Source organism: Mucilaginibacter ginsenosidivorax (assembly GCF_007971525.1).
Classification (GTDB): Bacteria; Bacteroidota; Bacteroidia; order Sphingobacteriales; family Sphingobacteriaceae; genus Mucilaginibacter; species Mucilaginibacter ginsenosidivorax.
This window is the reverse complement of sequence record NZ_CP042437.1, coordinates 628204-685874: the sequence shown is the minus strand read 5'-3', so window position 1 is coordinate 685874 and position 57671 is coordinate 628204. Positions and strand designations below refer to the sequence as shown.

Genomic DNA, 57671 nt, shown 5'->3' with positions numbered 1-57671 from the left:
AAAAACCTGCGTACAACTAATACACCGGAAACGGCTGTAACGATTTTTAGTGGAGATCGTCATATAGGTGTATTTAAAAAATAACAAAAATAATTACTTGACAATCAAAATATTAATACCATGAAAACTAACTTAATAGCCATTTTTACAGTAATAGTTACCGTATTGGGCATCGCAAATTCAACTTACGCAGCAGTAGATAACAATAATAATAAAGCTGTGGTTTTAACTGATATCAGCAACATTAATAAAATAGAAGTTTACGGCAATGTACAGGTATACCTTACTACCGGCGCAGCCGACCAGGTAAAAGTTTACAACCAATATTATACCGAAAGTGCTTTGGTACAATCAAAAAAAGGTGTATTGAGAATTTCATCATACAAAACCGAAAAATTGGTTGTTTGGGTTACTGCAAAAGAGCTGTCGTCAATAACCGCTTATGATAATGCCGAAATTAAATCTTTCGGAAACCTATCTGCCATAGAACTCGATGTTAAATTATACAACAACGCTTCTGCCGATTTAAAATTAGACGCTTACAGCACCCGCGTTACCATGAATGATCGTTCAAAAGCAAATTTAAGTGGTAATGTAACCGACTACAGCCTGGTACACAACATAGCATCAAGCGTTAACAGAACATACCTGGTAACCGAAACTGCTACCGATAAATTAACCGGTGCACCAGCCAAATCCACCGAATATGCAGGCCTATAATGTTCATTGGTTCACTGGTTCATTAGTTCATTGGTCTTGTCTGGTTGAATTGCCAGATAGGGCCGATGATTTTTTTTATTGTAGCTTAAAGCTTTTACCCCGCATGCCCGCGTTCCAATGACCAATGACCAATGACCAATGACCAATGACCAATGACCAATGACCAATGACCAATGACCAATGACCAATGACCAATGACCAATGACCAACGAAATGTGCTAAAAAATCGTATATTTGCATAATAACGGAAAATTTTTGCATAATAACGGAAAATTATAGCTATTTCCTCATAGCCACCCACTGTCAATTTTATTGATCAGGGTTCATTTTATCCCCGCTGATACCGTTGCTGCCCGGAAATTAATTAATGAGATCCTCTTCATGTGTTACCGATGCTGAATATATTTCAGCTGATTAGATTGATACAGGTGTAAGCCAGGAAATGCGTATTGTTTAACTAAATTTTAATAAACATGGCTAAATCTCAGGCAACCTTCATGAAAAAACAACTCGAAAAAAATCGCCAGAAAAAGAAAGAGGATAAAGAACAACGTAAACAGGAGCGTCAGCAAAACGGCGGCGGCAGCGATCTGGAAAGTATGATGGCTTACGTGAACGAGTTTGGCGAAATTGTATCTACTCCCCCCGAAAAAAAATATAACCCCGCCTGCCTTGCAATATTATGTAGTGTAATTATGTAGTGTAACACAAAGGAATGTTTACACTACATAAAAAAGTGTAAAGTTTAAATCATCCCGACTTTGTATTTATTGTTGTTAGTTGCCGCGCCAATCTGTTGGCAGCGGAACTTTCAGTGTTTGGCGTTAAAAAGATTAACGGATGCAAATTGCACTTCAATATCTTCAACATTCTGTAATATTTAAATTGAACCTTTTTAGCTTTTAATTGTCGTACCTAAAAAACACCTACGATTAAACTGCTATGAAAATTAATTTTTACTTGCTCGCTTGCTTTGCTCTGCTCGCATCCTGTTCTGGCGAGCGCAATGCTGCCGATGATGATACCACAACTTCAACACTTCAGCCTGCAGATACGCAGCTGGCCAGCGCGGCCAATGCGCCGGCTGTAAACATGCGATATTGTTTTTTTTATACAGAAGGCAACAAGGCGCAGGATACAACACTTGTAAGTATTTATATAAATGGCGATAAAGTTACCGGCAACATGAACTGGATGCCGAAAGAAAAAGACGCCCGCAAGGGAACGTTAACAGGCAAACTTGCCGGTAATGCCATTAAGGCAATATGGAACTTTAACCAGGAAGGCGCCGCCGACACCATGGCTGTTGAATTTCAGCTTCGCGGAAATGCGCTTGCACAAAAGCCATACGCTTATAACCCTAAAACCGGCAGGCAGCAAACCAACAGCAAGGCTACTTATAACGTAATTTACAATATGAAAAATTGTAAGTAATTATTAATTTAGATAAAATTATCACCATTAACAAATGAAGACCAGGGACACCAGCATACTTTATCTTGTATTAGGTTTGTATACACTCATGATCAGTTGGCATTATAATCATTCGCCTATTTTATTGCTTATTCATTACCTGATCTGGCCGGTTTACCTGGTGTACGAATTACTAATTGGCCATCTTGCGCACGGGCTTTGGCGTACAATTCCGCTATCGTATTTTAATTAATGGAGCACTAACCTTGCAATAAACGTATAGCCCAAAGCCTTAAGCTGAATTTGACTTGCAGCTTAAGACTTTGGGCTGTTATCTTAATTGGGCTAATCAAACTTTTTCGACCACAACAGCTGTGCCGTATGCCAATACTTCGGTAATGCCCTGCATTACTTCGTTAGCATCGTAACGCATGTTGATAATGGCATTTGCCCCAATAGCTTGCGCATGCTGAATTAAAAGCTGGTAAGCTTCTTCGCGTGCATTTTCGCAAAGTTCAACATAAATAGAAAGCCTGCCGCCAAAAAGCGACTGAAAACCACCGGCAATGTTGCCAAGCGCGCTTCGGCTGCGTACCGTAATACCACGTACAACACCTAAATGTTTAACTACCCGGTACCCGTCTAACCCGGTACTGGTTGTAATAAGCGAAGTATCCATTGTTTTATTTATTTTATGATTATTAGAGCACCGCTAAGCTTAAATGTTACAATAGTAGCTACTTACCTGTATTTACACAAATAGGAGCTTTGCACGTTTGTTTTTACTTTGAATTTGGTATTGGCCTCAACTTCAAATGATTGGCCGGTCGTATAGCTTTCCCATCCTTCTTCGCCAGGCAGCAACACCTCCAGCTGGCCCTCAATAATGGTCATGCTTTCGTGGCTCGATGTGCCAAATTCATACTCTCCTTTTTCCATTACACCAATGGTGCTTTTACCTTCGGCACTGGTATAACCCAGTGATTTTACTGTTCCTTCAAAATATTCGTTTACGTGAATCATGTTTATAATATTAAGCGCCTAATATGCCTAAATAAAACCATTTGTTTGATAAATGCCGGCCTCAAATAATTTCGCCCAAAACTGCCGAATGTTAAAATATGTGAAAAAATTAACTTTGGTTGTAATTATTAATCTGCAAAGAGCGTTATTTGCATAAAATCTGCAAGGCGCATTGTTTGCACAAAATTTATATATGAGGAAAATTCAACTAATTGTTCTGTTACTTATATCGGCTATCTACTTCCAAGGCTGTAAAAAAGACGTTGTTACTTCTGCTTCTACCACATCTGATAAAATACTGGCTGCAAATATTAATGGTGTTGTTTGGTACCCTGATACGGTTACCGCACGGATTACTTTTAATGATGCTACAAAGGTTAAAACGTTTTCGGTAATTGGTACGGCCGATTCAAAACGGGTTATCTTTAATATAAATGTGCCTAACGGCACAAATACCAATAGTTTTCCGCTGGCCACTTATAAAGTAGATGGTACCGGTAAGCTAAATATGGCTTATTATACCCTTCAGAAAGATGCCACAGGCAATTATGTATACGTACAAACTGGTACTGTTGAATCGGGTTCAGGATTAGCTACTATAACTGCTATTGATACGGTTGCTAAGGTAATTACAGGAACATATTCATTTACCTCGAAAAAAGTTAACCTAAATCCGGATGGCAGTTATCAATCAATTGAAATATCGCAAATACTTTTAGGCACTTTTGATAAATTGCCATATGTTTTAGGAAATGGTAATTTGTAGTTGGATATAGCCAGTTATTTTGTAAAACATTAAAGCCCCCTGTTTTTAAACAGAGGGCTTTGTTTTTATAGCCCAATGCAGACTGCCAATACCAATTATTATGCTGGTTTGGTAGGTGAAGGTGTTGTAGGCAGCGGCGTTGGTGATGGAGCAGGGTTTGGCGTCGGTGTCGGGTTTGGAGTGGGCGTTGGGTTCGGATTTGGCACCGGCGTAGGTGTTGGCGATGGAACAGGTGCCGGATCGGCAGGGGTAGGTGTTGGCGGCGGAACAGGTGCCGGCGTTGGTGCCGGAGCAGGTATTTTAGGCGTCTTTTTCTTTTTGCCTGGTATAGTATCAATAACCATACCTTTTTTCACGATGATGTCATTGTTCCCGGTACTATTGATAGCCGTATGATTGGCGGCAAAAACTACCGAACATGTAAACGATAATGCTACAGCTGCTGCTGTTAACTTCAAATTTTTCATAATAGTTTATTTTAAAGTTAATTTATTAACTTTAATGATAACATTGCCAACAAGTTTTGGTTTTTATTAATTGTGATATCTTCTTTGTTGCACCCTGATACTACCCGCCTATTTAATCTTCCGCTATTGTAAAAGTGTGCCTTTTAGCAATAGCTCTTTTTGCTAAAACAATATACTGCGATAATGCTTTAAGGTTTTGTATGGCATCATCAAACAAGTCTATTTACGCTGCGCTGGCCGCAAATTTGCTTATTGCCTTAACCAAGTTTGCAGCAGGTTTTTTTAGTAACAGCGCCGCAATGGTGGCCGAAGGCGTACACTCTGTGGTTGATACAGCCAACCAGGTATTATTATTGTTTGGGTTGTACCAAAGCCGTAAAAAGCCCGATGCAAAACATCCCTTCGGTTATGGTAAGGAGCTGTATTTTTATTCGTTCATCGTGTCGATACTCATATTTGGCCTCGGCGGGGGAGTTTCTATTTACCAGGGTATTGCTCATATCATTACGCCCGAAGTTCCGGGTAACCCGGCATGGAATTACGCGGTATTGGGCATGTCGGTAATTTTCGAGGGATCATCGTTGTTAATAGCAGCTAAAGAGTTTAACAAGCTGCGTGGCGAGCTCTCGTGGTGGCAGGCTATTGTCAAGAGTAAAGATCCTTCTACCTTTTTAGTGCTGTTTGAAGACAGCGCCGCTGTAATAGGCCTGGTTATCGTAGCTGTTTGTATGTTTATTGGCCATACTTACCACATCAACTATCTTGATGGGCTGGCTTCATTGCTGGTTGGTTTAGTGCTCATATTTGTTTCTATCATACTGGCGCGCGAAAGCCGCAGTTTGCTTATGGGCGAGGGTATAGGCGCAACCACCAAAAAACACATCATTAAAATTGTAGAGCAGGATGATGACGTTTTAAAGCTTATGCACCTCATGTCAACCTATCAATCGCCCACCGAGGTATTGCTGATGCTCATTATTTCGTTTAAAAGCAACCTGGACACTGCGGGTATCAATAATGCCATTATTCGCATTCGCAACCGAGTGAAAGATGAGTATAATCTCATTCATTTTGTTATTATCCAACCCGATACCTTTATGGAAAAGGTGAGCCCCAATATGCAGCTATATGTTTAAATTGCAAGCATAAAAAAAATTCCTTTAGTCTTCAAAAAAATAGCTAATATGCAGTGCTAAACTTATCGTCAATGAATTATAACCAGCCGGCGGCAGCTACCCCTAAAAACGCGTTAAAAACTACGTCGATTATACACCTGGCTTTAATAGCCGGGCAGGTATTGTTTATGATAATGGCTTTTATAACCAATAAAAACACCATTTACTTTGATTATAAAAACAGCCGGAACGATGTGTATTTTTACATAGTGCCGCTATTGGCTGTTATGGGTACGGTAGCAGGCGGTTTTTTGTTTAACCAGCAACTGGGAAAATTCCATCAGCAGTCGGCGGGGGCCGGTATCAATAGAACACTTTCAGAAAAATTGAAGGCATATCAATCGGCCTTAATTGTAAGATATGCGTTGCTGGAAGGACCTTCATTGTTCGGAATCGTTTGCTTTTTGATAACAGGCAATTTGTTTTATTTGCTTATTTCGGCATGTTTAATAATTACCATGATCAGTTTAAGGCCATCGGTTAATGCCACGGAAGCCTACCTGCAATTAAGTTACGACGAAACGCAGCAATTACGGTGATGCTTGAAGTCTTAAGTCGAAAGTGCTAAGCCGGAAGTCCGAAGTGTCCAACTTGTTCTGACTTTCAACTCAGGCCTACTTTTGCAAGGCTTTTTGACTTCTGACTCCAGACTTCCGGCTTAAGTCTGCGAATTGTCCATACTGATGATCTGGGCTTTATAAGCCACCGGGAGCAGGGCATTGCGTAAAAAGGTTTCCACCTTAAGCATTCTCAAAAATTTATAAGTCCATATCACCACTAAAAGCCAGGGCAGTTTTCCTAACGGAAGATGCCTGCCTACCAATGGCGGTACCACCAGCAATTGCGCCTGTTTTAACACCGCATAACGGGAAGTGCCAAGGTGTTTTTTATATTGGCGGTATAAATCTAAAGTTAATTCGCCATGAACCAGGTTATGCCGTAAATGTTCATCGCGCATATCCAGGTATTCAAAGTACGTTTTTGGCAAACCCGCAAGCCCCATACGCTCGCCTACCCGGTTAAAAACCATAAATGTTTGACCCTTTTCGGCCTGGGTTAACTTGCGCTCCAATAGTTCATACGACCGGATAGACAGGTCAATTAAGAGGAACAATACATCGCGGTACGCCCAATCCGGAATCTGTGCGCCGCGGTTATTTTCTACACCTTTGTGAATGGCGGTTATCCGGTCGATGGCTTTTAAAGCCGATTCCTGGTCCGAAAAAATGATCTGCCTTGAATATTCAACGGTCGAAAATAAACGTCCAAGCGGGTCGGCAGGCAGACGGCCGGTAAAATACAGCCAGTCAACCGCTTTGTTTAAGGCAAACTCGGCTGCCGCGCCAGCAAAAATAAACAGGATGGTATCGGCCTTGCCCCAAATTTTCCGCACTATCGAATCCTCGCTTACAAAATATTCCATGGGTCTAACAATATAAAGTACTTTGTATTGCAAAGTAAATGATTATTATTTGAATTTGCAAGTGATGGGTTTATGGAGATTTTTTTCTCGCAAATGCGCCGAACATAATATGAATAGGGTAAATTGACGTGTTTTAATGCAATATATTTGATTATGCAAAAATCCGAACTTCAAAAAATGCTGGATGGCGACCTGTACGATGCCGGCGATGCCGAACTGGTTGCCGGGCGCTCAAAAGCGCGTAAATTATTTACCCGTTATAACGCGCTTGATTACGATGATAAAGAGGGTAAGAGGAGCGTTTTAAAAGAATTGTTAGGTGGCTTTACCAATGCCATCGATATCCAGTCGCCATTTTACTGCGATTATGGCTTTAATATTTTTGCAGGCGATAACCTGTTCCTGAATTTTAACTGCATTATATTGGATTGTGCCCGTGTTACCCTGGGCAATAATGTATTTATGGCACCCAATGTACAGCTGTATACTGCTTATCATCCTGTTATAGCTTCCGAACGGGTAAAAGGCCCCGAGTATGCTGCGCCTATAACCATAGGCAATAACGTATGGCTCGGCGGTGGCGTAATTGTTTGCCCCGGTGTTACAATTGGCGATAATACTACTATTGGCGCCGGCAGCGTGGTAACCAAAGATATTCCGGCAAATGCGGTGGCAGTAGGGAATCCGTGTAGGGTGATAAAGGAGATTGATTCGTGATATTGTAAAATTGTGGCGTACCTCTGGCAAGCAAACCATTTTTTTGCTTCGCAGGAGCAAGGAAAAAACGTTTAACAAAAAATCACTAAAGCTCCTGCAAATCTGCTTAATAGCAATTTCCAAACGATCTAAAGTCTACAGCCTAAGGTTTAACACTTAACCGTCTTCTTCTTCATCCCCGGTTTACGCCGCGCGCGCGATTTTTCAATATAATCTGCAGCAACCGGTACCTTGCATGCAGTTCCGTTTTGATCCACAAACACGGTTCCTATTTTATTGCCCGTTGCAATGGCTTCATCCATTAATGCATCTACATAGGTGCCCAAAGCGATGATAAATCCGTTCATGGTCGATCGTACCCGATTGGGTGATGAATGAATGGTTTGTTCAATACGATTTAGCAAACTACTCAATATGGGAAGATCCAGTTCGCTATCCGGTTTAAACGAAACAATATTGCTCAAGGTAGACCAGCCCGCGGCGGCAACGTACTCCCTGTTATCATTTATCCATTCCAGGGCCAGTTCAAAGCCATAGTGGCCTTCAGTGGCTACCCAGGGTACGGTATACTCGCTAATGTTGTTTGACACGGCTTCATTAACCCAGGTTTGCAGGTCGGCTTTGGTCATTTTAGCATCGTCGGCAATAAGGCCGGCAAGGTACATGGCATCGGCGTTGCCGGTGGCATACAAATCTTTGGCCAGCTGGTAATCTTTTTTAACCTTTTTTTGGATGGTTTTTAAATACTCAACCTTAACCCCAAAAAACGGCTCTTTAACTCCATGTTTTATCAGGATATTTTTGATGCTTTGGCTGCCATTAGCCTGCAGCTCGGTCATGATTTCGGCTACGTTCATTTTATCAATATTTATGTATAAAATTATACTATTTTCTGGTTTTTTTAAATAGATTCTTCAGGCAATGCCGTGTAATCGCGTTTGAACTCTTTACCTAATGTGATCGCGTTTTTTTAATGCTAACATAGGAGACATCTACTAAGCAAAAAAGACATTTCGGCATCCAAAATCTCCCCCGCAATCCAAACCCGGCAACCCGGATATCCACATCTATCCAACTTTTCCACAATGCCCCAAAACCACGGGCAATGCATTAACTTTACCCGATTAACAAAAGGAGTAAACCGCTTGGCTAAAGACACTACCAAAGAAACCCCATTAATGCAGCAATACAACGCCATCAAGGTGAAGTATCCAGGTGCTCTGCTGCTGTTCCGCGTGGGCGATTTTTACGAAACTTTTGGCGAAGACGCCGTTAAAGCCGCGGGCATATTGGGCATTGTGCTTACCCGCCGTGCAAATGGTGCTGCTACCCATATCGAACTGGCTGGTTTCCCGCACCATTCGTTGGATACCTACTTACCCAAACTGGTGCGTGCCGGGCAGCGAGTGGCTATCTGCGATCAGCTGGAAGACCCTAAAACCACCAAAACTATTGTTAAACGGGGGGTTACCGAACTGGTTACGCCAGGTGTTGCTACCAATGATAATATCCTCAATCAAAAAAGCAATAACTACCTGGCATCGCTGCATTTTGAAAAAAACAGCATAGGTATTGCCCTCATCGATATTTCGACAGGAGAGTTCTGGACAGCGCAGGGTAACAGTGATTATATTGATAAGCTGCTGCAAAGTTTCTCGCCAAGCGAGGTTATATACCCTAAAAGCCGCTCCCGCGATTTTAAAGACAACTACGGCGACCGCTTTTACACCTATGCCCTTGACGAATGGCCCTACAGCGGCGATTACGCTACCGAAACGCTGCTGAAGCACTTCGGTGTAAAATCGTTAAAAGGCTTTGGGATAGATAAGCTTAACCTGGGCATTATAGCCGCGGGTGTAGCTATTCATTATTTGAATGAGACCGAGCACCGCAACCTGCAGCACATCAGTGCCATTGGCCGGATTGAGGAAGACCGATATTTATGGCTCGACAGGTTTAGCGTGCGCAACCTGGAACTGGTAGGGTCGACCAACGATAATGCCCTTACCCTGGTTGATGTGCTTGACCATACCTGCTCGCCTATGGGCGCACGTTTGCTGCGCCGGTGGATTGTGATGCCCCTTAAAGAGATAAAGCCTATAAACGACCGGCTGGGCGTTGTAGAGTACATGATTGAGCACGAGGAGTTGCGCGAAAACCTGCAAAACTGCATCCGCCAGATAGGCGACCTGGAGCGGTTAATCAGCAAGATAGGTTTACAAAAAGCCAACCCGCGCGAGGTTTGCCAGCTTAAAAAAGCACTGATGGCTATCGGTTCCATCAAAAGAACAGCCGAAGCTTCAGAAAGCCAGCCATTACGGGCTATTGGCGAGCAGTTAAATCCCTGCGTGACTATCTGCGAGAAAATAGAACGCGAACTGAACCCCGAGCCGCCGGTAATGATCGTAAAAGGATCGGTGATGAACGAGGGGATTAACGAGGAACTGGACAGGCTGCGTAAAATTGCCTTTGGCGGCAAAGGATACCTGCTGGAGATACAAAAACGCGAGGCCGAGGCAACAGGAATACCGTCGCTTAAAGTATCTTTTAATAACGTTTTTGGATATTACCTGGAGGTGACGCATAGCCACCGCGATAAGGTACCCTCGGAGTGGATCAGAAAGCAGACTTTGGTTAACGCTGAGCGCTATATTACCCCCGAGCTAAAAGAATACGAAGAGCAGATTTTAGGCGCCGAGGAAAAGATACTGGTAATTGAAACCCGCCTGTATAATGATCTGTTGTATTCGCTTGCCGAGTACATTAAGCCCATCCAGCTGAATGCGCAATTGATAGCCCGTTTGGATGTGTTGCTTAATTTTGCCCATATATCTATCAAAAACTATTACGCCAAACCCCAGATGAACGAGAGCAAGGTGCTCGACATCAAGGGCGGCCGTCACCCGGTGATTGAAAAGAACCTGCCACTGGGCGAAAGCTACATTACAAATGATGTATACCTGGATTCGGAAACGCAGCAGATTATTATCATAACAGGGCCCAACATGGCGGGTAAGTCGGCCTTGCTCAGGCAAACCGGTTTAATTGTGCTGATGGCGCAGATGGGATGCTTTGTACCGGCTAAATCTGCTTCGATTGGGTTAGTCGACAAGATATTTACCAGGGTAGGGGCATCAGATAACCTGTCGTCGGGCGAATCAACCTTTATGGTGGAGATGAACGAGACGGCCAGTATCCTGAATAACCTATCCGACAGAAGCCTGATCCTGCTTGACGAGATTGGCCGGGGGACCTCAACTTACGATGGTATTTCCATAGCCTGGTCTATTGCCGAATACCTGCATAATCATCCATCGGCAAAAGCCAAAACGCTGTTTGCCACCCACTATCATGAGCTGAACGAGCTGAGCAACAGTTTTAACCGCATCAAAAATTTCAACGTGTCGGTAAAGGAAGTTGGCCAGCAAATCATTTTTCTGCGTAAGCTGGTGCCCGGTGGCAGCGAGCACAGTTTCGGGATCCATGTAGCCAAGCTTGCCGGGATGCCCCAAAAAGTGCTGACCCGCGCTAACGAAATTTTAAAGAAACTGGAAAACGAACGAACAGGAGGGGAGCACATCAAAGAAAGCATCCGCAAGGTGCAAAAGCAGGCCGTACAGATGCAAATGTTCTCGATAGATGACCCGGTGCTGGTAAAAATCCGCGATACGCTTAATAATCTTGATGTTAACACGTTAACACCTGTTGAAGCGCTGATGAAGCTGGATGAGATACAAAGGGTGATAAAATCCTGATTTGAAAATTTGAAGATTTGAGAATTTGAAAATGGTTTTGGAGGGTTGTAATTTGGTAATTTAGGCATTTTCAAATCTTCAAATTCTCAAATTTTCAAATAGTGTTAATTTGTTAAAAACATCCACATTTTACCATCGCCTATAAACTCTACTTTTACTTCATGACCAAACATCGCCTGTTTTTCTATTGCTTCGTTTTGTTTTTTGTGCCGATAGTATTAACCTCCTGCCATACCCGCAAGGCAGCCATGCGTGGCCGGCCCGGCGAAGTGGTAAAGCCGGATGGAAATATCGCCTCCAAATATTCGGAGATTATGGGTGTAAACAAAAGCGATATCGAAAATGGCCGTTTGTATGCTTTTATCGAGCAATGGATGGGTACGCCCTACAAATTTGGGGGGCTTGATAAGGATGGTGTGGATTGTTCAGGACTGGCCTTTTTGCTGGAGCAGGAGGTATATGGTATCACCATCCCCCGTATGACCAGTAAACAAATAACCGTTATTAAGCGCAAGTATGAAGATGAACTAAAAGAGGGCGACCTGGTTTTCTTCGATTTTGACGGAAAGCAGTTTAGCCACGTGGGGGTTTACCTGCAAAATGGGTATGTAGTGCATGCCAGTTCACGGCGCGGCGTAATTATCGTTAAACTTCGCGACCCATCGCTATACAAATACTTTTCAAGAGCAGGTTCTGTGGATGAAGGCACGATTCAGGCGAATTAGTTTATCAGGATAAACGCATTAAATTGGGTTAACATAACTTAACACATTTTAGGAATTTATTTTATAATTATTTGATAATCAATATTTTGTATTTTTACAAGGTTAACATCAAATTGATGTTTTTGCTCAATTTAAGTGTATCCAAATGTTTGTGCCTGTTGTTGGCAAAACAGGCAGCTAAGTAGACTGAATTTTTTAACCGGAATCGGGCAATAAACACAAGGTGTGGTTTAATGCTTACATCTTCCTGGCATGTTTGCTTATTTTGTTGGTTCCATTGGTTCACTGTATTATATTAAATCGGGTGGCCGGCTTCTAAACCACTCACTTAATCAACCCAACCACTAACTAAAAAGTGCTAACTTTGCAGCGTTATGTCAAAGCAGAAAGAAGAATACTCATTTTGGACTAAATATAAAAAGTTTGCCGGGAACGAGATCACGCTTTACCTGGTCATGATTATTGGCATCATCCTGGGCATCGTGATATTTAGTTATCTTTAATCAACGTTACATTACTGTTGTCGGTTTCGCTTACCGATTGGTAAAAATCTACAAAGGCCTGGTACAAATCTTTACTATAGGTACCATCAATTATTTGCAGCTTTCGTTTGTAAATTAATTGGTTGCCAACAACAGTGGCAGATACCGAGAAATAGCCAAATGGCTTTTCGAGCGAAATGTTGGCCGGGCGCATATCTACATGATAGCCTTTGGGCAGGGTATAGGTAATTTCGTCTTCATCGGTATAACCGGTATTAATATATAAATCGTAATGCCTGTTGCGAACCTCGCGCGGGGTATTATCTTTTCTGTTGGTAGCATTGGCCAAAAAGTCTATTTTTCCATTAACAGCCGATCCATAATCGGGGGCTGTTAGCTTGATTGTTTCTGTAAGGCTGGGCTGGATGTTTTTATCGTCCTTAAAATCAAATTTTTCTATATCCAGGTTATTAATGGCGTAAATTTTCTGGAGTATTTTCACTTGTTCTTTTGGCGGCTCGGTAAGCAGGTAGGTACGGTTATCATATTGCAAGCCCTTAAAACTGGTAAGCATACTGCCCGATAGTGTTCCGTCGGCAGCCAGGGTAAAATCGGCTTTGCATTGCTGTGTGTTGGTTTTTGCGGGGTATTTTGGGGTGTGCATTAATTTGCCGCCCTCGGGTGTGCAGGCTAATACATCGCGGTCGTCGGTAAAATCACTCAAAAAGCCAAAAGGAATTTGCTGACTGGTACATTCTAAAAAGGTAGTGTCGTTTTTAAAAGGCAGGCACAGGATTACGTGGTCAAACTGGTTCATGCTTGCAAAATCTGTAAGTGGGCTGCGTTTTAGGGCACCCGATTTTACAATACAGTAATAAGAATCGATATCTACGGCCTTAAAAAGTGATTGCGTATAGTTTACCAGGGCTTTGCAATCGCCATAATTTTGCGCATCAACATCGCTTGCTAAAAACGGCTGATAGCCGCCTATACCAACCTGCACGCTAATGTAATGAGTTTTGCCCTGCATATATTCATATATCTTTTTGGCTTTGTCTTTAGGGGCAGTAATGCCTTTGGTTATTTCCTGCATCTTGTAAATAGTGCTTGGTGATAATGCCCTGCGCGACGATAGCAATTTATCATAAATCCATTTACCCATGCCATTCCAGTCGTTAAAAGAGCCCGTTACGCCAAGATAATTAAATTGCGATGCCGGCGAAATCTTCACCCTGCTGCTCATCTTTTCATAAATAGGGCTATAAGGCTCAGATTTTGATGCTTTGATGTTATTTACCTGCCAGCTATAGGTGTTTTCGCCCTGCTTATTTGTTCCTTCAACCAAGTGCGAGGGCATGTTAATTTCTTTGTACCTGATTTTAAAATCGGGTTTGCAGCTAAATGTATACGAACTTTTTTCAACAGATACGTCAACTGATGGTTTAGGCTCCCAGTCCTGGAAGCTTAATGATTGCTTCGATTTATATTCGTATTCATAAACAACGGTATAAGGATAATCAGTTACAGCAGGCTGAAAATGTTTTACTTTGGTATCTTCAAACAAAGCTGAGCGGCTTACGGCGCCGTCGTCCTGGAAATCACTTTCAGAGAACTTGCCAATAGGTTTGCCAAACTGGTTATAAACCAATCCTTTTATGTTTTTAATAACGTTTGCTTTATCGTGAAATATCACAATTTCGGCTTCGTCGTCGCCGTTTTTATTTAATATGGTTACCGCGGTTTTAATACGGTAATAGGTATTATCCAGGTCTTTTACCTCAATGTTCATATCATTGCTACGGATAACGGCGCTGGCATAAGGTAGCAAATCTTTGGGTATAAGCGATGCATCGTAATTTTCCTGCGCGTTTGCGCCTAATGCATATGCAAATAATAAAATGAGCGATGTAAGTACTTTCATTATTTTTTCTTAAAAACCATATCTGCCTTTTCTGTAAGTATTATTTTGTTATACAGTTCTTTAAGATAAGGATATTCCTCGGATGTGTAGATAGGTTTGGTAAATTTGGTGATGTTTGAAAATGTGAAAGTATTGTCTAAATTTTCAAAGCTGGTTGCATACATGCCGCCGTCGCCGGGCATTTTGAAGGCTACCGTTTGTGGTGGCGTTTCAACGGTATATCCCTGTGGCAGCCGCATAGTTAATATCAACCTGTCGTCAGATGCCATTCCCCAATCTACAGGATAATCCCTTTCGGCCAATTTAAATGGGTTTTTGGTGATTTTTTCCCATAAAAAAGGGTTAAATACCAACCGGTTGTGGTTAGTATTGTCATAAGCGTCAATCTCAACTTCAAAAGTTTCGCCAAGCGGCATATCAAGGCTATCCAGGTTGGCTATGTTTGATTTTAGTATTTTTAATTTAGGAAGTTTTTCGTCCTGGTTTTCAACGTACTCATCAATCGAGTTGAATTTTTTGATGGCTTTTCTTTTTAAGTAGGCATCGTAACCACGGTAATAGTTAATGATGGTTCCTTTTAGTTTACCATTATCAAGCAAGGTTAAATCAAGTGATCTTGTTGTAGATTCCTTTTGAAGCCCGCTTAACTCCATCCAGTACGATGGTTTATCAAGGTTTATCACCCGCCCTTTATCATTAAGGCATTTCAGGGGCAACAAACCGAATGATAGTAATGGGTCTGTTGCATCAAGCAGGTAGCTTTTATCGCCAATATTAACTTTGGCAATTACGTAGTCAAAATCATTAATTACGGGGTAAAGCATATTGATGCTGCCGTTGTTACGGGTTGATAGCACTACAAGCTCGGTATTAAGGTCGGCAGCCCTCAAGGCAGCTCCGAGGGCAAGGTTAATGTCACCAACGGTACCCGTATGCGCTTCATACGCTTTTTTTATACCGTCCGGGCTATATATCGATGTAATGTCATTCCACTTAAACCATTTTTGCAGGTAAGCATAAATGGCCTTTGCTTTTTCTAATTCGTCGGTTTTACCAGCTATTACGGATGCAATCCTGTCTTTCATCAACTCCTTACGCTTAAACTGCGATCCAAAAAACTCGTCTGTTTTTAGCTGGTGCTCAATATCTTTCCAGGTTTTTGATACTACGGTTTTAGCCCCTGTGTACGGATTGGTCCATTCCACCTCATCAAAATATATGGCCGATAAAAAGTTTTTTGGCGATGTCATATAATCTTCGGATACAAAGGCCGGAATATCTGCCATTTCGTAGGTGATATAGGAACAATCGCATTTGGCGCCATGCGATGAAAAGCACTCGCGTTCAACCTCTGACGTGGATTTTGAAAGTTTTTGGCTGCCGCGCAATGTAGCGTTAAACACCCAAAACGCAGGGATATGCACATCGTATTTTGAATGGGCTTTGGGTATCTCGTCCTGGAAATCCCAATTCCTGAATTCATCAAGGTAGGGCGACACCAACTTGTATTTAAAATCAATAACACAACCCGGTCTTAATGCTGGCAAGGCAAACTTTACAGTGCTGCGGTATTTATAATCTTTTACGGTATATACCTTTTTTAAATCGAGCGGGGCGCTGCGCATTAGTCCATCGTCATCACGGTAATAGGTGGTGCCTGTAATGTCGCTAACTTCTTCAGTTGTTTCGCCGTTGGCGCTATGGTGAAAAGGTATTTCGATGGTGCCATGTTCAAGCCCCTTTGTGTCAAATATTTTTATGCGGGCGTGGTAATCAAATATCAGGCGTACGTGGTCGTCGCTTACCATATCTATCCGGCTTTTGCCAAATTCATTCAGGAACAGAGCATGGGCGGCGGTATCTTTTGCGTATTTTTTTAGTTCAAGGTCTTCGGTGGTTACACTTCCCTCAAAATCCTGGGCCTTTATAATGTGTTGAACACCAATAAATAAAAAAATAATAAGTAGTACTTTTTTCATACAATAATCGCGATAATTAGGATGGTATTAATTTAAAAATAAAACTTAGATATTAATTTAAATTAAAAAATTTATTGTGCTGATTCTTTTTAGGACATTTGCGACCTTTACAGTAATACTGAATCATTACAATGAAATTAAAACTAAAACGCCCGCTTGCTTTTTTTGACCTGGAAACTACAGGAACCAACATAGGGGTTGACAGGATAGTAGAAATATCCGTGATTAAACTGCACCCCGATGGCAGCGAAGAAGTTAAAACATGGCGTGTTCATCCGGGAATTCCAATTCCGCTGGAGTCATCACTGGTACATGGTATTTATGACGAACATATAAAGGACGAGCCCGAGTTTAAAGCTTTGGGCCAGGCCATTGCCGAATTTATTGGCGATAGCGACCTTGCCGGCTATAACTCCAACAAGTTTGACATCCCGATGCTGATGGAGGAGTTTTTGCGCGCAGGCGTATCTTTTACTTTAGACGACCGCCATTTTGTGGATGTACAAAATATATTTCACCAAATGGAGCAGCGTACGCTTAAAGCAGCTTACCAGTTTTATTGCGATAAAAAGATTGAAAATGCCCACTCGGCCGAGGCTGATACCCGCGCAACCATGGAAGTTTTGCTCGCGCAGATTGAGCGCTATGAAAACATGGAATGGGAGGATAAAAAAGGAAATATTACCGTGCCGGTTGTTGGCGACGTAGAAGCGCTGCACAAGTTTACCAACTTAAGCAAGCCGGTTGATTTTGCCGGCCGGATGGTTTACAACGAGCAAGGCGAAGAAACCATTAACTTTGGCAAGCATAAAGGCAAAAGGGTTGAGGATGTACTAAACGCCGAACCGAGTTACTATTCCTGGATGATGCAGGGCGATTTTCCGCTATATACCAAACGTAAGCTGGAAGAGATATACACCCGCTGGAATGCCAAAAAGAATGCAGAGCGCCAGGCTAAAAATGCAGCCCAGCAGCAAAAGCCAGCCGAACAGGCCCATGCACCACGCCCGGAAGTACCCAAAGCTGATTATCCAAAAAAGGAATTTCACAAGCCCGATCATACCAAAACACAATACCCGCCCAAGCCTTTTAAAAAGAAGGAAGAGCCGGCCCAGCCTGTTAATGATGATATGCTGGCCCAGTTGGCATTGAAGTTCAAAAAAGGGTAGTTTATTTAGATTTGAGATGTTAGATATGAGATTTGAGATTTTTTTCTCAAGAGTTTCATTTATGTAAAAAGCCCCTCACGGGGCTTTTTACATATCTCATATCTCATATCTCATATCTCATATCTCATATCTCATATCTCATATCTCATATCTCATATCTCATATCTCATATCTCTTTCAAAAAATCGATATTACGCTTTAATCCACTGAATTTGGTGCGTTTTACGGCCGAGTTTTTAAATACTTTTTGAAAAACATCCTGCGTAATATCCTGCCAGTCGGCAGCTTTAAGGTGCAGCAAGTCGGGGTGGGGGGTAAAGGCCGGTTCGGTGTTTAAAACAGAGAAACGGTTCCAGGGGCATACGTCCTGGCATACATCGCAGCCAAACATCCAGTTGTCCATTTTGCCCTTAAACTCCGCCGGGATCTCGTTTTTTAGTTCGATGGTGAGGTACGATATGCAGCGGCTGCCATCAACAACGTAAGGCCCAACAATGGCATCAGTAGGGCAGGCATCAATACAATTGGTGCAAGTGCCACAATGATCGGCAGTGGGGGCTATATCATATTCCAGTTCCAGGTCGATGATCAATTCGGCCAAAAAAAAGAACGAGCCTGCTTTTTTACTGAGCAGGTTGGCGTTTTTGCCTATCCAGCCCATGCCCGATTTTTTGGCCCAGGCCTTGTCCAGCACCGGTGCCGAATCGACGAACACCCGGCCACCAACTTCGCCAATTTGCTCGTTGATGATTTGTAAAAGAAGCCTCAGTTTATCTTTAATAACGGTATGATAATCTATACCGTAAGCATATTTTGATATTTTGGGCGCCGTTGGGTCGGTTTGCCGGTTATCAGTATAATAATTGAACCCTAACGAAATCACGGATTTGGCACCATCAACAAGCAGGCGGGGGTCAAGGCGTTTGTCAAAGTGGTTTTCCATGTAATGCATTTCGCCATGCATGTTTTTTTTTAACCAGTTTTCCAGTCGTGGTGCCTCCTCCTCCAGGAAACCGGCTTTTGATATTCCGCAAAATAAAAAGCCAAGCTTTTGTGCTTCACTTTTTATTAACTGGCTATATACCGTCCTGTTTTGCATATCGGTGCAAAGATACTACAAATTAAAATTGGCAAAATAAAGAGTGTTTCATGATGAATACTAAAAAAGTAGTTATTGTAATGGTATTTCTACAGAAAAAATCCAGTTTTTTTAATCGGTGGTGTGGTTTTTGTAACTATTGGTAAATATAAAAATATATAAATGCTAACGCACTTGAACTACCTGCCGAAACACGTTTTAGGACTACACGCCGTAGGTGAAATTACAAATGCCGACTACGAAAAAGCGCTTGAACCCCTGCTTGACGAACATATAAAACAAAACGGAAGAATCAATTTTCTGCTGGTATTGGAAACCGATATTAAAGATTTTGATGCCGGTGCCTGGTGCGGCAATATAGGTATCGGCCTTAAATACTTTACCAAATGGAACAAATTAGCCATGGTTACTGATAAGGAAGGCGTAAGGGAATTTAGCCATTTATTTAAATATATACTGCCCGGCCAGTACAAAGGTTACACCTTAGAAGAATTGGGCGAAGCTGTAAAATGGATAGCAGAAAAATAGAGCGTTTGGCGGGGGCGGCTTAAAGTGCATTAATAAAATGTAGTTGCTAAAAAATTAGTGTGCCGTCATCGTCAATAAAACATTTAATGAGTATCCGGCAGCCTATCGGTTCGCCGTTTACAGTCGCCGGGACAAAAACTTTGTCTTCTTCGGGCAAAACGTTAACGTTTATGTTAAAGGTTTTTGAAAAGTTACCGCTGTAAATGGTCGTTTTAAAATAGGCCAGCCTGCCACCGGGGCTAACCAGTAATTCAACAACGGCTATAGATGCGTCCCTGCTTATATCCATTAGATTTGCCGGCAACCTGAATAGTTTTAAATAAGGCAGATAGCCATAATACCGCCCGCCTATTTTAATGGGTTTGGTGGTGCGGTCGGTATCGGCCAGTTCTTTATCAACAAAATACCTCAGGTTTGATGTGGTATCTTCAGGTGCTTCATATAAAATTTCGTTGTTGGTATAGTTATAGTTTTGGAGCAAACGACCGGTGGGATCAAAAAAATGCCAGATGCCAATTTTTTTATCGTTATCAAAGCGGCCATTGGCCAGGGCATAGGTTTTATTATAAATCATTTGGTACAGGCCATGCCTGGTACTTTTGTCACTTTTTAAAACAGTTAGCTTTTCGGTAATGTGCGCGTTTATTTTATGACTGCGTTCAACAGTTTCCTGGGCCCGCGCTACATTTATTAAAAAAAGGTAAACAATTAGCAGGATTAGATTTCTCAAATGTATTTGTGATTTGGGGTAAATATAAAACAGGTATATATTAATATCAAATAGTTAGTTTGAAATTAAGGATGTGGTTTAGAGGGATTCTGGCCGGCAAGGTTTAACGTACTTCATGTATTGTAATAGTTTTGTTGCATTAATAGTATGGGATGCTTAAACTTGTAGCCATAAACCATATTTCATGACTGCGCTAACCGATCAATCCGATTACAAAACGGTACGTTTTTCTGAGACCACGATAACCGAGTTGATGATCCCTTCTTATTCAAATTTCGGCGGCAAAATTCATGGCGGCATATTGTTATCGCTGATGGATAAGGTAGCGTATGTTTGTGCCGCTAAACACGCAGGTAATTATTGTGTTACCGCGTCAATTGATACGGTTGATTTTTTACAACCCGTTGAAGTGGGCGAACTGGTATCATTAATGGCATCGGTTAATTATGTGGGCAACACATCGTTGGTAGTGGGCATTAGGGTAGTATCTGAAAATATCAAAAACAACTCGGTAAAGCACACCAATACCAGCTACTTTACCATGGTTTCAAAAGATGAGCATAACAAGCCGGCTAAAGTCCCCGGCTTAATATTGGAACACCGTGAACATGTACGGCGCTTTATTGAAGCACGCCGCCGTAAAGAAATCAAGCAAAGCTATATGAAAGAAGTGGAGCAGATAAAAATGCCCGACAATTACGAACATTGTATTGAGCTTTTAAAAGGCGAGAGGTGCCTGGTTGCCGGCTAAGCAGCGCCACATTTAAATAAGAAGATAAAATAAAGTATGAATTGCCAAAAATGGCTGGCCGTACTATTGCAGATAAGAATTCAATCCCTAATTGATAAATGAGGCGAGCTATTGGCCAGGTACTATTATTATTGCTTATGCATAGCATGTGCTATGCTCAAAAAGATGTGCCGGTTATTGCTGTTAACAATATAGAATCTATCAAATTAACAGTTGACAGCCTCAATAAAAACGCCGGCGAACGCTATATGGGCGCACCTGATAATGCGCGCGAAATGGCTGGCAAAGCATTGCTGCTTTCCGAAAAAATTAAATACAATATCGGGATAGGCTTAGCCTATATAAACCTGGGCCATGTTTACTGGTCACAATCCTATTATCCTATCAGTTTATTTTATCTTAATTCGGCGTTACCTTATTTACCTAAAAACAATGCTACTTTGTTGGCCGAGTGTTACAGCGCAATAGGCCGCACCTACCTTGAACTTAAAAACTATCAGCAGGCAATTAATAGCTTAAACCGGTCTGCAAAATATGCCGGAAACGATACCAGGATGCTGGGAGAATTTTATACCGAGAAATCGCTGGTATATATCAGGATGCATGATTATAGCCGGGGTATGGCGGCAAGTTTGCAGGCCTTAAAACTTTGCAGGGCCAGCGGCGATGACAACAATACCAATATTATATATACACGGTTAAGTTCAATCCAACGCCTTCAAAAGCAGTTTCAGCGATCTATAACTTATGATGATACGGCGTATTACATGAGCTTTAAAACCAATAACCGCAGGCTGCGTGCTAAAACCCTTATTGAATATGCCGATAACTATAATGGCCTGAAGCAATTTGATAAAGCAATTAATTACGCCACCAGGGGGGCGGCGCTTGCCGATAGTATTGGTTTGATGAACGGGATTTCGGACGCGTACCGCACCATCATGTTTAGCTTTGAGCAAAAGAAGGATCTTGTGAACGCGCTCAAATTCCAAAAGAAGTATAACGGAGCTCTTGACTCGCTAAACGAATCGGACAGGAGGCGTAACACCGAACTTATTCAAAATTATTTTGCTTTAAATGCCCGGCTTAATGAAATAGCCGTGATTGAGCAAAAGGCAAAAGAAGATAAAAATAAGATCCATTTTCAAAATGCCATCATTATTACACTGATTATCTCGTTGCTTATTGTATTGATTGCTTTATATATCACCTATTATAATTTTAAGCAGAAGAAATTGCTAAACAATAAGCTGAGCCGGCAGCATGAGGCTTTGCTGGTGCAAAAGGGGTTGATTGAAGAGCAATCGGCCAACCTTGCAGCGATAAATAAACTTAAAGATAAGCTATTGGCCGTAATTGGGCACGATTTGCGCACGCCTTTCGCAAATTTACGCAGCATTATGGCTTTGTTTGATGACAATAACTTAAACCTTGAGGATATGCATGGCCTCATGAAAAAAATGGAGCCGGTAATAAAAGGGGCCGAACTTACGCTATCCAACCTGCTGGAATGGGCGGGTAGCCAGATAAGGGGGATAAATTTAACACCGTCTGCAATTGATATTAACCTGGTGGGCGAAGAGATGGCGCAAATTTATAATTACCAGTTACAGCAAAAAAACATCAGGTTTCAAAATATTGCAATTACCGGTCACCTGGTTAAGGCCGATGAAAAGCATATTAAGGTAATTATTGGAAACCTGATTAGCAACGCCATAAAATTTACTGATGATAATGGCATCGTAACTATAAGCAGCCACCTGGCCGGCAACGAACTCATTGTAAACATAAATGATACCGGCAAAGGGATTGCCCAGGATCAGTTGGTTAAACTGTTTAATCTTAATTCGCACTTTACCCAAAACGGCACCATGGGCGAGATTGGGACAGGTATCGGCCTGTTTTTGTGTAAAGAACTGGTAGAGTTTAACGGCGGGCGTTTATGGGTTAAATCCGAAGTGGGTAGGGGCAGTACTTTCAGTTTTAGTTTACCGCTGGTCGGCTAAGCAAAAATTATTCCTTTTTATATTAACAAATCATAAAGCTTTTGCGTAAAAAAGAGACGTAGTGAAACGCGTTTTCTGAAATATATATTATGTGATAAGTAATTTAATTACTTCGAAAGCGTTTTAAGTATATGTAGATTTAATGAAATCTATTATATCTCTACAACATGATGATGTAGTGAATTTTTTACTATATTGTGACAATATTTATACTCCTAACTTTTTTTTATTCCTACTAATTTAATGGCTTTTTTAAACACAGTGCTCGAACCACCCTCATACGGATGGACGGATGAGGATGGTAACCTTGCAAAACCCACCAATGCAATAATTTTAAAAGAGTTTTTCTCGAGACTGAATGTTTTCAGGGATAAAAAAAACTGGCTTTCTTTTTTAAGCTGGTTTTTGGTGCTCGCATTAACACCATTCCTGTTTTTGTTCATATTCAAATATTTCAGCATCGTAGGTTTGATAGTTGCGTTTGTTTACAGCATGATTATTATGGGTACTCACGGAACTATATGGCACCACAGGTATTGCACGCATAATGCTTACACTTTTACCAATAAATTCTGGCGCTTTTTTACCCAAAACCTTACGCTTAAAATTATTCCCGAAGAAATTTACGCGGTATCGCATCATGTTCATCATGCACTGTCAGATCAGCCCGGCGATCCGTACAATGCGCAAGGTGGCTTTATGTACTGCTTTTTGGCCGATGTAAACCACCAGCCCGTAGCCCGGAACATGACCGAGGCCTGTTACAAAAAATGTGTTAACTTAATGAAACACGTTGGTGTAACCCCCAATACCTATAAGCAATATCAAAAATGGGGTACTATAGCTAATCCGTATCGTACCGTTGTGGGTATTATCCTTAACTGGGGTTTCTGGTTCACCGCGTTTTACCTCATGGGCGGGTTGCCCTTAGCATGCGCCATTTTTGGCTCTGCAGGCTTTTGGGCAGTGGGCGTGCGCACGTTTAATTACGAGGGCCATGGTAAAGGGCAGGATAAACGCCGCGAGGGCACCGATTATAATCGCGAAGATATGTCAATAAACCAGCTATGGCCTGGTTATGTGGCCGGCGAATGGCATAATAACCATCACCTGTATCCTAAAAGCGCCCGCTCGGGCTTTAAGCCGCATCAGTTCGACCTGGCCTGGTGTTATATCAAATTAATGAGCATGATAGGCGCCGTAAGCTCATACCGCGATTCGAAAAAAGAATTCCTGATGACTTATTGTAACAAAGATGGGGTAGAAATACCTGTAACCAAACTGGCGGTAAAATATGCCGAAGTAAAACCTGTTTTGGTGCGGGTTAAATAAAATAGTTATTAACCCCTTTGCGGTGCTTAATTAACTTAAGCATTATCGCAGATAAATTAAAAAAAGCAGCGCCCTGTGTGCTGCTTTTTTTATGCTAAAAAAATACCTTAATGGTAAAATAGTATTATTGAAAATGCAAACGATTTTTATACCTTAGTAAAGCCAATTAATAGTGTAACTTAAACACCCAACCAATGCTAAGTAAGATCTTCTGTTCCACAGCTTTTTTGTTGTGCGTTGCCTTTTTCGATCAAAAAGTTCAGGCTCAGGGGCTTGGCATATTCGATAATCAAACCGATGTAGGTACCATTAAACATCCGGGCAGTGCACAATATGATGCTAAAACCCAGCAATACCAGCTGAGCGGATCGGGCCAAAACATCTGGGCCACGCATGATGATTTTCATTTTGTATGGAAACGCATGAAAGGCGATTTTATACTACGCACCAATGCGGCATTTATTGGTAAAGGTGTTGAACTGCACCGTAAAGTGGGCCTTATGGTGCGTAGCACGCTGGATAGTAATTCAAAGCATATCAACGCGGTTGTTCATGGCGATGGCCTTACCTCATTGCAGTATCGCAAAACAGTTAGCGGCATTACCGAGGAGAAAAAAGCAGGCGTCACTGCGGCTGACGTTATCCAGTTAGAGCGTAAGGGCAATACCTACACCATGTCGGTAGCCCGTAAAGGCGACTTATTTGTTACCGAAGAGGTAAGCGATCTTGACCTGGGCGACGAAGTTTACGTGGGTATTTTCATTTGCTCGCACAATGCAGATGTAACCGAAAAAGCCACTTTCAGTAACGTGCGGATTGTTGTACCGGCGCCGGCGACATTGGTGCCTTACAAACAATACCTTGGCAGCAGTATTGAGCTGCTGGATTTGGATACGCAAAATAGTACCATCATTTACCAGTCGCCGCGCTCATTACAGGCACCCAACTGGATGAAGGATGGTAAATCGTTAATCTACAACAGTGAAGGCTCATTGTATAAATATGATCTTAAAACCAATACGCCAACTGCTTTAAATACCGAGCCGGCAAAAAACAACAATAACGATCACGTACTTTCATTTGATGGTAAGCAATTAGTTATAAGCAGCGGCGATGGTGGCCCTTCTATAGGATATACCGTACCTGTAACAGGAGGCCAGGCAAAAAGGATTACTGCTACCGGCGTTGGGGCGAGCTATATGCATGGCTGGTCGCCGGATGGTAATTATATTGTGTTTTGCGGCGAAAGAAATAAAGAGTATGACGTATACCGTATTCCTTCAGCCGGGGGCCCTGAAGAACGGTTGACTAATACCCCCGGTTTGGATGATGGCCCCGAGTACACTCCAGACGGCAAATACATATACTTTAATTCGGTACGCGGCGGGCTGATGCAGGTTTGGCGTATGAAAGCCGATGGCAGCGAACAAACGCAGATTACCAATGATGATTATAACAACTGGTTTCCGCATATATCGCCCGATGGTAAGTGGATTGTGTATATCACCTTCCTTAAAAACGAAGTGTCTCCCGGAGATCATCCCTTTTACAAACATGTATTTTTAAGGGTGATGCCTGCAGCCGGCGGTCCGTCAAAAGTTGTTGCATATTTATACGGCGGCCAGGGTACTATCAACACCCCATCATGGGCGCCGGATAGCAAACATCTTGCTTTTGTGAGCAATTCAGATTTATTGTTCCCGGTATTCCCGAAGGAAAAATAGAGGCAAGAATCAAGAGTCAAGAATTAAGACGAAACCGATGATGATTTACTGGAAACAAATTTTCGTTTTGGTTGGAATTACTTATATCTTGACTGCTGATTATAATTCTTGTCTTGACTCTTGATTCTTAACTCTTGATTCTAAAATTATGACTACACGCAGATCATTTTTAAAAACAGGCGCCCTGGCAGTTGCCGGCGCTACCATTTTACCCGATAGTTTATTTGCCGCACCAAAAAAACTCGAAAGGGTGGGTGTGCAGCTTTACAGTGTACGCGACGCCATGAAACTTGACCCCAAGGGCACGTTGAAGAAAATTGCAGATGCGGGATATCATCATGTAGAACACGCCAACTACATCGACCGAAAGTTTTATGGGTTCCCGGCAAAGGAATTTAAAAAGATACTGGAAGATTTGGCGCTCAAAATGCCAAGCGGCCATACCGTAATGACAGCACAGCACTGGGACGAATCAAAACAAGATTTTACCGATGCCTGGAAATATACAGTAGAAGATGCTGCTACGATGGGCCAAAAATTTGTAATAAGCCCATGGCTTGATGAAAAAGTGCGTACAGATTTGGATGCCCTGAAACGCACTATGGAGCAGTTTAACAAATGTGGCGAATTATGCCAAAAATCATCAATGAAATTTGGCTATCATAACCATAATTTCGAGATCAGCACCAAAGTTGGTGATATTACCCTGTATGACTATATCATCCAGAATACCGATGCCGCCCTGGTTGCCCAGCAAATAGATATTGGTAATATGTTAACAACTGGCGGCCACGCGCTTGATTTTATTAATAAATATCCCGGCAGGTTTGAGTCGATGCACGTTAAAGATGAAATAAAGGTAGCCCCACATGGTGGCGATGATACCGAGAGCTGTATTTTAGGCCAGGGTATTATGCCGGTAAAAGAAATTGTAAAGGCAGGCAGCAAAAAAGGCGGTACTTCCCTTTTTATTATCGAGCAGGAGGCCTACCAGGGCAAAGATCCGGTAGAGAGTGTAAAAATTGATTTACAAATCATGAAAAAATGGGGTTATTAATAGTAATAGGGTAACTTAACACCATCAACCGATTTAATTTTTAAGGCGATTAGTTTTAAAAGCTTAAATTACTAAGTTTGAAAACCGTTTATAAATAATATACAGATGAGTTTCAATTGCCCGCCCCACTGAAGGCAAATAAATTGGAACTGCTAAAACAATTTACTTAACATGCACAGGCGTACTGTAATAAAAAATTTGGCTTTGGTAATAGGTGGCGCTGTGCTGCTTCCTGCGTGCCACCGAACGGAAGGTAAGGCCTTTGTAGCGCTAAAAAATGTTGATATCAGCGCCGATCAGGAGAAACTGGTGAGCGACATTGCTGAAACTATTATACCAAAAACAGCAACACCCGGTGCAAAGGATCTCAATTTACATCTATTTGTATTTAAAATGCTGGATGATTGCTATAAAAAAGAAGATCAGCAAGCATTCGTGACCGGCATGGGGCAATTTGCCGATGTTGTCAAAAACAAGTACGATAAGCCCTTTTCGGATTTAAGCCAAAAACAGCGCGAAGAGATGTTATTGAGTATTGAAAATGATAAGGACGAGAAAAGTACCATAAATTCAAAAGAACTCAAATCATTTTATGGGATCATAAAAAGTCAAACCGTAAATGGTTATGTAACTTCTAAATATTTCATGACCAAACAAGTAGTGTATGAACTTGTACCAGGTAGGTATAATGCCCGTTTTCCATACAAACAAAAGCAATCAGCATAAATAATGGCTAATTTAAATATAGATAGCGTTAAAGACAGAACATTTGATGCGATAGTGATTGGCTCGGGGATGAGTGGTGGCTGGGCTGCTAAAGAACTTACAGACAAGGGCCTTAAAACGCTGATATTGGAACGTGGCCGCGATGTAAAGCATATTAAAGATTATCCTACTACTAATATGTACCCATGGGAGTTTGAGCACCGCGGCGAACTACCGGTTGCCATAAAAGAAGCCAACCCCATTGTAAACCGCTGTTATGCTTTTGGCGAGGATGCCGCTCACTTTTTTGTAAAGGATAATGATCACCCTTATGTACAGGAAAAGCCGTTCGATTGGATCCGTGGTTACCAGGTAGGCGGTAAATCGCTGCTTTGGGCCCGCCAGACACAGCGCTGGAGCGAATTTGATTTTGAAGGCCCAGCGCGCGATGGTTTTGCTGTTGACTGGCCTATCCGGTACAAGGATATTGCCCCATGGTATAGTTACGTTGAAAAATTTGCAGGTATCTCTGGTAACATGGATGGCCTTGCAGAGCTGCCCGATGGCGAGTTTTTGCCCGCCTTTCCTTTAAATGCGGTTGAAACCTATTTTAGCAACCATGTAAAAAGTAAATACAGCAACCGGCACGTAATAAGCGCACGCTGCGCCCATTTATCTAAACCAAACCAAATCCATTTAGATCAGGGCCGGGTGCAATGCCAGGAACGCATTTTGTGCCAGCGCGGCTGCCCGTTTGGCGGTTACTTCAGCGCAAATGCTTCTACTATTCCATGGGCATTAAAATCAGGTCACGCCACTTTGCGTCCATTTTCTGTTGTACAGGAGATTATTTACGACGAGAAAAAAGGTAAGGCAAGTGGTGTTCGCATAATCGATACCAATACAAAAGAGGCGATTGAATATTACGCCGATATCATTTTTGTAAATGCGGCGGCTTTAAATACCAACCTGGTATTATTAAATTCAACTTCGCATCGCTTTCCCAATGGCCTGGGTAATGATAGTGGCGTGTTGGGTAAATACGTTGCCTTCCACAATTATTCGGCGCATATTGGAGCCGAGTACGATGGCGAAAAGGAATGGACAACTGATGGCCGTAACCCGGCCGGTGGTGGTTATATTCCACGTTTCCGTAACGTTTATAAACAGGAAACTAATTTTTTACGCGGGTATGCTTCTGGCTTCAGCGCGTACCGTTACCAGCAGCGCCCATGGGATGGTGTTGGAGCCGGCCTTAAGGATAACCTGGTTAAAGATAACCTGAGCGGCTGGAAAGTAGGATCGCATATGATGGGCGAAACCATACCTAAAGAAACCAACTACGTAGCCCTTGATAAAACGTTAAAAGACCAATGGGGGATACCGCAGCTGAAAATATCGGTTGACTATGATGATAACGACGAGAAGATGAAGAAAGATTACGTAGAGCAGCTGACAGAAATGTTTACCTCTGCAGGTTTTACCAATATAAAAGCCAGTACCGATAACCGTGCGCCAGGACTTGATATTCACGAAATGGGCGGCGCCCGAATGGGTAACGACCCCAAAACATCGGTGCTTAATAAATGGAACCAGATGCATGCGGTAAAAAATGTATTTGTAACCGATGGTGCCTGCATGACCTCAACCTCATGCCAAAATCCATCCCTTACATACATGGCCTTTACCGCACGGGCTGCTGATTATGCGGTGAGTGAAATGAAAAAGGGGAATATATAAGAAGCCTCACCTAAATCCTCTCCAAAGGAGAGGACTTAGAAATAACGGTTTTGCTCCCTCTCCTTTGGAGAGGGGCGGGGTGAGGCCTCAATGTGTAAAAAAAACACAATGAAAATTTATTTGTAAAATAATTTTTATTCATACATTTAAACGGAATAACCAAGTAATAAACAAAATTTAACAACCTAATATAATTGTATGTCTGCAAATACTTATGACGCTATTGTCATCGGCTCGGGGATATCTGGTGGGTGGGCCGCCAAAGAACTGACACAAAAGGGTTTAAAAACCATTATGCTTGAACGCGGGCGCGATATCAAACATATAAAAGATTATGTGAACGCTACCAAAGACCCATGGGAGTTTACCCATCGTGGTGGCCGTACACAAAAAATGATTGACGATTACCCTGTTTTAAAACGCGATTATCCACTGAACGAGGTCAATCTTGATTATTGGGCCAGCGATAAAGACAGCCCTTACACAGAAACCAAAAGATTCGACTGGTTTCGCGGCTATCATGTAGGCGGCCGTTCATTAATGTGGGGCAGGCAATCATACCGCTGGGCCGATGTTGATTTTGAAGCCAACTTGAAAGACGGTATTGCGGTTGACTGGCCTATCCGTTATAAAGATATAGCGCCATGGTATAGCTATGCCGAGCAATTTGCTGGTATATCTGGTAACAGAGATGGTCTTGCAATTCTTCCTGATGGCGATTTTATGCCGCCAATGGAACTTAATGTGGTTGAAAAAGATGTTGCCAAAAGATTAAAAGATCATTACAAAGAGGCCCGTGATATGATCATTGGCCGTACAGCCAATATCACCGTACCGCATAATGCCCGTACTAACTGCCAGTACCGTAACAAGTGCTGGTTGGGCTGTCCGTTTGGCGCTTACTTTAGCACACAATCGGCCACGTTACCGGCTGCTATGGCTACAGGTAATTTAACTGTAAGACCATGGTCTATTGTTACAAAAATTTTGTACGATAAGGATACCAAAAAAGCCAAAGGTGTTGAAGTACTGGATGCCGAAACCAACCAAACCTATGAGTATTTTGCAAAAATCGTATTTGTAAATGCATCAACAATTAACTCAGCCTGGATTTTGATGAATTCGGCAACTGATGTTTGGGATGGCGGTTTGGGCAGCAGCAGCGGCGAACTTGGTCACAACCTGATGGATCATCACTTAGGTGTTGGTGCATCTGGCAGGTACGAAGGTTTTGAAGATAAATATTACTTTGGCCGCCGCGCAAACGGATTTTATATCCCCCGCTTTGCAAACCTTGGCGGCGACAAACGCGATTTTATCCGTGGTTTTGGTTACCAGGGCGGTGCAAGCCGCGAAGGCTGGAGCAGGGATATTGCCGAATTGAACATTGGCGCATCCTACAAAGACGCCCTTACCGAACCAGGATCATGGTCGGTTGGTATGGGAGGTTTTGGCGAAACGCTGCCTTATCATGAAAATAAAGTAACGCTTGATAAAACCAAAAAAGATAAATGGGGCCTCAACGTTGTTGCTATCGACGCCGAGCTGAAAGACAACGAGAAAAAGATGCGTGTAGCCATGGAGAGCGAAGCAAAAGCGATGTTGGAAGCAGCAGGAGTTAAAGACGTACAAACCCATAGCACCAATCCATTCCTGGGTCGTGGTATTCACGAAATGGGTACTGCACGCATGGGCCGCGATCCTAAAACATCCGTACTTAACCAGTGGAACCAGGTTTGGGATGCTAAAAACGTATTTGTTACCGATGGTTCTTGTATGACATCTGCCGCATGCCAAAACCCGTCGCTTACTTACATGGCGCTGACAGCACGTGCAGCTAACTACGCAGTTGATGCATTAAAGAAAAACGAGATCTAACAAAACATCATAATACCATACCTATGTCTGAAGAAAAAGAGAAAGTTACTCCCAATCCATCGAGGCGGGATTTTATTAAATCTACTACCGTAGCTGCCGCAAGTTTCATGATCGTTCCGCGCTTTGTATTGGGCGGTAAAGGCTATGTAGCACCAAGCGACAAGCTTTTGATAGCCGGCGTTGGTGCGGGCGGTAAAGGCCAAAGCGACATTGCCAATTTTTACAAAAGCGGAAAGGCCGAGATTGCTTTTCTATGCGATGTAGACGACAGGCGTGCAGCAAGATCACGCGCCGATTTCCCTAAAGCCAAGTATTATAAAGACTGGCGCGAGATGTATGATAAAGAGCACAAACACTTTGATGCCGTATCAATTTCCACCCCCGATCATAATCATGCCATTATAACTTATAAGGCTATGCAAATGGGCAAACACGTTTATGTGCAAAAGCCAATGACGCATGATATTTGGGAAGCCCGCTTATTAACCGAAGCAGCAAAAAAATATAAAGTTGTAACCCAGATGGGTAACCAGGGATCATCAAATGATGGCACCCGTTTATTATCTGAATGGTACGATGCCGATTTAATTGGCGATGTACACACCGTTTACTGCTGGACAAACCGCCCGGTATGGCCGCAAGGTATTCAATGGCCTGCAGCCAACCCTAATATTCCTAAAGAATTAGATTGGGATCTGTGGCTGGGTACTGCACCTAAAAAAGATTACGTTGATAAATTGGTGCCCTTTAACTGGCGCGGATGGTGGGATTACGGCACAGGCGCCCTGGGCGATATGGGCTGCCACCTTGTTGAGGCGCCTTTCAGGGTATTAGGCATCCAGTATGCAAAAGATGTACAGGCCAGTGTTGGCAGTGTGTATGTAGATGAGTTTAAAGAGGGTCATTTCCCTGAAAGCTGCCCTCCGTCAAGCCACATCACATTAACGTTCCCTAAAACTGATAAAACTAAGGGCGATGTTAAACTGCACTGGATGGACGGTGGTATACAACCCGAAAGACCTGAAGAGTTATTACCAAGCGAAAAATTTGGCGGCGAAGAAGGTAACGGAACACTGTTTATTGGTACAAAAGGAAAAATGTACGCGAGTACCTATTCAGATGCGCCAACATTATTGCCAACAGCGCTTACCAAGGATGCAAAAGCACCTCAGAAATGGGCACGCGTACAAGGTGGGGCAAATGGTCACTATGCACAATGGGTTGAGGGATGTTTGGCCGGTTATGGTAAAACTGAGTTAAGTTCATCTTTTGATAAGGCAGGCCCGCTTACCGAGGCTTTGTTAATGGCAAACCTTGCAGTACGTGGTCACGAATTACAAGGTGGCCGTGTAAAGCTGGTTTGGGATAACGAGGCTATGAAAGTTACAAACTTTGACCCGGTTAACCAATACATTAAGCGCACTTACCGCGAAGGTTTTGAGCTGAAAGCTTAGTTTAATTATTGAATTATTGATTTATTGAATTATCGATTGAAGGATGCATGCTTTAATCAGTTAATGAATCAAAATTCATAAATTCAATCGGTAATTTAAAAACTCAATAATTCAGTAAATCAATAATTCAATAAATATTAAAAATGAATAGAAGAGACGCAATTGGCAGGGTGGGCTTGCTACTTGGAGGAGCGGTTATAGGAGCCGAGTTTTTCATTTCGGGCTGTAAATCATCTACATCCGCTTCGGGAGTAGCTGACCTGTCTAAACCAGAAATTATTGCCTTCCTTGATGAGGTTGGTGAAACCATTTTACCGGCCACAAGTTCTCCCGGCGCTAAGGCAGCCGAAATAGGTAAATTTATGGGCGTAATGGTAACCGATTGCTATACAGCAGATGATCAGAAAATATTTTTAAAGGGTATTTCTGATCTTGACGATGCCAGCAATAAAAAGTTTGGCAAAAAATTCATGGAAGCAGATGCCAAACAACGCACAGAATTGCTTACCGAACTTGACGCCGAGCAAAAATCCTACACAAAAACTAAAAAACCGACAGATCCTAACCATTATTTCAGAATGATGAAGGAATTAACCCTGTTAGGTTTCTTTACTTCAAAACCTGGCGCAACCGAGGCTTTGCGTTACATAGCTGTACCAGGTAAATACGATGGTAATTTCCCATACAAAAAAGGCGATAAAGCCTGGGCTACCTAAGGGTTGGTTTGTGGGTGATTGGGTTGATTAGGTGAGTGGTTGAATAAGAGTGGTTGATTGAGTTGTATAAGATAATGGTTGATTAAGTTAATGGGGTTTAATCCTATCAACCTAACTAACATAATCCAACTCAATTAATCCAACTTAATCAACCTAATCAACCCAATAAACTACTTACTTAATGATAATTGGTTTGCGGTTGATTAAGTTGGATTGATTAAGTTGGCATGGATTGCTTGAGTTAAATAAATGGTTTGCTCAGTTGGAAATATATGAACAGCAATGTTTTGAAAAATCAACTCAAATAGCCAAATTTACCCCATTCAATCGATTGTATCCTAATTTAATTAATCAACTCAAACTCTACCTTAATCAACTCAATCCAACTCAACAAAACATAAACAATGAAACTAAGATTAGGAATGATTGGCGGCGGGCAAGGCGCGTTTATTGGCGCCGTGCACAGGATTGCCGCCCGCATTGACGGCGAATATGAACTGGTTTGCGGCGCGTTTAGCAGCAATGCCGAAAAATCAAAAGCAAGCGGCGTTTTGCTTGGGTTGCCCGAAGACCGCGTTTACAGTTCATATACAGAACTTATTGAGAAAGAAAAACAGCTGCCTGAAAACGAACGTGTTCAGGTAATTAGCATAGTTACACCCAACCATGTACACTTTGATCCATCTAAAGCAGCATTGGAAAATGGCTTCCATGTTGTTTTAGATAAACCAATGACATTTTCATTGGCCGAGGCTAAAGAACTGGAAGAAGTAGTGAAATCAAGCGGCAAATTATTTTGCTTAACACATACTTACACCGGCTATCCTATGGTAAAGGAAGCTAAACAACTGATAAAGGCCGGTAAACTGGGCACAATCCGAAAAGTTTATGTAGAGTATCCGCAAGGATGGCTAAGCAGCTTTTTAGAAGGTGACGATAACAAACAAGCTTCATGGCGTACGGATCCAGGTAAAAGCGGGATAGCAGGCGCCATGGGCGATATTGGTACCCATGCCTTTAACCTTGCCGAATATGTAACCGGGCTACATGTAACAAAAATATGTGCCGATATTAACGTAGTTGTACCAGGCCGAAAACTTGACGACGACGGAGCAGCATTATTGAAATTCGATAACGGTGCAAGTGGTGTGCTTACAGCTACCCAAATTGCTGCTGGTGAGGAAAATAATGTAAAGATTAGGGTTTACGGTGAGAAAGGTGGCCTTGAATGGCACCAGAGCGATGCTAACTCATTAACCCTGATGTACACCGATAAACCAATGGAGGTATGGCGAACAGGAGGTGGGTACACCAGCTCGTTTGCGCAACATAACACCCGCACACCGGCAGGCCACCCCGAAGGTTACCTGGAAGCTTTTGGCAATCTGTACCGTAATTTCGCCTTAACGGTAAAAGCGGGCCTCGAAGGCAGGGAAGCTACGCCCGAAGAGCTGGATTATCCCGGCATCGAAGAAGGCGTGCGCGGTATGGCGTTCATCGAAAATGTGATCGCTTCGGGAAAATCAGATAAAAAGTGGACGGAGTTTACCATCTAATAAAAAACCATGAAAACCATTAAAGGACCTGCAATATTTATAGCTCAATTTATAGGCGACAAAGCCCCTTTTAACAGCCTGGATTCTATTTGCCAATGGGCAGCCGGGCTTGGCTACAAAGGCGTACAACTGCCTACGTTGGATGCCCGTTTCATCGATCTGCAAAAAGCTGCAGAAAGCAAAACTTATGCCGAGGAAGTAAAAGGTGTAGTAAACAGCCACGGTTTAGAGATTACTGAATTATCAACCCACCTGCAAGGGCAGCTGGTAGCGGTAAACCCCGTTTATGACGAACTATTTGATGGGTTTGCTCCCGAACAATACCGTAAAAATCCTGCAGAAAGGCAAAAATGGGCCGTACAGCAACTTAAATATGCTGCACAGGCGTCAAAAAATTTAGGTTTGCAGGCATCTGTTACTTTTAGCGGCGCGCTGCTTTGGCCTATGGTATACCCATGGCCGCAACGCCCTGCCGGCATCGTAGAAACTGCCTTTGAAGAACTGGCTAAACGCTGGACACCTATTCTTGATGTTTATGAGGATAATGGCATTGATTTATGTTACGAAGTACACCCGGGCGAAGACCTGCATGATGGGATTACCTTCGAGATGTTTTTGGATAAGGTGAAGGGACACAAACGTGCCAATTTATTATATGATCCGTCGCATTTTGTTTTGCAATGCCTGGATTATTTAGAATATATCGACCTGTATCACGAACGTATAAAAATGTTTCACGTTAAGGATGCCGAGTTTAATCCTACAGGTAGGCAGGGCGTGTATGGCGGTTACCAAAACTGGGTTGATCGTGCGGGCCGTTTCCGCTCATTGGGCGATGGGCAGGTTGATTTTAAAGCCATATTTAGCAAGCTGACGCAATATGATTTCCCCGGATGGGCCGTGCTGGAATGGGAATGCGCGCTTAAACATCCTGAAGATGGCGCCCGTGAAGGTGCGGAGTTTATCAAAAATCACATCATCCGTGTAACCGAACGCGCGTTTGATGATTTTGCAGCATCGGGCGCCGACGATGCGCTGAACAGGAAGACGTTGGGAATATAAAAATCAGTACATTTGAAATAGCCAATTAACCAATTAATTAAACTTAATATATTTAAATGCAAACCATTAACCGCACACAACTATTCAGGGCCAGTTGTTTATCCCTGTTGGTAACATCATTATCATTCGGTATCCGTGCCGGTATCCTTGGCGAACTTGGAACAAAATTCGCGCTTAATGCCTCCCAATTAGGAACCATAACAGCTACTGCTTTCTGGGGCTTTCCCCTTGCCGTAGTTATTGGAGGTATTGTGGTAGATATCATTGGTATGAAACGTTTGCTGTTACTGGCATTTATATTTCACCTTACCGGTATTTTACTTACTATTTTCGCTACTGGTTACTGGACGCTATTTTTCTCCACATTGGTTATTGGCATTGCCAACGGCACGGTCGAGGCTGCCTGTAATCCACTGGTAACCTCGTTATATACCGAAAACAAAACAACTAAACTCAGCCATTTTCACTTATGGTTTCCGGGTGGTATCGTAATAGGTACGTTAATAGTAACGCTGTTTAAGCTTATCGGCCTTAATTGGCAGGTGCAGGTAGGTGTAATGCTTATACCCACAGCTATTTACGGATACTTGTTTTCAAAACTCGATTTCCCGGTAACAGAACGGGTTGCATCAGGTGTTTCGACAGCCGGTATGTACAAAGCTGTAGCATCGCCGCTGTTTATTTTTATGTTTATCTGCATGTTTGGTACAGCAATAACCGAGTTGTTCACAGGACAATGGATTGATGTATTATTGAAAAACGTAACCGATAATGCGCTGCTTTTGCTGACTTTAGAGACAGGTGTAATGGTATTGGGCCGGGCTTTTGCCAAACCGGTGCTAAAGTTATTCTCGCCACAGGTTGTAATCCTCATGTCGACAATAGTAGCATCAATCGGTCTTTTCATGTTGAGCACCATGACAGGGGATATCATATTCCTGGCAGCAATTATATTTGGTATGGGAGTTTGTTTCTTTTGGCCAACAATGCTGGGTTTTGTATCAGAAAACATTCCAAAATCGGGTGCGCTTGGTTTAAATTTGATGGGTGGGGCCGGAATGTTTGCGGTTTCTATCTGGACTATAATTATGGGTAAATACTATGATAATATAGTAGCTTCAAAAATGGCGGCATTGCCAGCCGGTACAGATCCTGCAAAGGCTCTTGAAACTGCAAAAAGCCTTGCCGGGCCCGATGTGTTACATTTTACGCTTACTATACCCCTGGTTTTAATTGTAGCCTTTACCGGATTGGTGTTTTACATGCGTGCAAAGAAAAAAACAGCGCCATTAAGCCAGGTAACTGTTTAACAAACCATATTTTTTAGGATAAAAATTGTATTTTTCGGCACAATTAATAAATGAAATTAAAAACAGTATAAAGCGTCAAAATTATAGGTAAAACCTAACCGGTTTTGATGCTTTATATTTAATTAAAAAACAAAATCAATGGGGTTGAAAGCCCTGTTACCCTAAAAAACAAACTAACTCAATGAAAAAGGCTTTTTTTATTCTTGGTATCTGTGCGGTAGTTTCTGCCTGTGGTGGCAATTCAGCAAGTAAGGGCGGTAGCGATAGTACCGCTGCGGCAAATCAAACTGCTAAGGCAACTAATTCTGATGCTGATACCAATGCTACTAAAACCGGTACCGAAGGGGCAGGTGGATCTGCAGGCTCAGGTGCCGGCGAGAAACTGTTAGCGGCTAATGATTGCGGAACTTGTCATAAAGTTGACACAAAGGTTATTGGCCCATCTTTCCAGGATATCGCAAAAAAATATGATGCTTCTGAAGCCAATATTGATATGCTGGCTAAAAAAGTAATTTCAGGTGGTAGCGGTAACTGGGGTACCATGGCCATGACGCCGCATGCCGCACTTGCCGAAAGCGATGCAAAAGAAATAGTAAAATATATTCTTGCACAAAAAAAATAACCCGGGTAATTTATCGGGGCAATAAGTTTTAAAAATCAGGCTGATCATTTAATAAACCGGCAAGTAATTGCCGGTAACTTTTGTTCTGTTTTTATAAATTATCAACCGCGCGTAACCAATTATAATCCGGGATTAATACTTCCTGGAACAAACCGATATACAACCATGGAATCAAATCAAAACAGGCGGTCGGCTATAAAAAATATAGTTACCGGTACCGCAGCCATTACCGCGGCCGGTATGTTATCGTCATTTAAACCCGGAGAAAAAGAAATGGTAGTTGATACTGCGTTAAAAGGTAATATTAACCACGCCGTATGCCGCTGGTGCTATGGCGACATGACTGTTGAGCAACTTTGCGCTGCCGCCAAAGATATTGGCATAAAAGGTATCGACCTGGTTGGCCCGGCCGACTGGCCTACGCTTCAAAAGTACGGCTTATACTCGTCCATGTGTAACGGTGCCGAAATTAACCTGACCGATGGCTTTGGCGATACGCAATTTCATGCCCAGTTGCATAAAAACTACAGCGAAATGATACCCAAGGTTGCTGCAGCCGGTTATAAAAACCTGATTTGTTTTAGTGGCAGCCGTCGCGGAAAAGACAATGAAACAGGTTGGAATAATTGCGTTGAAGGTTTGAAACCTATGGTTGAGCTGGCCGAAAAGCACAATATTGTGCTGGTAATGGAACTGCTTAACAGCAAAATTGACCACAAAGATTACCAATGCGATAGGGTAGAATGGGGTGCCGAACTGGCCAAAAGGTTAGGATCAGAGCATTTTAAATTGTTATTTGATATTTACCACATGCAAATTGATGAAGGCGACGTGATTCGTAACATCCGTCAATATCATCCATACATCAATCATTACCATACCGGCGGTGTACCTGGCCGTAACGAGATTGATGATAGCCAGGAACTTTATTATCCGGCTATTATGAAGGCGATTGTTGCAACTGGTCATAAAGGTTTTGTTGCTCAGGAGTTTATTCCTAAGCAACCAGATCACATAGCATCATTGCGTAAAGCGGTACATATTTGCGACGTTTAAACCTTATGGTTTAAACACACTCCAACTGTACATTAACCAAACAGAAATACATGACAACCAGAAGAACATTTTTAGCACAGGCCGGTCTACTTTCGGCAGGTGCAATGTTAGCGCCGTCTTTACTATCGGCAAAAGAGAAGAATGGTGCAGGGCTACAACTATACAGCCTGCGCAACGAGTTACCAGCCGATGTAAAAGGTGTTATAGGTAAAGTGGCTAAAGCTGGTTTCAAAGAAGTTGAGACCTTTGGATACAGCAAAGAAAAAGGCTATTGGGGATTGCCAAGCAAAGATTTTGGGACGTTATTAAAAGATAATGGACTGAGCAGCCCAAGCGGCCACTACGGTTTAGATTCGTTTTTTGGTGAAGGAAAAACCGACGATTTGAAAATGTACATGGAAGTTGCCAATACCATTGGGCAAACTTACATCATAGTACCGTCATTAAACCATAATTTTATAAAAACCGTTGACGACTGCAAAGGCGTGGCCGAAAAAATGAATAAAGCAGCCGAGATATGCAAGGCTTCTGGTTTAAAATTAGGTTACCATAACCATAACTTTGAATGGGCACCGGTTGGCGATACCACATTTTACGATGTAGTACTAAACAATACCGACCCCAAACTGGTTAATATGGAAATGGATTTATACTGGGTTGTACGCGCCGGACAGGATCCTTTAGCCATTTTTGAGAAACACCCTGGCCGTTTTACTTTTGTGCACATTAAAGACAGGGATAAAACTAACGGCAACCTGAACACTGAAATAGGTACAGGCGATATTGATTTTGTAAAAATATTAAGTAAAGCAAAACAGGGCGGTGTAAAACACTTTATTGTTGAGCAGGAAAATTACACTAATATTGACCCTTATGTAAGCATTGCCCAAAGCGCTGCCTACTTAAAAAATACGCTTCACATATAATAAAACCAATTATAACATGAGATATTCAATAATATTAACAACCATTTTAGCCGGGAGCTTTTTTATGGCCAACGCGCAAAATGCCAAACCCGAGGATACCGAAATTTGGGAACCAATCCCCAAAACTGTAGTGCCAGGTAAAGTTTTAGGCGATGCACCATCTGATGCCGTTATTTTATTTGATGGTAAAGGGCTTGATGAATGGGTAGATGTAGAGACCCAGGCACCTGCTAAATGGACGGTGAAAGGCGATATCCTTACGGTGAACAAAGCCACCGGGAACATCGAAACCAGGAAAAAATTTACTAATTATCAATTACATATTGAGTGGCGTGTGCCTGCAAGCATTACCGGCAGCGGCCAGGCCCGCGGCAACAGCGGTGTGTTTTTAGCATCAATAGGTAAAGGTGATGCCGGTTATGAACTACAGGTTTTAGACTCATACAACAACAAAACCTATGTAAACGGCATGGCAGGCAGTTTATACAAACAGGTTATCCCGTTGGCAAACCCAGGCCGCAAGCCAGGTGAGTGGAATGTGTATGATGTTGTTTGGACGGCTCCGGTGTTTAACCAGGATGGCACACTAAAATCGGCCGCACGGGCAACCGTGTTCTTTAACGGCGTGCTTGTTGAAAATAACTTTGAATTGCTTGGCCCAACCCAATACATTGGTAAGCCATCTTATGAAGGCAAAGCCCACGGTGCGTCGCCAATAAAGCTGCAAGCCCACGGAGATAAGAGCGAGCCGCTTAGCTTCCGCAATATCTGGGTAAGAGAATTGTAAGTAGCCAATTTATTATTAAAAAAGCTCATCCTGATTTATTGGGATGGGCTTTTTAAGTTTATAAATGGCGTACAAAATCCATCCACAAAAAAACATTTTACTATTTGAGGCCTTGGCAAAGCACAGTCAGGCAGCTAACTGGGTTAACATAACTTAACACATTTTAGATAATATATTTATAAATATTTGATAATCAATACTTTGTATTTTAATATGGTTAACACTAAATTGTGTCACACAATTTAGGCTCATCGAAATACTGGTGCATGTTGTTGGCCAGTACAAGTCTCTTCGGCAGCCGGATCATCTACCCCGGATCAGCAAACAAAAACAAGACGTCGTTTTACGCTTATATCTTCCAGATGCCTTAAGGTTATTCCATTAGCTGTTTAGATGCGTTTGCCCTGCCTGGTAAAAATCTCTCCGTTTTATTCTCATAAAAATACTTATATTGAACTTTTTATTCAATACTGACTTATTAGTACCTAAATAAAACCCTAAAGCCTGTTATGATGCCCGCTTATCTTAATGAGTTTTACTTAACCAGTTAATTATCAATATACTATCGATTTGAATATTTACAAGTATTTATTTTTAAGTGTACTGCTGCAGCTTTTTGCTTTAAAAAGTTTTTCGCAGCAGGCTAACCTTAAATTTGAGCACTTTGGAACCCGTGAGGGCCTATCGCAGGTTAACGTAAGTTGTATTATGCAGGGTATTCGGGGTTTTATGTGGATAGGCACCCGCGATGGCCTTAACCGTTATGATGGTTACAGCTTTATAAATTATAAACACAGCGCTACCGATAACAATAGCCTGAGCAGTAATGTGGTTACAGATGTGGTTCAGGATAAGCAGGGCAATATTTGGGTTGCTACCGCCATCGGATTAAATAAATATGATTTCAAATCCGGGCGTTTTTTACGTTATCAGCACGATAATAAAAATATTAACAGCTTATCATATAACACCATAAATGACCTGGCCATTGATCATGATGGCAATTTGTGGATAGGAATGCAAAAGGGAGGGCTCGATTACTTCGATATCAAAAAAAACAAGTTTACACATTATCACCATTCAGAAACCGATAGTACGTCATTGAGTAATGATAACGTTGCTACCGTGCTTGAAGATTCGAAACACAATCTTTGGGTTGGTACATCAGGGGGCGGATTAAACTTGCTTAATAGAAAGAGCAATTCATTCAGGTTGTTCCGGCATGCAGATGCAGATAATAACTCCATTTCCCAAAATGACATTACGGCTCTTTTTGAAGACAATAATCAAAGAATTTGGGTGGGTACTATGGATGCCGGGCTTAATTTATTTGACAGGGATAAAGGCACATTTAAACACTATCTGCATAGCGACAAGCAGGCCGGCACCATAGCCGGTAATACAATCCTGAGCATAGGGATGGACCTAAATGATAACCTGTGGGTAGGGTCGGAGAATGCTGGGCTTAGCATCTTCAACTTTCAAACCGGGGTAATCAATACCTATGCTCATGATGATATTGATAAAAACAGCATTAATGGCAATACCATTTACAGCATTTGCCGGGATAGATTAGGGAATATGTGGCTCGGCGCTTTTAGCGGAGGTGTTAACTTGTTTAAGCGCAGTACTCAAAGTTTTGATCATTACCGGCATACCGCATCGCCTGCGAGTTTGTCAAATAATTTTGTGCTGTCGCTTTATGAAGATAATGATAAAAATATTTGGGTAGGCAGCGATGGAGGGGGGATCACCGTTTTTAACAAAAATGGCACCGTAAAACAATATATCAAACAAGCCGGTGATAAAAATAGTATTTCGGCAAATTACGTGCTCTCCATCAACCAGGACCGCCAGGGCGACTATTGGATAGGCACATGGTCGGGGGGGATTTCTGTTTTTAATAAGGCAACAGGTAAGTTCAGACACTATTTAAATGATCCGGCCAATCCCAATAGCTTAAGCAACAACAATATATACGCGCTGATACATACCCGAGACGGGGATGCGTGGATAGGTACCTATAATGGGGGACTAAACAGGTTTGATAACAAAACAAAATTGTTTAAAACGTTTAGGTTTGATGCTCATAATGCCGGTAGCGTGAGTAGCGACAGGATATATTCGCTATTTGAAGATAGCAAGGGAAACCTCTGGATAGGTACCTTTGATGGCGGCCTGAATAAATATAACCCAGCAACAAACTCCTTCACCCGCTTTATACACGATGAAAAAACAAATAGCATAAGCAATAACGGGGTTCCGGATATTTTTGAAGATAGCAAGGGGCGGCTATGGGTAAGCACCTTATTAGGCTTAGATCTTTTTGACCCCGAAACCGGGCACTTTACCGTTTTTAGTACCAAAGATGGCCTGCCCAGCGACATTATTTATGCGGTAAGGGAGGATAAAAAAGGGACGCTGTGGGTTAGCACCAACAATGGCCTTTCTAATTTTGACCCTGTTAAACGCACTTTTAAAAATTATAGCGTAGAAGATGGATTGCAGGAAGATGAGTTTAAATCGCATTCGGCACTACAAACCAGCGATGGTAAATTATACTTTGGCGGCATTAACGGGTTTAACGGCTTTAAGCCAGGGCAAATTTTAAAGCCCGCCGGCTTTTCGCCCCTCGTAATTACCGATTTTCAGCTGTTTAATAAATCGTTGACGATTGCGCGTAATGCTCAAGACCCATCGCCGCTTAAGCAGGAAATTGTGGATACCAAATCTATTACGTTATCCTATCGTCAGTCGACAATAACCATGCGTTATGCTGCGCTTGATTATGCATCAGCCGATAAAAATCAGTACAGTTATATCCTTGAAAATTTTGATAAGGAATGGAATAACGTGGGTAGTCGCAATACAGCCTCATACACCAATTTGCCTCCCGGGCATTATCAGTTTAAATTAAAATATAAAAACACTGCGGGTAACTGGTCGCCGGTTACAACTGGTTTGCAAATTACCATAGTGCCGCCGTTCTGGTTAACCTGGTGGTTTAGGCTGCTGGTACTTTTAGGTATCATCGGCCTGGTTGATGCCTTTTTCAGGTATCGTATTATGCTCGAGAAAAAGCAAAAATTGGTATTGGAACGTTTGGTTGAAGAACGCACAGACAGCCTGACCAAAATGACTATCGACGAACGCATTTCGCGGGAGGCTGCCGAAAAAGCCCGTGAGGAGGCCGAAAAAGCAAAAGAGGATGCCGAGGCTGCCAACAAGGCAAAAAGTGTTTTCCTGGCTACTATGAGCCATGAAATTCGTACGCCTATGAATGGCGTAATTGGCATGGCGTCGCTGCTGGCCAGTACAAGCCTAACGCCCGAACAGGAAGAATATACCGAAACGATAAAAACAAGCGGCGATGCCCTGTTGACAGTGATTAACGACATCCTGGATTTTTCTAAGATCGAATCCGGAAACATGGAAATTGAGCAGGAAGATTTTGATTTGCGCGAATGCATCGAAAGCGTACTGGATGTTTTTGCCGAGAAATCGTCGCGCTCCAATCTCGATCTGGTATACCAGGTGCAGCACGATGTACCGGCTCAAATAGTTTCCGATTCGTTACGCCTGCGCCAGATTTTGATAAACCTGGTGGGTAACGCCATCAAATTCACTACGCAGGGCGAAGTATTTATCAGCGTATCGGTTAAAAGCAACCAGCACGGGGTGCTTGAACTGCTGTTTAAAGTGCGCGATACAGGTATCGGCATCCCCGAGGATAAGATGGAACGCCTGTTTAAAGCCTTTTCCCAGGTTGATTCAAGCACCACCCGAAAATATGGCGGCTCGGGGCTGGGGCTGGCCATTAGCGAAAAGCTTGTTAAAATAATGGGCGGCGAGATTACGGTAAAAAGCGAGGTTGGTGTCGGCACAACCTTTGCTTTCAGCATCAAAACCAAAATCGGCAACAAGGCCAAACGCAATTATGTGTACCAGAACCTCGCCGAACTGGAGAATAAGCGCATCATGGTTATTGATGATAATTTAACCAATCGTGAGATTATGGAAACGCTGCTGCGCCAATGGAAATATGAGCCGGTGATGGCCTCATCGGGCGCGGAAGCTATTAAAATACTAATGCAGAGTGTTGCTGTCGACCTGGTAATAACAGATATGAAAATGCCGGGCATGGACGGCGCGCAGGTAGCAAAAGAAATTAAAAAGCAATGGCCGGCCCTACCTGTAATCCTGGTAAGCTCGGTAGGTGGCGAGCATCATAAAAACGAAGCAAACCTATTTGACGCCGTATTGACCAAGCCCGTAAAACACCATGTGTTGCACAAACTGGTTACAGAACAATTAAAAAAGCTTACGCCGCAAAAAAAAGATGCGCAACTTACTCATTCGCAGTTTTCGGAAGAGTTTGCAAAGCGGTACCCCATGCGTATTTTAATTGCCGAGGATAATGTTATTAACCAGCGGCTGGCAATTCATATTTTAACAAAAATGGGATTTACTGCAGATTTGGCCGAAAACGGGCACGAGGCTGTAAACGCGTTGATGGCTAAAGATTACGATGTGATACTGATGGATGTGCAAATGCCCGGTATGGACGGGCTTGAAACCACCCGCTTTATACGGCAGAATATGACCACACAGCCGGTTATTATAGCGATGACGGCTAATGCGCTGCCCGAAGACAGGGCGGCCTGTATTGAGGCGGGGATGGATGATTATTTGAGCAAACCTATGAAGCTTTTGGATATTATGGATATGCTGGAAAAATGGGGCAAATTCATCAACAAAATGCCCGGAAATTAAAAGTTTGAATCTATATTTACGAAATTTTAAGTATTCATGAAAACACAACTTACCCGTACATTTACCTTGGCTTTTGGCTTGCTGCTTTTGGCTTTTAGCTTATCTGCCTCTCCAAAAAGGTATTATTATGAGCTTAAAGTTTACCACTACAAAACGTTGGATCAGGAGGCAAAAATTGAACATTATTTAAAGGATGCTTATTTACCGGCGCTGCACAGGGCAGGCATACCCAATGTTGGTGTATTTAAACCCGTAAAACAGGACACTGCAGATAGGCGTATTTATGTTTACACCCCGTTTACCAGTTTAGACAAACTTACAGGTATTGATAAAAAATTACAGGGCGATACCCAATATTTTACCGATGGCGAGGAGTACATGAATGCCGATTATAAAGACGCCCCTTATTCACGCATTGAAATTATGATATTGCATGCTTTCCCTGGTATGCCGGCGCCCGCTGTTCCCGGGCTTACCGGTAATAGGGCAGATAGGGTTTACGAACTCAGGAGCTATGAAAGCCCTACAGAAAAATATAACTACAACAAAGTACGCATGTTTAATGACGGCGACGAAATAGGGCTGTTTAAACGCCTTGGCTTTAACGCGGTTTTTTACTCGGAGGTAGTATCGGGCTCGCATATGCCCAACCTGATGTACATGACCACCTTTGAAAATAAAGAAGAAAGAGAGAAGCACTGGGCGGCGTTTGGTAACGATGCTTATTGGAAAACCCTTTCGGCAAAGGCCGAGTATCAGCACAATGTGTCGAAAGCTGATATTTTCTTTCTTTTCCCAACCGAATACTCTGATTATTAATATCCATTCAAACAAAATTTAGACAAGGCGGTTGTAATTGGAATTTAATTACTAATATATTTTTTATTACAAAAAGTTATATTAGTTGTTGTTAAAAGTTAACGGCAATTCCGGTTGATGCAACACCATAACTACAAATTTTTAGAGGGCAGTGGCGAGATGGCTACCCTGATCAGGGAGCACGACTGGTCGCAAACATCAATAGGTACGCCTGATAAATGGCCGGTTAGCCTGCTAACAACCGTCGGTATAGTTTTAAATTCCCGGTTCCCGATGTTCATGTACTGGGGCCCGGACCTGGTTTGTTTTTATAACGATGCCTATCGCCCCAGTTTGGGTGTAAATGGCAAGCATCCGCAACTGTTAGGTCAGCCTGCAAAAGTATTCTGGTCTGATATATGGCATGTTCTTGAACCACTTATTCAGCAGGTATTATCGGGCGGCGGGGCAACCTGGCATGAAGACCAACTGATACCATTTTACCGTAACGGCACCACCGAAGATATTTATTGGACGTTTAGCTATAGCCCCGTTTTAGATGAATCCGGTAATCCGGGAGGTATTATAGTAGCGTGTACCGAAACAACCGAAAAGGTGCTTGGCCTAAACCAGATTCGGGAGAGCAAACAGGAATTGGAGTTTGCCATAGATGCAGCCGAATTAGGTACCTGGGACCTTAATCCATATAACAATAAGTTTATAGGCAATAACCGGCTTAAAAGCTGGTTTGGACTTAAGCCCGAAGCTGAAATTGAATTGCCCCTGGCCATAAGCGTAATAGCCGAGAAAGACCGCGAAAGGGTTGCAAGCGCAATTGAGGAGGCTTTGCAACCATCATCTGGAGGTAAATATGATACAGAATATACTATTATCCATCCCGAAACAAAAGCAGAACGGATAGTAAGGGCGAAAGGAAAAGCGCTTTTTGACGAAAAAGGTACTGCGGTACGCTTAAACGGCACTTTGCAGGATATAACCGAAGAGGTAGTAGCCCGGATAGAACTTACACGGAGCGAACAACAATTTCGAGCTTTGATATTGCAGGCCCCGGTGGCAATAGCCGTATTTAAAGGGCCACATTTTGTTGTTGAGGTAGCAAACGACCCCATGTACCAGCTTTGGGGCAGGGGACCTGAGGAAATCATGGGGAAGCCCATATTTGAGAGCCTGCCGGAAGCGAAGGGACAGGGTTTAGAAATACTGTTGGAAAACGTATACCTCACGGGCGAAAGATTTGAAGCCCGGGAACACCTGGTAATGCTGCCGCGTGATGGAAAGGTTGAGGTAACTTATATTAATTTTGTTTATGAGCCATTGCGCGATAACAATGGTATAACCGGTGTAATTGGTGTGGCCTCAGAAGTTACAGAGCAAGTAATTGCCAAGCGTAAAATTGAGGATGCCGAGGAGCGGGCCAGGCTTGCCCTGGATGCAGCCGAGATGGGCAGCTTTGACTATAACCTGGTAACCGGAAAAATTATAGGATCGGATAGGCTTAATGCAATATTCGGGTTACAGGGTGTTCCTGAACACGATGACTATTTAAGTAAGCTTAAGGCAGATGACCGGCAAGTAAGGCTCCGTGCTTTTGAAGAAGCCTTAAAAACCGGCCACTTGTATTATGAAAGCCGGATAATTTGGGACGACGGTAGCGTTCGCTGGATTCAAACCGAAGGCAAGGTTTATTTTGATGAAGATAACAAACCAATACGTTTGCTGGGTACAGTACTTGATGTAACCCAGGAAAAAGAATATCACGAAGAGTTACTAAAAATTAACCAGCGCCTGGAGATTGCTTTGGAAGCTGGCCGGCTGGGGTCATATGAATTGGTTATTGATACAGGTTTGATGACTTGCACGGCGCAATTTAAAGCCAATTATGGTTTAGATAGCGAGGCTGAATTTGAGTTTGAAGATGTTATATCCTTAATATTGCCCCAATACCGTGATGTGGTTAAGCAAAAGATAGACGAGGCCATTACAAACCATAGCGTTTACAATATAGAATACCAGGTACAATGGCCCGATGGATCAATCCATTGGATAAATGCATCGGGCAAGGCCAGGTATGACCAAGCCGGCAGGGCTACAATTATGGTAGGGGTTACTTTTGACATTACTGAGCAAAAACTACTGCAGCAGCAAAAAGATGAATTTATTGGCATTGCCAGTCATGAACTCAAAACGCCGGTAACCAGTATTAAAGCTTATACGCAGGTACTTGAGCGTATGCTGACTCAAAAAGGTGATATGCGTGAAGCCGCGATGATTAGTAAAATGGACGCCCAGTTAAACCGCCTCACCAGCCTTATTGCCGATTTGCTTGATGTTACCAAAATAAACTCTGGCAGGCTGCAATTTAACTATACCTGGTTTGATTTTAATCAATTGATAGCCGAAGTGGTAGAGGATTTACAACGTACTACGCAAAAACATACACTTTTTGAAGATATGCAGCAAACAGGACAAGTGTATGCCGATCGTGAAAGGGTAAGCCAGGTACTGGTAAATTTAATAACCAATGCTATCAAATACTCGCCTCACACTAAAGAAATTATTATTAGTACGAGAAAAGAAAATGAAGAGGTGTTAGTGGGCGTACAGGATTTTGGCATTGGTATCTCCAAAGAAAAACAAGAGCGGGTTTTTGAACAATTTTACCGCGTTAGTGGCGTAAAACAGCATACTTTCCCCGGTTTGGGGCTTGGTTTGTACATATCTTCGGAAATTATAAAACGTGAGGGTGGTCGTATTTGGGTTAATAGTGCCGAAGGCGAAGGCTCTACTTTTTATTTTGCCCTTCCGGTGCAAAAAAATTAAATGATTATGAGTGAATTATAATAAGAAATATTCCTAAAACCACTAAGATAGGCTTGATTTTTGTGGTGGAGATTACATAAGTGGGAAATTTAAAAAAAATCATGATAGCGGACGATGATCCGGCGATTGTGGACGCGGTGGAGATTATACTGGATTTTGAAGGATACGAGGTTTCGTCGACCGTTAACGGTGCTACGGTGTTGGATATGAAAACAGAATTTCCAGACTTGCTTTTGCTTGATATATGGATGTCTGGCTCGGATGGCCGCGATATTTGCCGCGAACTTAAACACCGGTCGGATACCAGGGCAATTCCCATTATTATGATATCTGCCAGCCGTGATATTGAACGCTCCGCATACGAAGCCGGTGCCGATGACTTCCTGGCCAAACCCTTTGAAATTGATGATCTTTTGGGGAAAATAAAACGACTGTTATAAATAAGAATCCTCTATTAACAGGCGGCACACCGTACTATTAACAGAGGATACGGTATCAGCAATCTTATTGGTTAAGCCCAATCAAAATCCACCACTTTTCCGTCGAGTTTCCATTTTTGAGGGAGCATCGTTTCCATCCAATCTAAAGGTTCGCCCAATGGTAATATACTTGCTGCACTTGCAAAAGCTTTTTTAACAGCTTCCTTTTGTTCGGTGCCCATAGCTTCTGGCTGGCCCGATACAAATAGGGGCGCGCCACTCCCGGCCAATAATTCCAGCCACTGCTTATTACGGCCCCATGCTATTTTAGTAGTTATGCCTACACAGTCACCATCTACAGCATAAAATTTATTGTGCTGCGGCAGGCGGAACGCCAGCGTGTTTACACCCATTTTGCGTGTGCGTTCCCACTCGTTGCCGCTGGTGTCATCGCCTATACGGCACATCTCAAAAATGCCCGCGCTTAAATGGCTCATGGTATTACAGCCTATTACATATATCCCATCGCCGGCTGCTTCGCGGATATCGCGGTACAAATCAAGAATAATTTCGGCTGTTGTTTTACTCCAGTCGTTATAATTCCAGTTAGGCGCTGTAATGCTGTCTTTCATGTCAAATCCCCAACGTCCAGTGATATCGTAGGTGGTAAAGTCGTGTTTAACCATTTCGTACCCCCATTGCTTGTAAAAGGTAAAATTGCGTTTAATACGCTCCCGGTTTTCAGGGATGGTAGGGTCAAGCGTTGGATTTTTAGGATCGTCCCGGCCCGGAATTTTTGGCGCCAGCAGGGTTGCCTTTTCATCATGGCGAGCGCATAACGGGCGCATCCATAAACCCGGGCGCATGCCCAGTTTTTTGATTTCATCGCCTAACAGGTGCATGTCCTTAAACTTATCATTTGGCTTGCTAAAATCATCATTCCAGCCGCCATCTCCCGGCAATAGGGGCGAATATGTTGCCCAGCCCGCGTCAATTACCGAAAAAGGTTTGTTGTTGGTATCGGTAACCAGCTCGCTCATCATGGCGGTGGTTTGTTTTATCAGGTCGAAATTGTTGTTGCCATAGGCAAAATACCAATCGTTTATGCCGTAAATAGGTTGTTTAGGTAGCCGTGGTTTCCCGCACATCATACCACAAAAGCGATGATCGGTATAAAAAGCGTTTTCGCCCGGCTTGCTATGTGTGGTTACAATATCTGCTGCATGCAGGGTGCGGTTATCCAGCAACACGCCATTGCCGCCCGAATGTGTATCCAGGTTAAGATCTAAATTATTTTGGTCCAGTCCCCACCAGCAAATACTGCCCGCACCTGTTTTTACACCAAAACAGGCGGTTTGTTTCCCATCGTTTATTAATATATACCACGGGCTTTTACTTCCGTCGAAGCCAGATTTCCATTTTAAATCGCCATAGGAGCGTTCCCAATGGTCGCCGAGGTATTTTGCCGATGATGGCGTGTTATGTTTCCAACGCAACCTAACGGCGCTTAACTGTTGTGTTGGCGACTGCAGGTAGATGGCTTTAGCATTGCCATTGGTTTTAATCGTTACTTCAATATCCTTATAGTTGAATTTTGTACCGTTGGTGCCTTTTAACTTAACCCATTCTTCGCCAGATTGCGCCCAAACCTCATCAGGTGCATTGATGGTTGTTGTTTGGGCCGATGTAGCATAAGTTAGGCGGCTAAACAGTACGGCGGCGCCGGTTGTTGCCGTAAGTTTCAGGAAATGTCGTCTTTGCATAGTAATGTTCTGAATTGGATGTACAACATTACTAAAAGCATTCAGAGAATTAAAATGAAATATTGCCAATTGTTGATGCTAAAACGACTAAAGCCATTTTGCGGGTGCTAAAACCAAATGGCAAAGTCGGTTTGCCCCGCGGCTACGGTTTTTAAACTAAATTCAAAACCATGGTTCAGGAGTATTTCGCGTGTTAAAGTAAGCCCTATACCTTGTCCGTCTTTTTTTGTACTGAAGAACGGCGAAAACAGGTTGGTGTTTTGTTCGGCGGTGATGCCTTTGCCCGTATCGGTAATGATAAGTTTCCGCTCTTTGGAGAAAAGTGCGAATTTTACCAATCCTTCACCTTCAATGGCTTCAATGGCGTTTTTTACAATATTTATAAGCGCTTGCTCCAGTTGTTGCTCATCGGCCATGATGTTTAAGGCTTCATCGGGCAGGTTAAATTTAAATTCAACGCCTTTCCCTTCGGCTTTTGCCTGCATAAGGGTAGTTACCGACCGAACGAGCTTTTGAAGTAAAACCGGTTGTTTATTGGCAGGCGGGAGTTTTACCAGGTCGGCAAAGTTGCGCATAAACAGGTTAAGGTTTTGGTTGCGGTCCATGGCTATCTGTAAGGCATCCTTCAGGCTGTCAAACTCATGGCCTGCCCACAACTGGTCGGTTTTCATGGCCGATTGCATAATGGAGTTTACCGGTCCGATGGTGTTGTTCACTTCATGCGCCATCATCCGGATAACTTTGCCGTAAACCTTTTTCTCGGCGGCCAGTATCTCGGCAGTTAAATCCTCTATCATAATAAAATGGCGCGAAAAACCCCGGTCAACAAAGTGCGATTTCTGGAGTTTGAAGGAATTTATACCGTCGGGTTTTACTACTGCGGTTTCGCCGGATTTAAGTAACCTCATCTGATCAAATAAAGGATGATCCAGGTCATGAATAGAGTTGCCCTGTAATTTATCATCCGGTATGGCCAATAACTGCAGGGCTTTTGGGTTTATTTGCTGAATGCGGTCATCAAAATCCAATATAACGATGCCCGTGGGCGAGGTATAGATCAGTTTTTCCAAAAAGAAATGTTGCTGTTCCTGCCTTGTACGTTCTGTTCTTAACTCGTCCATCATATGATTATATACATCAATTAATGTATCAACCTCATGCCTGCCGGTTGATAAAAATTTCACATTAAAATCCTTGTCTTTTATCGCATCAAGCCCCTGCATCAACAATTTTAACGGATTGATGAGCTGCCGGTAAAGCTGTACCGATACTACTACAGAAATAAGTACAAATACCTCAGAGGCTATAAAGTAAACCTTGTTTTGCTCAAAAATGAAATAGGTGAGCACCAGTGTTACCAGGTGCAGTGTTACAACAAATAAAACATATTTAGTCCTCAGCTTCATCGTATGGTATCTGGTATTTATCAAGCCTGCGGTAAAGTGCGCTTCGCGTGATGCCAAGGGCCGCCGCTGCCCGGCTTATTTTGTTTTTATGGTGGTCCATGGCGCGCTTTATCATCTCAACCTCCACCTCTTCCAAAGTTAGGGTACCTACGCCAGGTAATTGCATGTTTCCGGTTTTTACCGGTGATAATTCTAACTGCGACCGGAAATCATCAATCCCTAACTCATCTTTCCGGCTTACCAGTATCGATCGCTCTACCAGGTTTTTAAGCTGCCTGATATTGCCTGGTAGTGGCAGTTGTTGCAGCCACTTCATTGCGGCGGCAGATACCGATAATTTGGGCCGGTTGTAGATATCCTTTAAGTTATTAATAAAAAAATCAACCAGCAAAGGTATATCCTTTGGCCGTTCGCGCAGGGCGGGCAGGTAAACGGTTATCAGGTTAATACGGTATAACAAATCTTCGCGGAAAGTACCGCGCGATACCATCTCATTAAGGTTTTTATTAGTGGCGCAAACCACCCGGGTATCTAACGTTTTGGTACGGCTGCTGCCCAGCATTTCGTAAGTGCGGTCCTGTAACACGCGTAACAGCTTCACCTGGCTGCTGGCGTCCAGGTCGCCAATTTCATCTAAAAATATGGTGCCCTTGTGGGCCATTTCAAAACGGCCCATCCTGTCAAAACGCGCATCAGTAAAAGCACCGCGGATATGACCAAACATTTCGCTTTCAAACAGCGAAGTAGAGATACCGCCAAGGTTGACTTTAATAAATGGTTTATTACGGCGCAGGCTGTTTTGATGGATGGCTTCGGCTATTAGCTCTTTGCCGGTACCGCTTTCGCCCATAATCAGTATCGATGCGTCTGTGGTTGCCACACGCCCAATGGTTTCCAGGATATCCAGCATTTTAGCGTCCTGGCCAATAATGCTTTGAAAATTGTAATTTTTATCTAATTGTTTGCGGGTATGATGCTCGGTTTTTTTGTCCCGCAAATCCAGCAGCGTTTTAACTGTTTGTATAAGATGTTCGTTATTCCAGGGTTTATTGATAAAATCATTGGCGCCCAGTTTCATGCCCTGTACAGCAAGCTGGATACTGCCCCAGCCGGTAATTAATATTACCGGTATAGTGCTGTTAAGCTGCTTTATGTTTTCAAGCAGGCTCATCCCTTCACGGCCGGATGTATCAATCGAAAAATTAAGGTCGAGAATAATCAGTTCGGGACTTTTTTTCTTTATGATTCTTATGGCTTCGGCGGGCTCTTCGGCGCTCACAGCATCATAGCCCTCGCTTTTGAGTAATAGCAAAAGCGAGGTGCGTACAGCAATATCATCATCAATAACCAGTATCATAATTGCAGGTCAATATCGTAATTAGTTAAAAGTATTGAGTGGTGAGTTTTTAGTTATTTTTATGATGCCCATATGCTATTCTTCGTGTAAAGCAACAGCGGGATAAATGGCCGCCGCCTGCCTGCCGGGGTATAACGAACACAGAAACACCAATAGGTAAATAAATATGATTGCAAGCAGGATGGCTACCAGGTAAATACCAGCCGAAAGATCGAACACGTTGAGCAATGGGAATTGTATAGCAAAAAACGATCCGATGATAAGCGAGAATGTAGCTAATATCATTGATTCCATAATGAGCTGGTTAGATACCGAGCTGCCAGTGGCGCCCACGGCCCGGCGCAAGCCTATTTCGCCCCGGCGTTTATTAATGTTGTACCAAAGCACTCCAAACAGGCCGAGCGCTACATTAATAACTAAAAAGCAGCCAACAATACTCAGCACTATCATGGGCACTAAAGTAAAATAGTTGATATCCTTCCGTTTGTTTACCAGGTGTTCAATCTCCACGTTCGAATTTTTCATGTAGTTGGCCAGGGTTTTATACAGGCGGGCTTCAAAAGCCGCGTTAGCGGCAGGCGTAACCTGTATTATGATTTTGCCAAGCCACCTGAAACTACCGGTATCAATTCTGTGGTATACCGCATCGCCTGCAGCCGCGTAATCTCCTTTGGCCTTGATGGCTTGTATTACGCCTACAACTCTCTTCTTATTTTTACCATCGTCACTTTCGTCAATAATTTTTCCTATCGCTTCGCCCTTGCCAAATAGCTTCTCCCGTAATTCGTTATTAATTACTACCGATGGTATTTTAGTAGCCATATCGTTTTTATTAAACCAGCGGCCTTCAAGCAGCTGCCCGTTTAAAGTTTTCAGATAGCTATCCTCGGCGTTATACATGTTTACATTGCTGTAGTTGTGTTTGTTATAACCCGCCAGTCCTGTCCATGTATTTGCCGAAAAGGGAACATTGTCGCTGCAAAAGCTGAGATCGTTTACCTCGGGCATCCCCTTGATGGAATTACGTAATGTTTCATAATAAGTATCAAGCGAATCGGTGTTTTTTGTTTGCAGGGCGTTATTGTAACTAACAACCCATACGTTTTGGTAGCCCATTCCCATTGGTTTTTTGTAGTTGTTATAGTAATAAACCAACAGGCTGAATACCGCGAATAACACCAGGAAGGAGAATAGCATCTCGGACATCAATAAAAAGTTTTGCTTCTTTTTATTCCAGATGAGCTTAAATAAATGCTTAAACATAATATCTTAATTTAAAGGATGAATAATTGTTATGAAGCTTTCAGGGCCGTTACTACGTTTAGTTTTGACATACGCCAGGCAGGGTAAACACCAGATATTAAACCAAACAGAAAACAAATAAGCAGGCCAATTGCCAATACAGTAAAGTTGATGGATAATACAAGGTTGGGGATGAGGTTCATGCCGTTTAATACCTTGATTGCTATAAAGGATAGTATTACCCCTATTAACCCTCCCAATAGCGTAAGGATAATATTTTCGACGATAAACTGGTAAACCAAAGTAACAGAAGATGCGCCGAAAGCCTTGCGAACTCCAATTTCGGATGAACGCTCCATAATACGGGTAATATTGATATTTACCAGGTTAAGTGTTGGCAGCAACATTACCAGTAAGGCAAATATGCCAATGGTTGTTAATACGATCATTACCCCCGATTTTCCTTCGTTGCCGGTATCTACATAACTCACAATATAAGGATCGGCATGGCTATATATTTTATCAAATTCCTTGCTTTCCATTGGTAACCGGTCAATCATACTTTGATATTCATCGTGCATACGGGGCACATCAGCCGATGATTTTGCCAATAGTACGCCAAAGAAGCCGCCGCGGTAGCTTTTGTCTTTCCGCACATCCGATTTTGATACAGTATATGGCAGGTAAATGTCTCCGTAGGTCATGTAGCTGGTTATAGGCACATTTTTTACCACCCCGGTTACCCTGTATTTTACGTTATCGGCCTCGATATACTTGCCTACAACCGAGGGTACATCGCCGAAGTATTGCTGTTTCATATCCTCTGATATTACAGCTACTTTATCGCCATTGTCAACCTGTTGTTTGTTAAAAGCCTTGCCTTCAATAAAATCGTATTCCATGATATCCCAGTAGGCATCATTGGTGTATTTATAATTTACGGCTATCTTTTTATTGTTAACATAAGTGTTTGTGCCGCTGAATATAGAGGAAATACCCACCTTAACAGGCGTTTTTAAACTACTTGCATAGTGGCTTAAAAAATAATAAGATAAAGGCCCCGAGCTTTGCCCGCCGGTTTTGTTTATCTCCTGCATTCTGGAAATGTACAACGAACGATCCCGTTTCCTGTCGGGATAGCTGTCGCCGGCAATTTTGTTTATAAATGCGGTAAGTACAAGTAGTATGGTAAGGGTAAAACTGATACCAAACAGACTTATGAAGGTGAAGAATTTCCTGCGCCTTAATACCGCGATGGCTATTTTAAAATAATTTTTAAGCATGACTGATTGTTTAATCGGTTAATTATTGAACTTGCGAACCATCAAACAGGCGTACCAGGCGGTGCGTTTTGTGGGCCATGTTTTCATCGTGCGTAACCATTACAATGGTGGTGCCATCATTGCGGTTAAGATTAATGAGGATGTCCATAATTTCGTTACCCATAGCGCTATCCAGGTTGCCGGTTGGTTCATCGGCCAAAATAATATCAGGCCGGCCCACTATGGCCCTGGCTATGGCTACACGCTGGCGCTGCCCGCCCGATAACTGGGTAGGGAAGTGCTTGATACGGTTGGCCAAACCCACTTTTTCCAATGCCTCTGTTGCCAATGCGCGGCGTTCTTTTGCAGTGGTATCGCGGTACAGCAGGGGGAGCTCTACATTATCCAACACCTGCAAATCGTTAATCAGATGATAGCTTTGGAAAATAAAGCCCAGCGTTTTATTGCGGAATTGTGCCAGTTGCTTATCATTCAGTTTTTCTGTTGATTTTTCGGCAATTTTGATGTTTCCTTTTGATGGCGCATCCAGCAGGCCCATGATGTTAAGCAACGTGCTTTTGCCACATCCCGATGGCCCCATGATAGATAAAAATTCGCCTTTGGCCACGTCAAGGCTTATGCTGTTCAGCGCCAGGGTTTCTATAGTGTCTGTACGGTACACTTTTTCGATGTTTTGTAAACGGATCATATCTTTTTAATTATTGAATTATTGAGTTAGTGAATTAGTGATTTGGTTGATTAATTATTGAATGACTGAATTATTGAGTTATTGAATTTTCTATTGGATTATCCCGGGTTTGAATTTTTACTTTTGAATTTTGACTTTCTTTACTGGTAATTGATTTTTCTGTTGGTTTCAAAATCATATAACGACAGGTAACGTAACTGGTAGTAAGCGCCCCAGAAATCGCGGAGCGAGGCTACATAGTCGCGTTTGGCTTGGTCGTTTTCGCGGAAGGCGATACCAAGATCGGTAATGCTCAGGTCACCTAATACGTAGCGTTCGCGGGCTATT

Annotated in this window: 50 protein-coding genes and 1 pseudogene (1 of these 51 running past the window's edge); 36 read left to right on the top strand and 15 right to left on the bottom strand. The window is 42.6% G+C overall.

Annotation, left to right across the window (positions count from 1 at the left end):
• The first annotated feature begins 120 nt into the window (after positions 1-120).
• The 4 genes from FSB76_RS02880 to FSB76_RS02860 all read left to right on the top strand — a co-directional run bounded on the left by FSB76_RS02880 (position 121) and on the right by FSB76_RS02860 (position 2386).
• Positions 121-720: a GIN domain-containing protein gene (locus FSB76_RS02880; protein WP_147052097.1), complete on the top strand. Its 600-nt coding sequence runs from the start codon at positions 121-123 to the stop codon at positions 718-720.
• 473 nt (positions 721-1193) lie between these two features.
• Positions 1194-1421: a hypothetical protein gene (locus tag FSB76_RS02870; RefSeq protein WP_147052095.1), complete on the top strand. Its 228-nt coding sequence runs from the start codon at positions 1194-1196 to the stop codon at positions 1419-1421.
• 241 nt (positions 1422-1662) lie between these two features.
• Positions 1663-2154 carry a hypothetical protein gene (locus FSB76_RS02865; RefSeq protein ID WP_147052094.1) on the top strand — a complete coding sequence of 164 codons (492 nt, stop codon included), beginning with the start codon at positions 1663-1665 and terminating at the stop codon, positions 2152-2154.
• A 34-nt stretch (positions 2155-2188) separates the two neighbouring features.
• Positions 2189-2386 carry a hypothetical protein gene (locus FSB76_RS02860; protein WP_147052093.1) on the top strand — a complete coding sequence of 66 codons (198 nt, stop codon included), beginning with the start codon at positions 2189-2191 and terminating at the stop codon, positions 2384-2386.
• A gap of 96 nt (positions 2387-2482) precedes the next feature.
• On the opposite strand, the gene FSB76_RS02855 is transcribed toward FSB76_RS02860, so the two are convergent.
• Together FSB76_RS02855 and ppnP are read right to left on the bottom strand one after the other, a co-directional pair.
• On the bottom strand, positions 2483-2812 hold the full coding sequence (locus FSB76_RS02855; protein ID WP_147052092.1) for a YbjQ family protein: 330 nt from the start codon (positions 2810-2812) through the stop codon (positions 2483-2485).
• Between the two features lie 62 nt (positions 2813-2874).
• Complete coding sequence (gene ppnP / locus FSB76_RS02850; protein ID WP_147052091.1) at positions 2875-3156, bottom strand: pyrimidine/purine nucleoside phosphorylase; 282 nt, start codon at positions 3154-3156, stop codon at positions 2875-2877.
• Between the two features lie 193 nt (positions 3157-3349).
• Here ppnP and FSB76_RS02845 point away from each other — a divergent pair, with 193 nt between their 5' ends.
• The 4 genes from FSB76_RS02845 to FSB76_RS02830 all read left to right on the top strand — a co-directional run bounded on the left by FSB76_RS02845 (position 3350) and on the right by FSB76_RS02830 (position 6103).
• A complete protein-coding gene (locus tag FSB76_RS02845; protein ID WP_147052090.1) occupies positions 3350-3922 on the top strand; it encodes a hypothetical protein in 573 nt (190 codons plus the stop codon).
• Between the two features lie 75 nt (positions 3923-3997).
• Complete coding sequence (locus FSB76_RS32025) at positions 3998-4318, top strand: hypothetical protein (protein WP_158642824.1); 321 nt, start codon at positions 3998-4000, stop codon at positions 4316-4318.
• A 271-nt stretch (positions 4319-4589) separates the two neighbouring features.
• Positions 4590-5525, top strand: coding sequence for a cation diffusion facilitator family transporter (locus FSB76_RS02835; protein ID WP_147052089.1), 936 nt, complete (start codon positions 4590-4592; stop codon positions 5523-5525).
• A 71-nt stretch (positions 5526-5596) separates the two neighbouring features.
• On the top strand, positions 5597-6103 hold the full coding sequence (locus FSB76_RS02830; RefSeq protein ID WP_147052088.1) for a hypothetical protein: 507 nt from the start codon (positions 5597-5599) through the stop codon (positions 6101-6103).
• Positions 6104-6222: 119 nt separating this feature from the next.
• Here the strand turns inward: FSB76_RS02830 and FSB76_RS02825 are convergent, their stop codons facing one another.
• A complete protein-coding gene (locus FSB76_RS02825; RefSeq protein WP_147052087.1) occupies positions 6223-6987 on the bottom strand; it encodes an oxygenase MpaB family protein in 765 nt (254 codons plus the stop codon).
• 153 nt (positions 6988-7140) lie between these two features.
• Here FSB76_RS02825 and FSB76_RS32665 point away from each other — a divergent pair, with 153 nt between their 5' ends.
• A complete protein-coding gene (locus FSB76_RS32665; RefSeq protein ID WP_147052086.1) occupies positions 7141-7704 on the top strand; it encodes a sugar O-acetyltransferase in 564 nt (187 codons plus the stop codon).
• 149 nt (positions 7705-7853) lie between these two features.
• On the opposite strand, the gene FSB76_RS02815 is transcribed toward FSB76_RS32665, so the two are convergent.
• Positions 7854-8561, bottom strand: a complete 708-nt coding sequence (locus FSB76_RS02815) for a DNA alkylation repair protein (RefSeq protein WP_147052085.1) — start codon at positions 8559-8561, stop codon at positions 7854-7856.
• A gap of 288 nt (positions 8562-8849) precedes the next feature.
• Here FSB76_RS02815 and mutS point away from each other — a divergent pair, with 288 nt between their 5' ends.
• The 3 genes from mutS to FSB76_RS32660 all read left to right on the top strand — a co-directional run bounded on the left by mutS (position 8850) and on the right by FSB76_RS32660 (position 12687).
• Positions 8850-11459, top strand: a complete 2610-nt coding sequence (gene mutS / locus FSB76_RS02810) for a DNA mismatch repair protein MutS (RefSeq protein WP_147060841.1) — start codon at positions 8850-8852, stop codon at positions 11457-11459.
• 161 nt (positions 11460-11620) lie between these two features.
• Positions 11621-12184, top strand: coding sequence for a C40 family peptidase (locus FSB76_RS02805; protein WP_147052084.1), 564 nt, complete (start codon positions 11621-11623; stop codon positions 12182-12184).
• 374 nt (positions 12185-12558) lie between these two features.
• Positions 12559-12687: a hypothetical protein gene (locus FSB76_RS32660; protein ID WP_255369896.1), complete on the top strand. Its 129-nt coding sequence runs from the start codon at positions 12559-12561 to the stop codon at positions 12685-12687.
• On the opposite strand, the gene FSB76_RS02800 is transcribed toward FSB76_RS32660, so the two are convergent.
• Both FSB76_RS02800 and FSB76_RS02795 read right to left on the bottom strand, forming a co-directional pair.
• Positions 12674-14587: a DUF3857 domain-containing protein gene (locus tag FSB76_RS02800; RefSeq protein WP_147052083.1), complete on the bottom strand. Its 1914-nt coding sequence runs from the start codon at positions 14585-14587 to the stop codon at positions 12674-12676. The two genes, FSB76_RS32660 and FSB76_RS02800, sit on opposite strands and share 14 nt — an antisense overlap.
• A complete protein-coding gene (locus tag FSB76_RS02795; RefSeq protein WP_147052082.1) occupies positions 14587-16566 on the bottom strand; it encodes a DUF3857 domain-containing protein in 1980 nt (659 codons plus the stop codon). The genes FSB76_RS02800 and FSB76_RS02795 overlap by 1 nt, the downstream gene beginning before the upstream one ends.
• A 131-nt stretch (positions 16567-16697) precedes the next feature.
• On the opposite strand from FSB76_RS02795, the gene FSB76_RS02790 reads away from it, so the two are divergent.
• Positions 16698-17735 (top strand): 3'-5' exonuclease, encoded by a 1038-nt coding sequence (locus FSB76_RS02790; protein WP_147052081.1) that lies wholly within the window; start codon positions 16698-16700, stop codon positions 17733-17735.
• A gap of 166 nt (positions 17736-17901) precedes the next feature.
• Here the strand turns inward: FSB76_RS02790 and queG are convergent, their stop codons facing one another.
• A complete protein-coding gene (queG, locus tag FSB76_RS02785) occupies positions 17902-18834 on the bottom strand; it encodes a tRNA epoxyqueuosine(34) reductase QueG (RefSeq protein WP_147052080.1) in 933 nt (310 codons plus the stop codon).
• A 162-nt stretch (positions 18835-18996) separates the two neighbouring features.
• On the opposite strand from queG, the gene FSB76_RS02780 reads away from it, so the two are divergent.
• On the top strand, positions 18997-19362 hold the full coding sequence (locus FSB76_RS02780; protein WP_147052079.1) for a SpoIIAA family protein: 366 nt from the start codon (positions 18997-18999) through the stop codon (positions 19360-19362).
• A gap of 46 nt (positions 19363-19408) precedes the next feature.
• On the opposite strand, the gene FSB76_RS02775 is transcribed toward FSB76_RS02780, so the two are convergent.
• Entirely contained in the window at positions 19409-20092 is a 684-nt protein-coding gene (locus FSB76_RS02775) for a hypothetical protein (RefSeq protein ID WP_147052078.1), read from the bottom strand.
• 184 nt (positions 20093-20276) lie between these two features.
• Here FSB76_RS02775 and FSB76_RS02770 point away from each other — a divergent pair, with 184 nt between their 5' ends.
• The 22 genes and pseudogenes from FSB76_RS02770 to FSB76_RS02670 all read left to right on the top strand — a co-directional run bounded on the left by FSB76_RS02770 (position 20277) and on the right by FSB76_RS02670 (position 49626).
• On the top strand, positions 20277-20843 hold the full coding sequence (locus FSB76_RS02770) for an acyl-CoA thioesterase (RefSeq protein WP_147052077.1): 567 nt from the start codon (positions 20277-20279) through the stop codon (positions 20841-20843).
• A gap of 98 nt (positions 20844-20941) precedes the next feature.
• Positions 20942-22849 (top strand): tetratricopeptide repeat-containing sensor histidine kinase, encoded by a 1908-nt coding sequence (locus FSB76_RS02765; RefSeq protein ID WP_147052076.1) that lies wholly within the window; start codon positions 20942-20944, stop codon positions 22847-22849.
• Positions 22850-23092: 243 nt separating this feature from the next.
• On the top strand, positions 23093-24181 hold the full coding sequence (locus FSB76_RS02760) for a fatty acid desaturase (protein ID WP_147052075.1): 1089 nt from the start codon (positions 23093-23095) through the stop codon (positions 24179-24181).
• A 194-nt stretch (positions 24182-24375) separates the two neighbouring features.
• Entirely contained in the window at positions 24376-25905 is a 1530-nt protein-coding gene (locus tag FSB76_RS02755) for a TolB family protein (protein ID WP_147052074.1), read from the top strand.
• A 148-nt stretch (positions 25906-26053) separates the two neighbouring features.
• Positions 26054-26962, top strand: coding sequence for a sugar phosphate isomerase/epimerase family protein (locus FSB76_RS02750; protein ID WP_147052073.1), 909 nt, complete (start codon positions 26054-26056; stop codon positions 26960-26962).
• A 171-nt stretch (positions 26963-27133) separates the two neighbouring features.
• Positions 27134-27688, top strand: coding sequence for a gluconate 2-dehydrogenase subunit 3 family protein (locus FSB76_RS02745; protein ID WP_147052072.1), 555 nt, complete (start codon positions 27134-27136; stop codon positions 27686-27688).
• A gap of 3 nt (positions 27689-27691) precedes the next feature.
• Complete coding sequence (locus tag FSB76_RS02740) at positions 27692-29407, top strand: GMC oxidoreductase (RefSeq protein WP_147052071.1); 1716 nt, start codon at positions 27692-27694, stop codon at positions 29405-29407.
• Between the two features lie 198 nt (positions 29408-29605).
• A complete protein-coding gene (locus tag FSB76_RS02735) occupies positions 29606-31285 on the top strand; it encodes a GMC oxidoreductase (RefSeq protein WP_147052070.1) in 1680 nt (559 codons plus the stop codon).
• A gap of 23 nt (positions 31286-31308) precedes the next feature.
• The gene (locus tag FSB76_RS02730; protein ID WP_147052069.1) at positions 31309-32739 is read left to right on the top strand and encodes a Gfo/Idh/MocA family protein; all 1431 of its coding nucleotides are present in this window, start codon (positions 31309-31311) and stop codon (positions 32737-32739) included.
• A gap of 143 nt (positions 32740-32882) precedes the next feature.
• Positions 32883-33455: a gluconate 2-dehydrogenase subunit 3 family protein gene (locus FSB76_RS02725; protein ID WP_147052068.1), complete on the top strand. Its 573-nt coding sequence runs from the start codon at positions 32883-32885 to the stop codon at positions 33453-33455.
• A gap of 404 nt (positions 33456-33859) precedes the next feature.
• Complete coding sequence (locus FSB76_RS02720; RefSeq protein WP_225976398.1) at positions 33860-35011, top strand: Gfo/Idh/MocA family protein; 1152 nt, start codon at positions 33860-33862, stop codon at positions 35009-35011.
• A gap of 9 nt (positions 35012-35020) precedes the next feature.
• Complete coding sequence (locus FSB76_RS02715; protein WP_147052067.1) at positions 35021-36073, top strand: sugar phosphate isomerase/epimerase family protein; 1053 nt, start codon at positions 35021-35023, stop codon at positions 36071-36073.
• Positions 36074-36129: 56 nt separating this feature from the next.
• Positions 36130-37383: an MFS transporter gene (locus FSB76_RS02710; protein ID WP_147052066.1), complete on the top strand. Its 1254-nt coding sequence runs from the start codon at positions 36130-36132 to the stop codon at positions 37381-37383.
• A 181-nt stretch (positions 37384-37564) separates the two neighbouring features.
• Positions 37565-38005 (top strand): c-type cytochrome, encoded by a 441-nt coding sequence (locus FSB76_RS02705; protein ID WP_147052065.1) that lies wholly within the window; start codon positions 37565-37567, stop codon positions 38003-38005.
• 165 nt (positions 38006-38170) lie between these two features.
• Positions 38171-39061 carry a hydroxypyruvate isomerase family protein gene (locus tag FSB76_RS02700; protein WP_147052064.1) on the top strand — a complete coding sequence of 297 codons (891 nt, stop codon included), beginning with the start codon at positions 38171-38173 and terminating at the stop codon, positions 39059-39061.
• A gap of 50 nt (positions 39062-39111) precedes the next feature.
• A complete protein-coding gene (locus tag FSB76_RS02695; protein WP_147052063.1) occupies positions 39112-39987 on the top strand; it encodes a sugar phosphate isomerase/epimerase family protein in 876 nt (291 codons plus the stop codon).
• A gap of 16 nt (positions 39988-40003) precedes the next feature.
• Positions 40004-40774 carry a 3-keto-disaccharide hydrolase gene (locus FSB76_RS02690; protein ID WP_147052062.1) on the top strand — a complete coding sequence of 257 codons (771 nt, stop codon included), beginning with the start codon at positions 40004-40006 and terminating at the stop codon, positions 40772-40774.
• A gap of 570 nt (positions 40775-41344) precedes the next feature.
• Positions 41345-45547, top strand: a complete 4203-nt coding sequence (locus tag FSB76_RS02685) for a hybrid sensor histidine kinase/response regulator (RefSeq protein WP_147052061.1) — start codon at positions 41345-41347, stop codon at positions 45545-45547.
• 36 nt (positions 45548-45583) lie between these two features.
• The gene (locus FSB76_RS02680) at positions 45584-46366 is read left to right on the top strand and encodes an NIPSNAP family protein (protein WP_147052060.1); all 783 of its coding nucleotides are present in this window, start codon (positions 45584-45586) and stop codon (positions 46364-46366) included.
• Positions 46367-46483: 117 nt separating this feature from the next.
• Positions 46484-48496: pseudogene (locus tag FSB76_RS02675) on the top strand (PAS domain-containing protein); the annotation flags it as partial.
• Positions 48497-48523: 27 nt separating this feature from the next.
• Positions 48524-49186, top strand: a complete 663-nt coding sequence (locus FSB76_RS32925) for a sensor histidine kinase (RefSeq protein ID WP_394349430.1) — start codon at positions 48524-48526, stop codon at positions 49184-49186.
• 101 nt (positions 49187-49287) lie between these two features.
• A complete protein-coding gene (locus FSB76_RS02670; RefSeq protein ID WP_192910120.1) occupies positions 49288-49626 on the top strand; it encodes a response regulator transcription factor in 339 nt (112 codons plus the stop codon).
• A gap of 71 nt (positions 49627-49697) precedes the next feature.
• On the opposite strand, the gene FSB76_RS02665 is transcribed toward FSB76_RS02670, so the two are convergent.
• The 7 genes from FSB76_RS02665 to FSB76_RS02635 form a co-directional block, all read right to left on the bottom strand.
• Positions 49698-51368, bottom strand: a complete 1671-nt coding sequence (locus FSB76_RS02665) for an alpha-amylase family protein (RefSeq protein ID WP_147052057.1) — start codon at positions 51366-51368, stop codon at positions 49698-49700.
• 107 nt (positions 51369-51475) lie between these two features.
• Complete coding sequence (locus FSB76_RS02660; RefSeq protein ID WP_147052056.1) at positions 51476-52774, bottom strand: sensor histidine kinase; 1299 nt, start codon at positions 52772-52774, stop codon at positions 51476-51478.
• Positions 52758-54131 (bottom strand): sigma-54-dependent transcriptional regulator, encoded by a 1374-nt coding sequence (locus tag FSB76_RS02655; RefSeq protein WP_147052055.1) that lies wholly within the window; start codon positions 54129-54131, stop codon positions 52758-52760. Before FSB76_RS02655 ends, FSB76_RS02660 begins: the two co-directional genes overlap by 17 nt.
• Positions 54132-54206: 75 nt before the next feature.
• Positions 54207-55394, bottom strand: a complete 1188-nt coding sequence (locus tag FSB76_RS02650; RefSeq protein ID WP_147052054.1) for an ABC transporter permease — start codon at positions 55392-55394, stop codon at positions 54207-54209.
• Between the two features lie 29 nt (positions 55395-55423).
• Positions 55424-56656 (bottom strand): ABC transporter permease, encoded by a 1233-nt coding sequence (locus tag FSB76_RS02645; protein WP_147052053.1) that lies wholly within the window; start codon positions 56654-56656, stop codon positions 55424-55426.
• A 22-nt stretch (positions 56657-56678) separates the two neighbouring features.
• A complete protein-coding gene (locus FSB76_RS02640) occupies positions 56679-57344 on the bottom strand; it encodes an ABC transporter ATP-binding protein (protein ID WP_147052052.1) in 666 nt (221 codons plus the stop codon).
• Between the two features lie 140 nt (positions 57345-57484).
• Positions 57485-57671 carry the 3' portion of a TolC family protein gene (locus FSB76_RS02635; RefSeq protein ID WP_147052051.1) on the bottom strand. Its footprint extends 1271 nt past the window's final position, so 187 of the gene's 1458 nt are visible here — the last part of the coding sequence; the start codon falls outside the window, past its right edge; its stop codon occupies positions 57485-57487.

Bases quoted from the DNA above. Each gene is read 5' to 3' on its own strand.
- queG (WP_147052080.1), bottom strand. From the start codon at position 18,834: ATGCAAAACAGGACGGTATATAGCCAGTTAATAAAAAGTGAAGCACAA.
- FSB76_RS02845 (WP_147052090.1), top strand. From the start codon at position 3,350: ATGAGGAAAATTCAACTAATTGTTCTGTTACTTATATCGGCTATCTAC.
- FSB76_RS02880 (WP_147052097.1), top strand. From the start codon at position 121: ATGAAAACTAACTTAATAGCCATTTTTACAGTAATAGTTACCGTATTG.
- FSB76_RS32660 (WP_255369896.1), top strand. From the start codon at position 12,559: ATGTCAAAGCAGAAAGAAGAATACTCATTTTGGACTAAATATAAAAAG.
- FSB76_RS02800 (WP_147052083.1), bottom strand. From the start codon at position 14,587: ATGAAAGTACTTACATCGCTCATTTTATTATTTGCATATGCATTAGGC.
- FSB76_RS02825 (WP_147052087.1), bottom strand. From the start codon at position 6,987: ATGGAATATTTTGTAAGCGAGGATTCGATAGTGCGGAAAATTTGGGGC.
- FSB76_RS02690 (WP_147052062.1), top strand. From the start codon at position 40,004: ATGAGATATTCAATAATATTAACAACCATTTTAGCCGGGAGCTTTTTT.
- FSB76_RS02650 (WP_147052054.1), bottom strand. From the start codon at position 55,394: ATGTTTAAGCATTTATTTAAGCTCATCTGGAATAAAAAGAAGCAAAAC.
- FSB76_RS02790 (WP_147052081.1), top strand. From the start codon at position 16,698: ATGAAATTAAAACTAAAACGCCCGCTTGCTTTTTTTGACCTGGAAACT.
- FSB76_RS02720 (WP_225976398.1), top strand. From the start codon at position 33,860: ATGAAACTAAGATTAGGAATGATTGGCGGCGGGCAAGGCGCGTTTATT.
- FSB76_RS02645 (WP_147052053.1), bottom strand. From the start codon at position 56,656: ATGCTTAAAAATTATTTTAAAATAGCCATCGCGGTATTAAGGCGCAGG.
- FSB76_RS02695 (WP_147052063.1), top strand. From the start codon at position 39,112: ATGACAACCAGAAGAACATTTTTAGCACAGGCCGGTCTACTTTCGGCA.
- FSB76_RS02795 (WP_147052082.1), bottom strand. From the start codon at position 16,566: ATGAAAAAAGTACTACTTATTATTTTTTTATTTATTGGTGTTCAACAC.
- FSB76_RS02750 (WP_147052073.1), top strand. From the start codon at position 26,054: ATGACTACACGCAGATCATTTTTAAAAACAGGCGCCCTGGCAGTTGCC.
- FSB76_RS02865 (WP_147052094.1), top strand. From the start codon at position 1,663: ATGAAAATTAATTTTTACTTGCTCGCTTGCTTTGCTCTGCTCGCATCC.
- FSB76_RS02870 (WP_147052095.1), top strand. From the start codon at position 1,194: ATGGCTAAATCTCAGGCAACCTTCATGAAAAAACAACTCGAAAAAAAT.
- FSB76_RS32665 (WP_147052086.1), top strand. From the start codon at position 7,141: ATGCAAAAATCCGAACTTCAAAAAATGCTGGATGGCGACCTGTACGAT.
- FSB76_RS02735 (WP_147052070.1), top strand. From the start codon at position 29,606: ATGTCTGCAAATACTTATGACGCTATTGTCATCGGCTCGGGGATATCT.
- FSB76_RS02715 (WP_147052067.1), top strand. From the start codon at position 35,021: ATGAAAACCATTAAAGGACCTGCAATATTTATAGCTCAATTTATAGGC.
- FSB76_RS02705 (WP_147052065.1), top strand. From the start codon at position 37,565: ATGAAAAAGGCTTTTTTTATTCTTGGTATCTGTGCGGTAGTTTCTGCC.
- FSB76_RS02835 (WP_147052089.1), top strand. From the start codon at position 4,590: ATGGCATCATCAAACAAGTCTATTTACGCTGCGCTGGCCGCAAATTTG.
- FSB76_RS02770 (WP_147052077.1), top strand. From the start codon at position 20,277: ATGACTGCGCTAACCGATCAATCCGATTACAAAACGGTACGTTTTTCT.
- FSB76_RS02860 (WP_147052093.1), top strand. From the start codon at position 2,189: ATGAAGACCAGGGACACCAGCATACTTTATCTTGTATTAGGTTTGTAT.
- FSB76_RS02655 (WP_147052055.1), bottom strand. From the start codon at position 54,131: ATGATACTGGTTATTGATGATGATATTGCTGTACGCACCTCGCTTTTG.
- FSB76_RS02755 (WP_147052074.1), top strand. From the start codon at position 24,376: ATGCTAAGTAAGATCTTCTGTTCCACAGCTTTTTTGTTGTGCGTTGCC.
- FSB76_RS02680 (WP_147052060.1), top strand. From the start codon at position 45,584: ATGAAAACACAACTTACCCGTACATTTACCTTGGCTTTTGGCTTGCTG.
- FSB76_RS02660 (WP_147052056.1), bottom strand. From the start codon at position 52,774: ATGAAGCTGAGGACTAAATATGTTTTATTTGTTGTAACACTGCACCTG.
- ppnP (WP_147052091.1), bottom strand. From the start codon at position 3,156: ATGATTCACGTAAACGAATATTTTGAAGGAACAGTAAAATCACTGGGT.
- FSB76_RS02670 (WP_192910120.1), top strand. From the start codon at position 49,288: ATGATAGCGGACGATGATCCGGCGATTGTGGACGCGGTGGAGATTATA.
- FSB76_RS02640 (WP_147052052.1), bottom strand. From the start codon at position 57,344: ATGATCCGTTTACAAAACATCGAAAAAGTGTACCGTACAGACACTATA.
- FSB76_RS02745 (WP_147052072.1), top strand. From the start codon at position 27,134: ATGCACAGGCGTACTGTAATAAAAAATTTGGCTTTGGTAATAGGTGGC.
- FSB76_RS32025 (WP_158642824.1), top strand. From the start codon at position 3,998: ATGCAGACTGCCAATACCAATTATTATGCTGGTTTGGTAGGTGAAGGT.
- FSB76_RS02780 (WP_147052079.1), top strand. From the start codon at position 18,997: ATGCTAACGCACTTGAACTACCTGCCGAAACACGTTTTAGGACTACAC.
- FSB76_RS02700 (WP_147052064.1), top strand. From the start codon at position 38,171: ATGGAATCAAATCAAAACAGGCGGTCGGCTATAAAAAATATAGTTACC.
- FSB76_RS02830 (WP_147052088.1), top strand. From the start codon at position 5,597: ATGAATTATAACCAGCCGGCGGCAGCTACCCCTAAAAACGCGTTAAAA.
- FSB76_RS02665 (WP_147052057.1), bottom strand. From the start codon at position 51,368: ATGCAAAGACGACATTTCCTGAAACTTACGGCAACAACCGGCGCCGCC.
- FSB76_RS02740 (WP_147052071.1), top strand. From the start codon at position 27,692: ATGGCTAATTTAAATATAGATAGCGTTAAAGACAGAACATTTGATGCG.
- FSB76_RS02725 (WP_147052068.1), top strand. From the start codon at position 32,883: ATGAATAGAAGAGACGCAATTGGCAGGGTGGGCTTGCTACTTGGAGGA.
- FSB76_RS02710 (WP_147052066.1), top strand. From the start codon at position 36,130: ATGCAAACCATTAACCGCACACAACTATTCAGGGCCAGTTGTTTATCC.
- FSB76_RS02805 (WP_147052084.1), top strand. From the start codon at position 11,621: ATGACCAAACATCGCCTGTTTTTCTATTGCTTCGTTTTGTTTTTTGTG.
- FSB76_RS02815 (WP_147052085.1), bottom strand. From the start codon at position 8,561: ATGAACGTAGCCGAAATCATGACCGAGCTGCAGGCTAATGGCAGCCAA.
- FSB76_RS02855 (WP_147052092.1), bottom strand. From the start codon at position 2,812: ATGGATACTTCGCTTATTACAACCAGTACCGGGTTAGACGGGTACCGG.
- FSB76_RS02765 (WP_147052076.1), top strand. From the start codon at position 20,942: ATGAGGCGAGCTATTGGCCAGGTACTATTATTATTGCTTATGCATAGC.
- FSB76_RS02760 (WP_147052075.1), top strand. From the start codon at position 23,093: ATGGCTTTTTTAAACACAGTGCTCGAACCACCCTCATACGGATGGACG.
- FSB76_RS02730 (WP_147052069.1), top strand. From the start codon at position 31,309: ATGTCTGAAGAAAAAGAGAAAGTTACTCCCAATCCATCGAGGCGGGAT.